The organism is Streptococcus taonis (assembly GCF_029948085.1).
Taxonomy (GTDB): domain Bacteria; phylum Bacillota; class Bacilli; order Lactobacillales; family Streptococcaceae; genus Streptococcus; species Streptococcus taonis.
On sequence record NZ_JARZZP010000001.1, the window covers coordinates 60,490 to 118,160 of the forward strand.

A 57,671-nucleotide genomic window follows, 5' to 3' on the forward strand; every position below is an offset into this window, starting at 1 on the left:
TCCATGAGCTGATTCTACTGGTTCTTGATTTTGTTCTTTATAGACAATCGCATAAAGTCCTAGATCTTTGGTGACAAATTCAACTATGTCACCTAATAACGTCACCTTTTGAACCTGCAAGCCTTGATCTAAGCTCATGTGATAAACCTCTTGAACCTGACCCTTGACTGGCAATCTCACTAAGACAGCACCTTTCGGATCAACCATTTGGTTATCTTTATCCAGCAATTTCACTTGATAAGCATCGTAGTGCTTACCAGCTAATTCTTGGCGTAGAACCTTCTGCACTTGAAGCTTGAGGTCTTTAGATAACTCTGTAGTTAGCCCTGCTACCAGAACTCCAGTTTCCTTATCAGTCAAGATACGAACCTCTTCGGCTGGTTTAACAAGACTTGGTGCAGGCTCATTTCCCACTGTAGCCAATGTTCCTGTGTATTCTGGCAGCTCGTTCTTGGCTGCTTCCACAGCATTAACGCCACCTGTAAATTCTGGGGCTTCGTTCTTAGCGGCTTCTACTGCATTGACACCACCTTCAAATTCTGGCACTTCTACTACCGGAGCTGGTTCGTCGCCTACTGTGCCGATTGCAGCTGTGTATTCTGGCAAATCATTCTTAGCCACTTCTACTGCATTGACGCCGCCCTCAAATTCTGGAACTTCTACTACTGGAGCTGGTTCGTCGCCTACTGTGCCGATTGCAGCTGTGTATTCTGGCAACTCATGCTTAGCGACTTCTACTGCATTGACACCACCCTCAAATTCTGGCACTTCTACCACTGGTGCTGGATCGTCACCTGCTGTACCGATTGCAGCTGTGTATTCTGGCAACTCTTGCTTAGCTGCTTCTACTGCATTGACACCGCCCTTGAATTCTGGAACTTCTACTACTAGAGCTGGCTCATCACCTGCTGTGCCAACTGCCTCTGTGTATTCTGGCAACTCATGCTTAGCGGCTTCTACTGCATTGACACCACCTTCAAATTCTGGGACTTCTACTACCGGAGCTGGTTCGTCTCCTACTGTGCCGATTGCATCTGTGTATTCTGGCAACTCATTCTTAGCTGCTTCTACTGCATTGACACTACCTTCAAATTCTGGCACTTCTACCACTGGTGCTGGCTCGTCGCCTTTACTTATTGTCGGTGCTGGATCGTTTTCCACTTCTTGATAGAAGGTAGTCATTTCGTAGAACTCTGGTTCTCCACCTTCCCAAGAAACTTTTACCTCAAGAATCCGTGGATTTTTTCCTGAAAGGGCAAAGGTTTGGAAACTTGATCTTACTTCACCCAAATTTTTCCATACTGATTCACCAGCATCATTCAAGGTACGAACTTGGACATTTACTTTTGCACCTTCTGGCAAGTCAGCAATCAAGCGAACATGATTGACCTTGGTTTCTTCAGATAAATGATAAACAAGCTCTCCTTTATCTTCAGTAGCTGCATAGCTAGTCAATACATTACCGTCAGTCATATTTTTCTTCAGGTTATCCGCTTCTTCGCTACCAGTTCCTGTCACTGTAGGATTATTTTCAGGATTGATAAATTCACCATCATTAATCACGATTTCGCTAAATCCTACAAAACGAGCATTATAATCCGCTGTAAAGAGAACACGCATAAACTTAGCAGTTACAGGTTGATCCAGAATACCTTCGATATAACGGTTGCCTGGGTTTGCAGAATCATGTGTCCAGCCGTCGGTCAAGGAATTATCACGAATTTCATTTTCCAAACCATCTCCGACTGTTACAACATCCGTCCAATTCTTACCATCTTCACTGACTTGAATCTTTCCATCACGCAAATAATTACGCTGAGCATCCTGAATATAGGCACGAATCTTCTTGATGTTACGAGTTGTGCCTAGTTTCATGACAATTTCCCCGTTTTTACGTTGATAATCAGAAAATTCTACAAAATTATTAAAGTCCCCATCAAACAGTTGACCTAAATTGTGTACGCGACGAACATCATTAGCACCATAATATTGGTGGATGCCCATAGTGGTTGATAAGAGTTCAGTTGGATCCACTTCTTTTGTCTTAACGACTAATTTTCCAGTAGGAAGCGCTTTGTCCTTATCTGTCTTGTTCACGATGCGTACATAGCGCACTAAGGCGTGTTCTGGAAGTTGGTCAGTGTTCAGCCATTCTACTTCATTTGCTGAATATTCCAGCGTCAAACCTGTTTCACCTGCACCTTCAAGTGCAATTGAACTAGCTTCATGGAGGCGGTCCAATTTCAAGCCAAGATAGCCATTTGCTGGAAGATGATTCCCTTGAGGTAAGGTCATTTCATAACGACCATGACTGTCCACTACTGGCGTTTCTTTCAAGCTGTCGACATTGGTGACGGTCAAATCAGTATTTGGTGTATCGACGTCAACTCTAAAGTCCGCAATTCTCCACCATTTGCTGAGAAGCTGTGTATTACGAACACGAACGTATTGGGCTGTGAAGTTTTGGCTAATATCTGAAATTCGATCCCCAGCTAAGGTCTGAAGTGTCTTCCAGTTTGTACCGTCTGTAGAATATTCGATGATACCAGCTGCTAGTTTGTCACCTTCCCCTTGAACTAGATGAACATGTTTCACTTTCTTAGCTCCACCCAAGTCCATTTGAACCCAAGCATTTTCTGGAGTCACATTTGTTTGATTGGCATGAGCCATCATAGATTCGGTGTTATCTTTGCCATCTTGCATTTGAAGCACACTGGTTCCATACTTGTAAACCAGATTTGGACTTAGGGTAATGGTTCCTTTTACCTTCTTGCTTCCAAGTTCGAGCGGTCTATTGACAGCAATCTCACGCATGGCAAGCCAAGCATTATCTTTTTTAGCAGTGGCACGCATACGAACTGCTTGTGCCGTAATATCAAGATTAGTAAATTCAAGCGTACGTTCTCTACCTGTGTAGGCTGGACTTGTGAGAGCCACCCAGTCGCCCTCTTCGTTTTGATACTCGACAAGGGCATTTCCGAAGGTATAATTATCGGCTGTCTTTGTTCCTGTAGCAAAACCTAGCGTATGAACCTTAATGGCTTTATTGAAACGAAGTCCTACATAATCATCTCGTTCAATAACGGTTGTCGTCTTGACAATCGCATGAGTATCCAAGTCGCCATCTGTTACTTCTGCAAGACCTCCTTCAATCCCCGCACGGTTGGTAATAAAGGTGGTCACAAGTTTATCTGGATGCAGCATGGTCTGGATATGTGTTGCCAAGTATTCCTTTAAGTTATTGATAAATGGACGAATATGTTGCACCCCAAACTCTGCCCGTTCATAATGGTCTACATAGAAGAAGGAATAACTAATGGACTGATCGTAATACTTAACCCCAGCATAATAATGCTCCCAAACCTTAGCATCATTCTTTTCAGCCAAACCTTCTGTCGCTGTCAGCAAGGCTTCTAAAGCATCCATCTGGTCCACTGTATTGTCTAACCAGTAGTGGATTTGGTCAATAAGCTTCTTGTCCCCTTTTTCTTTCAGAAGGAGGGCGTCAACCTTCAAGTTTGCAAAGATACCCTTTAATTCTTTTCTCTCTGCATCTACATTTTGACCAGCCTTCAATTTGTTATAAAAGTCTGTCAATTTAGGTGCAAGCTCAACAGATTCTTCCAATTTTGTGACATGTGGAGGGCGGTTTTGGTTGCGCATATGCTTACCAAGTTCACGAAAGGCTTTTGATACATCACTTTCTTCAAAGTTTCCATTGACCACATAGTTAAAGGCCATATCATTGATTTTTTCAGCTTCTTCCGCACTTCTCCATTGCTTCCAACCATACTGAGCCACATCAAAAAGGGCTACCTTTGAAGCTTCGGATTGTTGCATCGGATTTAGCATGATGCCCTGAGCCAAGGACAAATCAACATTGGGATGTAAGAATTTTTCACCACCACCCAGAATCAAGTGTTGCTTGATATTATCATTACAAGGCCAGTTGATCCAGAAATGAATCGGACGATACTTCTTGCCACCTTCTGTCAAATTCTTCTTCAAATTTGTCAGGAAGGTTTGGTCAACTGCACCCCAAACTTTTCCTCCTGTTAGAGTTAAATGGACCGTTTCTGGAAGGCGTTCGTTGAGCGTACGAAGTTCATCTTCTGTCCCTTGTCCCATATACCAGGCTGGAACGAAAATCATATCTTTACGAAGTCCGCTGTATTTTGTTTCTTGTTCAGTTAGCCAATTTGTCAGGTCGGTCATTAACCGAACATAACTATTGTAGCCACCAACAGGCCAGGCCGCATCATCAGCTAGAACACCAAATTCACGCACACCTGCATCCAGCAACTGAGTGAATTTCGCTTTAATGACATCTAAATCCTGTTTATATAATTCATCCGTGTCAAAACGCATCTTCTTATGCATAAATGGATGGATGGTCCATACATAGCGAGTCTTTGTTTCATTCCCCACACGAGCTAGATCACGAATCTCTGCCATTTTTTCTTCTGGATAGAGTTCACGCCATTTTGCATTGTGATAGGGATCGTCTTTAGGCGCAAAGAAGTACTGAGTTAACTTCAAGTCACCACCATAGCGCATCAACTCTTCACGGTTTTCCTTGGTCCAAGGATTTCCATAATAGCCTTCGATAAAGCCACGGTTCTTCACTTCTGCATAGTCTTCTACGGTCACATCTCTAAGAACCGGAACAGGACTCTCCTTCAGCATCTGTTTCAAGGTTGTTAGTCCAAAGAAGACAGCATCGGTATCCTTTCCGACAATCGAAATCTTATTGTCCTTCACGCGCAATACATAGGCATCAATTTTATCGTATAATTCAGACGAAATATCTTGGACTTCTTTTTCTGCCAGAGGAGCTTTCCCACGCACTCCAAGGAAAATGTTGGTTGCTCCTTCTGTAGCTTTTGTACTGGTAGTATAGGATACATTGCTAGCTTGGAGAACTTCTTTGGCACGGTTACGTGTATAAATATCTAAGCCATCGCTAAAGACAAGATTTACCTTTCCTTCTAGAGCAGTGACCCCATCGCCATACGTTACCTTTTGAGGTCTTGGGAATACCGTATATTCTTTTTTAGCTACTTGAGATTTTGCGGCATCAATTTCTGCTTTACTTGCAGGTTTGTCTGCTGTAAATGAATCAGCTTTCTCCACCGTTCCATTTACTTCAGCTGGTTTCGTGGGTTCTGTAACTACATTAGTCTCAGTAGGAGCTACTTCAGTAGAAGCATTTTCTACGGTTGTTACTCCCTTCTCTACTGTAGAATTTTTAGTTTCTACTGGCTTTGAAGAAGTTTCTTCGAGAACTTGGGACTTAGCCACTTTAGTCTCTGAAACAAAGTCTGCCTCTGCACTTTTAATAGCGCCTGCCAATTCTGGTGATAACTTATCTTCTGGTGGAAGCTGTGTAAGACTTGTTTCTGCTTCTAGTGCGGGCTCTGTCTCTGCAGCTTGTACCATGCTAGCTCCAAAGATACTCGCGCCAACCATAACTGAAGCTGCTCCTATTGCAAATTTTCGAATGCTATAATGACAACGTTTCTCAAAAAATTGATGATCCATCTTTCTTCTATTCCTTTCCTCCAACCACTCATCTAAGCGGTTTCATCCCTATTTTAAAAAACGGAGAGAACCTAGAGGTCCTCTCCATATGGTTGTAGCATTTTTCCATCCTATCCACTGGGATAGTCCAAGTATTTCTACAATCAATCAGCAATGTAGAGTTCCAAACTCTATTTTTCTTTACGTTTAACTGTTAGTAATGCCACTGATAAAACAAGACTGAGACTTGCTAGGAAGGCAGCTGTATCAGATCGACTTTCACCTGTTTCTGGAAGTCTTGCTGAATTTGCTTTTCCTGGATTATTTCCAGAAACCTCTCCCTGAGCTGCTAGCCCATGAGCTGATTCTACTGGTTCTTGATTTTGTTCTTTATAGACAATCGCATAAAGTCCTAGATCTTTGGTGACAAATTCAACTGTGTCACCTACAAGCGTCACCTTTTGAACCTGCAAGCCTTGATCTAAGCTCATGTGATAAACCTCTTGAACCTGACCCTTGACTGGCAATCTCACTAGAACTGCACCCTTTGGATCAACCATTTGGTTATCTTTATCTAGCAATTTCACTTGATAAGCATCGTATTGCTTACCAGCTAATTCTTGGCGTAGAACCTTATGAACTTGAAGCTTGAGATTAGCATCCAGGTCTTGAGATAGCCCTGCTACCAGAACTCCAGTTTCCTTATCAGATAAGATTTGAACCTCTGCAGCTGGTTTTTCAACACTTGGTGCTGGTTCGTCACCTACTGTGCCGATTGCATCTGTGTATTCTGGCAACTCATACTTGGCTGCTTCAGTAGCGTTAACACCGCCCTCAAATTCTGGGACTTCTACCACTGAAGCTGGTTCGTCACCTACTGTGCCGATTGCTTCTGTGTATTCTGGCAATTCATTCTTAGCCGCTTCTACTGCATTGACACCGTCCTCAAATTCTGGCACTTCTACTACTGGAGCTGGTTCGTCGCCTACTGTGCCGATTGCTTCTGTGTATTCTGGCAACTCATGCTTAGCGGCTTCTACAGCATTAACACCGTCCTCAAATTCTGGGACTTCTACCACTGGAGCTGGTTCGTCACCTACTGTGCCAAGTGCATTTGTGTACTCTGGCAACTCGTTCTTAGCGGCTTCTACTGCATTGACACCACCCTCAAATTCTGGGAATTCTACCACTGGAGCTGGTTCGTCGCCTACTGTACCGATTGCATCTGTGTATTCTGGCAACTCGTTTTTAGCGGCTTCTACTGCATTGACGCCACCCTCAAATTCTGGAACTTCTACTACCGGAGCTGGTTCGTCGCCTACTGTGCCGATTGCTTCTGTGTATTCTGGCAACTCATGCTTAGCTGCTTCTACTGCATTAACACCGTCCTCAAATTCTGGGACTTCTACCACTGGAGCTGGTTCGTCGCCTACTGTGCCGATTGCTTCTGTGTATTCTGGCAACTCATTCTTAGCTGCTTCTACTGCATTGACGCCACCCTCAAATTCTGGAACTTCTACTACCGGAGCTGGCTCGTCGCCTACTGTACCGATTGCAGCTGTGTATTCTGGCAACTCATTCTTAGCTGCTTCTACTGCATTGACACCACCCTCAAATTCTGGAATTTCTACTACTGGAGCTGGCTCGTCGCCTACTGTGCCGATTGCAGCTGTGTATTCTGGCAACTCATGCTTAGCCGCTTCTACTGCATTGACGCCGCCCTCAAATTCTGGGACTTCTACTACTGGTGCTGGCTCGTCACCTGCTGTCCCAATTGCATCTGTGTATTCTGGCAACTCATGCTTAGCCGCCTCTACTGCATTGACACCGCCCTCAAATTCTGGAACTTCTACGACTGGAGCTGGCTCGTCACCTTTGCTAGTAGTAATGACAGGTTTGACCTTAACTTCAACAATTCGATCTTGTGCCTCAGTCGTATCTGTATGAACAGTTGTACGGTTAGATCCTAAGACCTCAACATAATCAACTCTTTCACCGTTCTTACCTTCTGAGATTACACGACGTTCATCTTGAGCTAAATCATTATTTTCACGGATGATTTCTTTAAATAGAATTGGAGTCTTCACAACTTCTAGACTTGGTCGTTCGAGAACAGGACTTTGGTCGCCTTCTTCAGGAACTATACGGTGACTAGCCTTGAAGTGAATACGATATTCCTTGACAAGACTACCATCCTTAGCAAGAAGACGGACAAGAGTAGGAAGGTTATCCTGACTAGACTCAACAACCGTTGTCACACCGTGACCACTTACTTGAGCAGTCACCTGTGGTTTAGTGCCATTTAAGCTCACTGTATAATCTGAAACCTCAGGATCAAAGTTTTCTAATGCTTTTCCAGCAACCGAAATGGATACTGAAGGAGTTTCCTCATCTCTTGCTTTAGCAGGAGAGTAAGCACTAAACTCGACCATTGCTAGACCATTAGTTGTAGATTTACGAGTCATACGTGCTCGAATGGCTGTTGTCTCAATCGGATCAAAGGTAAATTCAATCGGCTTACCAGCCACGATTTCTCCAGATGCTTTATAAGGAATTTCTTGCCAGTTTTCTGCCTTGTTAAATGGATGATCCGCATTTTCTTCATAACGAGAAATGGTGCTTGGTTCTGTATAGGCAGGACCAACATATCTTTCCAGTACCATTTTTGCTGGTGCGTCTGTTCCACTGTCTTTAAAGAATTGAATGGCTACTTTTCCAACAGACTGAGGTGTAATCTGGCCATTCTTCTTAAAGAGAATTCCCACAGATGTTTCTTGGTCCTTCGGAGTACGAGACCAGTTAGTCCAACGTCCATCCTCGTTAAAGTGCCCATCGTTGATATAGAAAATCTTATCCCTAGAAGCTGCTTGTGTATCATTTGTAGTAGACGCAAAGGCTTTAGAATCAGTTGCATTATTGCTTGCATTTTCTGAAATGACTTGATTACCTTTTGTAAAAACTGTTACTTGCATCTTGGTTGTTAAGTCTGTTCCTAGAACATGACCAAGGACTTCAAAACTACCTTCTTGGGCAGTCGCATGTTCTGGCACAGCATCCCATTGGACAGCAAGGTTAGCTTTAACCCAGCCAGCTTGTGATGGATAGTAGACCGTTACTTCGGCAGGCAATTGAAGTTGATCACCAACATTCAGGGTCTGAGCACTATTTTCCGTAGCTACTGGTTGTGTTGTTTCTTTTTCATCATCACGGAAGATGCGATATTCTTTCAAGATGGTTCCGTCTTCTGCTTTCAAGATAAGGCGTGTCGCACCTTTTTCACTTGTTGCAGGAACAACTGTCACCACACCGTTGTTGCTGGCTGTTGCAGTGATTTCCTTGCTTGCTTGAGGAATATAATAATCTGTCTTAGACGGATTGAAATGCGCAAGCTTCTTGCCATCTACTTGGATAGAAATTTCTGAGCTGGTAGCACTTGGAACTTTACTTCCTAAAATAGTGATTTCTGTCAAACCAACACCAGCAGTTCCATCTGCTTTCTTCATACGCATACGAACAGCATAAGTTTCAACCTTATCAAATGTAAAGTGGTTTGTTTGACCTGCAGATAATTGTCCTGGAGCTTTGAGATGTTCAACTTCTTTCCAGTTGGCAGCATTGTTGAATGGATGGTTGGTATCACGCTGAGCATTATTGACATCATTTGGAAGATCTGGAACTTCTTGACCGACATAGTATTCAATAACATATTCTTTTGGAAGTCCGATTGCCCCGTCTGTATAGAAATCAACTGACAGATTGTCGACAAAGCGCTTGGTCAAATCACCAGAGTTACCAAACAAGATAGATGCCCAGTCATTATCAGTACCTGTTTGCCATGTAGTCCATCGATTCTTAACATCTGTACTGGCTCTTGAAACTGTCAAATCATTCAAAGTACTTGCCGAATCATCACCACCCGTATTGGACACGATAGCCGCTGGCAATTGGGAACCCGTCCATTGTTTAGAGATGTTATTTCCAGCAACAACTTGACTAGAAACACGAACATGAGCCTTGGTAGTCAGATGGCTACCCACTAATTGACCCTTGATTTCATAGATACCTTCAGTCTGACTAAAGTTTTCAGGAACCTTATCCCAAACGACATCTTTATAGACAGTTGTTCCATTTGAATGATAAGCACGGACGCTAGCTGGCAATTGAACCGTTTCACCCTTAGGTAGAGTTAAACTGATTTCTTCTGCAACCTGCAAACCTTCAACAGTCACGTTGGCAAGAGCTTCAATGTCTGTGCCTTCTACATGACCTTTAAGGGTAAAGCTATGATAGTAGCTCAGATCTTTTGCATCTACCTTGTCCCAAGTTACAGTTACCTTACGAGGCAAGCCCTTATCAAAATCTACTCCAACTTGACTAGGTAAATTCGGTTGCTGATTGATATCTGTAGAGATAGAAACAGGATGAAGTTTGACAATTTTCTTGTCTACTGTATTTTCTTTGATGACCAGTTCAGTTTCTACAGACTGAGTCTTATCAGTTTGATTGTCAATACGAGGAGTGAGGGTTACACTACCTTTCTTGTAAAGAAGCAAGTTCTGACCATTTACCTCAAGATGAGCACCATCAGCTGACTTAGCTTCCAAATGGATATCTGATGCTGAAAATTCAGTCTGTGAACCATCCTCATAATGACCAATTACATGATAAGTAAGAACTTGATCTTCTGTTGCATTTTCTTTACCTTCTACACTTACTTCCAAGCGTGTCAAGGCAGGCGCTTCTTTCACAAATTGAATCAAGTAAGTTTGAACTAAATCGCCCTTCTGGTCACTCAAAAATACAGAAGCCTGATAATCATTAGCTACTGAAGCTTGTTGAACAGTTACTTGGTAGCCAGTAGTTTGTGCTCCAACACTTGGGATTTTAGCAGTATAAGGAAGGGATACTCGGTAGTAGGTCTTTCCAGGCTCAAAGTTTTCAAGAGCCTTGTCACCAACAGTGAGACCTGTAACAGTACTTTCTGTTTCCTTATCACTCGCGATAAAGGTTGCCGTAACCTCGTAGTCATTGCCTTCCAATTTACCAGTTGCTTCAGTACGTCCACCTTCTTTTGTCAAGGCAGATGGATCTTTCAAGGTCCAAGAAACGACATTCGCATCAACCAAGTTACCATCTGACAAAACAGCCGTTACAGTTTTATCCAAATCTTCTGCTGCTGTTCCCACTGGGACTGTTGCTACCTTAGGCAACCACTTATCGAGTGCAACCACCTTAACAAGTGCTTCAGCCTTGGCTTCGAGACCTTCCACACTACCAAGGACTTTTTTCTCACCAGCACTTGAAAGGAGATCTTCTGGGATGTCCCAAGTCACAGCTTTTTCTTCGACACTACCATCGCTATAAATAGCTGTCACAGTCTCTGGCAATTTAGGATTTTCGCTGACATCAGTTCTTGCCTTCACAGGGGCAAAAGCGACAAAATGGCGATTTTCTTTCTTGCCTGAAACGGTTGTGACTGTTGCTTGATCTGAAGCCAAGCCTGCAGAATCCGCATAAAGGGTAAATTTACCTTCTTTTTCAGTCGATTTAACGATGACAACACCTTTACCATTGAAGGCTTTTCTCTGCCATGTGCCATCTTTCTGAGCTTTGTAGCGTTCACGGCTAGCTTGTTCCCCATTGTCCACACCAACGATTTGGCCTTGGCCATGAAGATTGAAATGAACAAGATTATTGGCAGTTGGTACAACATTGCCGTCTTCATCAACGATTTCATAATGGATATAAGACAAATCCTTACCATCTGCAGTAATGACATGTTCTTCCTTGGTGAGACGAACTCTAGCTGGTTCCCCAGCTGTTGTCACACTATCACGCGCAATTTCTTTGCCATTTTCATCACGAGCAATAGCTGTTAAGGTACCCGGTTTATAGTCAACCAACCACTCAAGATACAATTCACTTGGTTTAGCTCCCTCGTGATAAGGGCGCCCATCTTCAGTTGTTTTCTTAACAAATTCTTTCTTACCAAGGGATTCGTTATTCAAGAACAATTCTACGCTGGCGGCATTTGAGAAGGTCCGTACAGGCACCTTGCCATTGACCAGCATATTACGTTCTTTAAGCGTTTCTTCAGTCCAATTCCAGTGAGGCATGATACGAACAGTTGGTTTTTCTTTGGCACTATACCATTCACTGCGATAGAGATAGAAATCATTCTTAGGCAAGCCTGCCGTATCAATGATACCAAAGTAAGAGCTTTTCACTGGTGTATTATCTTGGTTATGCCAAGGTGTAGGTTCACCGATATAGTCGAAACCAGTCCAGATGAACTGACCTGCATAGCCAGCACGATCACGGTCAAAGGTCCAAGATTCAGTAGCTGTTCTGCCCCAGGCTACACGGTCATTACCATAGTCTGATTGTTCATAGTGACGATTTGGGCGATTGTCGTGCCAGAGTAAATGAGCAGGATCAAAATAAGAATCTCGAGTTCGAGTCGCTGAAGAAGTTTCAGAACCGTAAATCAACCAGTCTGGATGGGCTTTACGAACTGCATCATAATTACGCTCACCGTAGTTCATACCAACAGCATCCATGATTGCTGCCAATTTCAAGAATTCTCCAGTAGATCTATTACTGAATTTGTTTTCACCCATGGTCACATAGCGCTCTGTATCGATTGCTTTGATGATAGCTTTCAAACGCTTAGCTGTTTCTAGTGAACGTTCTCCACCATCTGCTTCATCTACTTCATTACCGAGTGACCACATGATGATTGAAGGATTGTTTTTATCTCGTTCGACCATGGTTCTGAGGTCAAAATCAGACCACTTTTCACCCTTCTTAGCTTCTGGGTGAGTCGCATCTTGGTCAAAGAAACGTCCATAGTCATAAGTTTTCTTACCACGATACCAAGTATCAAAGGCCTCTTCTTGGACCAAAAGTCCTAGACTTGCCGCAGCATCAAGTAACTGTGGACTTGCTGGATTGTGAGTCGTACGGATAGAGTTAACTCCCATATCTTTCAGGAGTTTTAATTTACGGTAGGTTGCTTTATAGTTTTCTTCTGCCCCCAAGGCTCCATTATCATGGTGAATACTAACCCCATGGAACTTCATTCTCTCGCCATTAAGAGAGAAGCCTTCCTTAGCTGTCCAGTTGAAGTAACGATAACCAAAAGTATCTTCTGTCACATCAACCAGCTGTCCGTCATTATAGACCTTGGTTTTAAGAACATAGAGCTGAGGATTATAACTTTTCGTTGTCCAAAGAGTTGGTTTATTAACCAAGATCGTTTGCTTAAAGTTTGCTGTCTCATTTCCTGCTAGGTTCTTGGTTACAGAACGAACTAAATCTGAGACAGCCTTCCCTTCCTTAGTAAAAATCTGTTGCTCTACAAATACCTTAGCTAGAGTCTTGGCAGTATTTTTGATCTTGCTTTGAATTTGTGTTTCAACATTGCCATCTTTTTGTTCAGCTAATTTCGGACTTGTAATGTGATTGCCATTCTCAGCCACCTGCACCTTGTCACGATAGCTAAGCGTCACATCACGATAGATCCCACTTCCTGAGTACCAACGACTACTTGGTTGCTTATTGGTAACTTGAACAGCAATAGTATTCTCACTGCCATCTTTATTCAAAAATTCAGTGATATCATATGAAAAATGATTGTAACCACTTGGATAATGACCTACAAATTGACCATTTACATAGACCTTAGAGTCCATGTAAACACCGTCAAAGTTGATACGAACGTCTTTGTCCTTGGCAGCTTCATCAACCGTGAAGGTCTTACGATACCAGGCAGTACCACCATTTAATTGACCACCTTCATTACGAGCAGGAGACTTGTGATCGAAATCAAAATAGATACTCCAGTCATGAGGAAGGTTCAACTTAGACCAGTCATGAACATCCACATCTTTCTTAGAAAAATCACCCTGAGCGTTTAATTTAAAATACCAGTCTTTGTTGAAATTTTGTTTTCTTTCTTGCAACAGTTGGTCTTCTTTTTCCTTCTCTTTTGTGGCTTGAGGCAATTCACTTGCCGAAGCTTTTTCTTCCTTGCTTTTATCGTCCGTTACAGGTTTATTCTGATTAGGTGTATCAGTATGTTCTTCTCGAACTGCTAGCTTGTCAGAACTTGCTTCTGAATCTGTAGACTCTTTCCCGTCCACTTCAGTAGCAGATTTTTCAGTTTTTTCAACTTTGTCTTTTTTAGGGCTAACTACTTCTGCTTCCTTTTCTTCCTTAGGACTTGTAGCCTCAGTCATCTTTTCTTCAGTTACTGGTTTTGCTGGTTCAACCGCATCATTTTCTTCTCCAGTAGCTGAATCTTGTGGGCCATTTTGCTCAGCTTTTGCAATGGCTGCAGCATGATCATCTGGAAGCTTCTCTAAAGGTTGAACTTGGTGAATCGTTTCTTCGCTGGGACTAGTTGTTTCGGTTTCAGCAGCTTGCGCTACCTGAAGACCAAATATACTAGCTCCAATCATGACAGATGCCGCACCAATGGCGAATTTACGAATACTAAAATGACAACGTTTTTCAAAAAATCTCTTATCCATTAAATCCTGTTTTCCTTTCTTATATATTTAGTAAGCGATTACATTCTTTACTAAAAAATAAACCTCCTCCCAGAACGCCAACTAAATTTTTAGATATAAACATTGTTAACTTTAATATATCAAAATAGTAGAGGATTTTCAATAATTTGTAGAAGTTTTACTGTAATTTTATTAAAATAAGTGCAAGAAAAAACAAGTTCATTTTTTAGAACTTGTTTCTTCACTATATAAAATCAATGCTTGTATTATCTAACCAAACTACGCAATGCCGCCTGATAAGTCTGCTCCATCAACATAGTAATGGTCATAGGTCCAACTCCACCAGGTACAGGTGTGATATGGCTAGCGATTGGCGCAACAGCATCATAGTCAACATCGCCACAGAGCTTGCCATTTTCATCTCGGTTCATCCCCACATCAATGACAACTGCTCCAGGTTTGACAAAATCAGCAGTCACAAACTTAGCACGACCGATTGCTACGACAAGAATATCTGCCTTAGAAGCTACCTTGGCAAGATTATGTGTTCGTGAGTGGGTCAAGGTTACAGTTGCATTCTTAGCTAATAACAACTGGGCCATTGGTTTACCGACAATATTGGAACGACCAATGACAACTGCATTTTTACCTTCTAAGTCGATCCCATACTCATGAAACATTTCCATAATACCAGCAGGAGTTGAAGGAATCATAACTGGGTGACCAGACCAAAGGCATCCCATGTTGAGCGGATGAAAACCATCCACATCCTTTTCTGGATCAATAGCCAATAAAACAGCTTCTTCATCGATGTGTTTTGGTAATGGCAACTGCACCAAAATACCATGCCAAGCTGGATCGTGATTGTATTTGGCAATCAAGTCCAACAATTCCTCTTGGGTAATGGTTTCAGGAACTCGCACAACTTCACTTTGGAAACCTGCAGCTATCGCTGAACGTTCCTTGTTACGAACGTAAACCTGACTGGCTGGATTGTCCCCAACCAAAATAACCACCAAACCAGGAACCAAACCTGTCTCTTCTTTCAATTTCGCAGTCTTTTCAGCCAATTGTCCTTGTAGCTTAGCTGCTAAAGCTTTGCCATCAATAATCTGTGTCATGTGTTTTCTCTTTTCTAACAAATATCTTCTATTATATCAAAAAAACACTTGTCCCTCTAACACTTCTTACCTAAGAGACCTTATAGTCTGAAACTATAAGAAAAAGCCCACTTGGAGCTTTTCTAATAAACGATATTTTACAAAACCTTACTCAAGAAATCCTTGGTTCTTTGTTCTTGGGTTTGTTCAAAGACTTGCTCTGGAGTTCCATCTTCGACAACAATACCGTCAGCCATAAAGATGACGCGGTCTGCCACTTCACGCGCAAAACCCATCTCATGCGTCACGATGACCATAGTCATTCCTGACTTAGCAAGTTCTTGCATAACCGCTAGTACTTCCCCTACCATTTCTGGGTCTAGGGCAGAAGTCGGTTCATCAAAGAGTAGGACATCTGGTTCCATGGCAAGACCACGAGCAATAGCGATACGTTGTTGCTGCCCACCAGACAAACTTTGTGGATAAGCATCTGCCTTATCTGGTAAACCAACCTTTTCCAAGAGCTCATGCGCTCTCTTCTCAGCAACTTCCTTACTTTCCCCTTTGGTCTTGATAGGAGAAAGCGTGATGTTATCCTTCACTGTCATATTGGGGAAGAGATTGAACTGTTGGAAAACCATTCCCATCTTTTCACGCATGGCAAAGAGGTCGTTTTTCTTATCTGTAATGTCTACTCCTTCAAAGATAACCTTTCCTCTTGTCGCTTCTTCAAGGAGATTCATAGAGCGAAGGAGGGTTGACTTACCGCTACCAGATGGTCCGATAATCACCACAACTTCCCCTTTTTTGATTTCAAGATCAATTCCTTTTAAAACTTCATTCTTCCCAAAGTTTTTATGAAGGTTTTCAATTTTAATAAGCGTTTCAGTCATTATTTTTTCTCTCCTTGTCCCATACGATTTTCAAAAGCTTTCAAGGCTAGTGTCAAGATAGAGGTCATAATCAAGTAGTAAAAGGCTGCAAATAAGAGTGGAGTTAAAGGCAAGTAGGTGGTTGTTGACACCGTAGTAGCTCCATTCCACAATTCCATGACACCGATTGCTGACAAGAGTGAACTATCCTTGATAATGGTAATAAACTCATTCCCCAAGGCTGGCAAGATATTCTTGATAGCCTGTGGCAAGATGACATAGCGCATGGCATTTTTAGGACGAATCCCTAGAGAGTAAGCCGCCTCTAATTGACCTTTAGGTACTGCATTGATACCAGCACGAACTGTTTCTGATACATAGGCACCACTATTCATAGAGATAATGATAATCCCTGGAATCAAACGTGAAAAATCAACTCCCAAAACTCCAATCTGAATTGTCGGAGCATTGATATGCATAAGAGCAAAAGCAATCATGATCTGAACCATCATAGGTGTTCCACGGAAAATCCAAATATAAACATTGGCAAGCCAAGCTATGGGCTTTATTTTAGAACGTTGAGCAAAAGCCAAGACTACCCCTAAAATTGTCCCCAAAAAGACAACCAAAACAGAGATCAAGACTGTTACGAAAGCACCATAGTTAAAATATGGCAGATATTTAGGTAAAAAAGAAAAATTCATAAATCCACTACTTTCTAATTTCTAACTTAAAACTTGTATGAGTATAACATATTTTGAATAAAAATGCAATCTTTTTCCTTTCATTTTCAATAAAATTTCAAAGAAAACAGAAATAGCGAGAAATCTTAGTTTTTTCTAGTCAAGTGGATACTCTTTATGGTAAAATAGTAACGATAAGAAATGGAGGAGAATCAAAATGGAATCACATTTGGTTAGAATCATCAACCGCCTAGAAGCAATGACAAAAGATGGTGGTAACTTAAAACGTAACTTTGAGCGCGAGGGAGTTGTTGTAGCTGAAGTTGCTTTTAACCATGATGAAGAAAATGGCCCAATTTTTACACTTCGTGATGTTGAAGCGCGTGAAACATATACTTTTGACAGCATCGACTTGATTGCGATGGAAATTTACGAACTTCTATACTAATAATAGATATACAGAGGTTGGGACAAAAGATCCCGACCTCACTTTTTATTAGCAATCAAACTTTGACGCGATAGCTGATTGGACTTTTCGTTCGTCTTTTAGACTCCCAAAACTCCTAATCATCTTCGCGGGGCTTGGACTACGAAATCGAGACTTTGTCTATCGATTTTTCTCCCACCGCCTTTCACCAACTAGAATCCTTTTTGCATGACAAATAGGATTTTTTTCTTGCTATCAAAATCTTCTCCAGATTAGCGCTCTTCTATTTATAGTGCTAGTATCCAATCTTTTTACTTGAATTGCCCAATAATCATGATATAATTAAATTATATACTTGTTTGACTATTTTTGACCTTTTAGATTTAGTCAAGACTAAGAAAGAAATGAGGTGGCGGTATGCTCTGTCAAAACTGTAAAATCAATGACTCAACGATTCATCTTTATACCAATCTCAATGGACAACAAAAGCAAATCGATCTTTGCCAAAATTGCTACAAAATTATCAAAACAGATCCTAACAATAGCTTATTTAAAGGAATTACAGATTTAAACAACCGTGATTTTGATCCCTTTGGAGACTTCTTTAACGATCTCAACAACTTTAGACCTTCTTCTAATAACAACAATATCCCCCCAACTCAGTCAGGGGGTGGATACGGTGGAAATGGTGGCTATGGTGCCCAAAATCGTGGTCCTGCCCAAACCCCACCACCAATCCAGGAAAAAGGACTCTTGGATGAATATGGTATCAATGTCACTGAGATTGCCCGTCGTGGAAATATTGACCCTGTAATTGGCCGTGACGAAGAGATTATCCGTGTCATTGAAATCCTCAACCGCAGAACAAAAAACAACCCTGTCCTCATCGGTGAGCCCGGTGTTGGTAAGACAGCTGTTGTCGAAGGTTTAGCTCAGAAAATTGTTGATGGTGATGTTCCCCATAAGCTTCAAGGTAAAGAAGTCATCCGCTTAGATGTCGTTAGCCTTGTTCAAGGAACAGGTATCCGAGGTCAGTTTGAAGAGCGCATGCAAAAACTCATGGAAGAAATTCGTGAGCGCGAGGATGTTATTCTCTTCATTGACGAAATTCATGAAATTGTCGGTGCTGGTTCAGCAGGAGAAGGGAATATGGATGCAGGAAATATCCTAAAACCAGCTCTTGCTCGTGGCGAACTCCAACTAGTTGGTGCTACTACCCTCAATGAATACCGCATCATCGAAAAAGATGCTGCCCTTGAACGTCGTATGCAACCTGTTAAAGTTGATGAACCAACTGTGGAAGAAACCATCATTATCCTGAAAGGTATCCAAAAGAAATACGAAGATTACCATCACGTTCATTATACTGACGGCGCTATCGAAGCAGCTGCTACTCTTTCTAACCGCTACATCCAAGACCGTTTCTTGCCAGACAAGGCCATTGACCTCCTAGATGAAGCTGGTTCAAAAATGAACTTAACCTTGAATTTTGTAGATCCTAAGGTCATTGACCAACGCTTAATCGAAGCAGAAAATCTCAAGGCACAAGCAACCCGCGATGAAGATTTTGAAAAAGCAGCCTACTTCCGTGACCAGATTGCTAAGTACAAGGAAATGCAAAAGACCAAGGTAACGGATCAGGATACCCCAATCATCAGCGAAAAAACAATCGAACACATCATCGAGCAAAAGACTAATATCCCAGTTGGTGATTTGAAAGAAAAAGAACAGTCTCAACTGATCAACCTAGCAGATGACCTCAAGGCTCATGTTATTGGTCAAGATGATGCAGTTGATAAGATCGCTAAAGCTATCCGTCGTAACCGTGTTGGACTCGGTACTCCAAACCGTCCAATCGGTAGCTTCCTCTTTGTTGGGCCTACCGGTGTCGGTAAAACAGAACTTTCTAAACAACTAGCTATCGAACTCTTTGGCTCTGCTGACAGCATGATTCGCTTTGATATGAGTGAATACATGGAAAAACACAGTGTGGCTAAACTCGTCGGTGCCCCTCCAGGATACGTAGGCTATGATGAAGCAGGTCAATTGACTGAAAAAGTTCGTCGTAACCCCTACTCACTGATCCTCTTGGATGAAGTTGAAAAAGCCCATCCAGATGTTATGCATATGTTCCTTCAAGTCTTGGATGATGGTCGTTTAACGGATGGTCAAGGTCGTACTGTTAGCTTTAAAGACGCCATCATTATCATGACCTCAAATGCAGGTACAGGTAAGGCAGAAGCTAGTGTTGGATTTGGTGCTGCTAGAGAAGGCCGTACTAACTCTGTTCTTGGAGAATTAGGCAACTTCTTTAGCCCAGAATTCATGAACCGTTTTGATGGCATTATCGAATTCAAGGCTCTCAGCAAGGAAAATCTCCTTCAAATCGTTGACCTCATGTTAGATGATGTCAATAAACGACTCTCAAGCAATAACATCCATTTGGATGTAACAGATAAGGTTAAAGAAAAACTTGTAGACCTTGGTTATGATCCAAAAATGGGAGCTCGCCCACTCCGTCGTACCATTCAAGATCATATCGAAGATGCAATCACGGACTATTACCTTGAAAATCCAAGCGAGAAAAACCTCAAAGCCGTCATGACTAGCAATGGTACGATTCAAATCAAATCTGCCAAAAAAACTGAAAAGATTGCTTCTGAAAAAGAAGAATAAATCTCATAAAAAGAACAGGAAACAAGATTTCCTGTTCTTTTTTAATTTTCCTCTTGAACTTGATAGCGAAGAATTGTTTTCAATTTGCTTGAATCCGTGAAGAATCTTTTAGAAAAATCAATCGATGTAGATCTTTTGAGTTTATCAAATCCAGAAAGCAACTCCATCCTGAAATAATCAATTGCTAGTATTTCCACCGCATCTTAATCAGACAACATGTAAGTATACAGATTATCACTTTCTAAGATATATAGTTGTTCAAATTCCCATATTTTTTTAGAAGCTAATTTATATAGCAACAAAAGATTAAAATGTAACTCTACTTATTATTTTTGAGATTATTAAAATCAATGGTATTTTTATATAAAAATACTATTATTATAAAATATAAACAATACAAATAGTTAACAAGATGTTGATGATCCTTAATGTATAATATCAAATCAAAAAAAATATCAAATTTATTTTCCTGTTCAGAATTTATAAACTCTGGAACAAAACTATTAATTTCATCAGCAAATTTCAAATACAAATTGTTTAAAATCGTGAATAAATTACTATTTGATAGCAAAAGTAATAATGTTAAAAGTTTGTAATTTTTTATGAATTTATAAAAATTAAAGAAGTAGAAATGAAGGTTTGTTAACCAATCCTTTTCAGGTAAAGATTTAAAAAGATAAATTTTGACATCATTAATTCTGTTATTATATTTTTTTAAAGCAAACAATAATATTATTGATTCTAACATAATAAGCATTCTATAATTTATTCCCATTAATTCAAGAAAAATTCCAAAACACATATCAATAAAAAATTTAAAAGTGGATAGTAGTCCTAAAACCATAATCGGTTTTAACATTTTCTTCATATTTCCTCCATATTTTCATTGAACCCCATTAGAACTTCAAACAGTATTATATATATATCGATTATAATATATCATATAAAACCTTAATTGTCCAACCTAAAAATCTACTTATAATCAAGAATCAGTAATGATTCAAAAATGGATTTCAACCTTGCTAATAATAAATTTAAAAAATTTTTTTGTTATCAAAATACTATTAAATAGGACGATAGTTTTACTTTCTTAGTTTCAGAAAGGATAAAATTTATAACAAAATCTTGCTTTAAAAAGTGCCCCTAACCTTTTTAAGTATCGAAAAAGGGAAAATTATTACTATACTCAATTGTTCAATATTTTGGTAATTTGTTCATACAGATACTTCAAATAATTAAGCTATTTTATAGTAAGTTTCATGATATGTTGAACTCCCTTTTCTTAGAGAGTTGGGAGAAAGTACAAAATAGTCTTGATTCCGACATATAATTATCTCCCCTTTGTTATAACTGTTAAAGTAATTAAGTAGGAAGAAGATTGAATAACCAAATGTTAATCAATACAAAGCAGCTTTTTCTGCACAAGTTCGTTAGTTTATTCTCGTAACTCGTCCACTCCGTCGTACCATCCAAGACTACATCGAAGATGCGATTACAGACTACTACCTTGAAAATCCAAGTGAGAAAAACCTCAAGGCTGTCATGACTAGCAATGGTAAAATCATGATTAAATCAAAAAATAAATTGGAAACAGTTGACTCAAATGACTAATTCCACATACTAAAAGAATGTTCTTACTTGACAGTAAGAGCATTCTTTAATATGATAGAAAGAAAGCGCACACATAAAGGAGAAATTTATGACAAATCCAACCTTTGGAGAAAAAAAAGAGGGTGTAACCTACAAAACTAGATATGGTGTTTATGCAGTCATCCCTGACTCAGCACATGAAAAGATTATCCTCGTTCAAGCTCCAAATGGTGCATGGTTCTTGCCTGGTGGCGAGATTGAAGCAGGCGAAGATCATTTTGAAGCTCTCAAACGAGAACTAATTGAAGAATTAGGTTTTACAGCTGAGATTGGCACTTATTATGGTCAAGCAGATGAGTATTTCTATTCCAGCCATCGTGATACTTACTACTACAATCCAGCCTATCTTTACGAAGCTACTTCTTATCAAGAAATCCAAAAACCTTTGGAGGACTTCAATCATCTAGCTTGGTTCCCAATCGATGAAGCCATTGCTAACTTAAAGCGTGGTAGTCATAAATGGGCAATTGAAGCTTGGAAAAAACAGCATCAAGTTTAAATTAACTTTTCCAATTTTTCCAAAAAGTGCTATAATAGAAATAGAAACACAGGAGGAAAGCCTATGAAGCTCATCAACACTACTAATTCTCACTCAAACCTTGTTAAAAGCCAACTGGAGAGTACCGACGCTACACTCGTAGAAGTCTACTCGGCAGGCAATACTGATGTTATCTTTACTCAGGCACCGCTTCATTATGAAATCCTCATTTCCAATAAACATCGTGCTATCCGCGAACAAGAAATAGAAAAAATCCAAGAATTTTTCTTGAATCGCAAGATCGAAAAGCAAAATATCGATGAAGCTAATATCAAGACCCTCTACTCTGAAAAATTGATTGAAATCTCAATCCCAACAAAATAAAACTTAGCAATATTTGGAAAACACTCTAAAAAGTTAAAATTTTTAGAGTGTTCTTTGTCTGTCTAATCCTATATTCTAGAATCAGATTCAGCGTTACAGAAAGAGTTTTCTAACAATCCTTCACTTACTAAGTCTGGCAATATTTTTGTAAAAACTCGGTACTTGATCATCAAAATAATTAATTCTACTATTATAATTTACTAACATTAAAAAAGGAGCCCATAAATGGAGAAAATAGTATACAGAAAAGCAAGGCTAGACGAATACCAAAAAATTGGAAAAGTAATAGCCGATAGCTTCTTTGATTATCCATTTTTAACTCTAATCATAGATGATCTCAAGAAACCTGAAAACTATCCTGCTTTTTTAGAACTATTAGAAAGTCTCCTTACTCGCCTCTATATCAAAGAAGAAACCTGTTTAGTAGCTGAACAAGACGGAGAAATCCTAGCGGTCGCCTTATTACAACAAAATGATTTTTCTATCCTATCTTACTTGCTAAATGGTGTCATAAAACTGTTTCGCTACATTAGCCCACGAAATTTTTTGAAGTATCTTGATTTAGTAGACCGTTCCGAAGAACATTTGAAAAAATCTAATAGCTTTGACTGGTATTTGATGCTCCTTGCAGTCAATCCATCCGTTAAAGGACAAGGAGTGGGCAGTGCTTTTCTTAGAGACGTAGTTGAACCCTATGTCAAATCCAAGGGCTGCAAGCGCTTAGGACTCATTACCAGTACAGAAAAAAATGTTCCATTCTATAAAAAGAATGAATATGTATTACTAGATTTCATGGAATTAGAGTACGGGACTAAGTCCATTGGGAACTGGGCTTTTTTAAAGACTATCAATAAATAACTAAAAAAGGAGTTTATATCAACTCCTTTTTACTTTATTTAACTGCTTCTTTCAAGGCATCAACCTTATCCAAGCGTTCCCATGGAAGATCGATATCTGTACGTCCCATGTGTCCATAAGCCGCTGTTTGACGGTAAATTGGACGTTTGAGGTCAAGCATTTGAATGATTCCTGCTGGACGAAGGTCAAAGATTTGACGTGCTGCTTTTTCAAGCTTGCTTTCAGCTACTGTTCCAGTACCGAAGGTATCGATACGAACAGATACAGGTTGAGCTACACCAATGGCATAAGCCAATTGAACTTCTGCTTTCTTAGCGAGACCTGCAGCAACGATATTTTTGGCAATGTAGCGAGCTGCATAAGAAGCTGAACGGTCAACCTTAGTCGCATCCTTACCAGAGAAGGCACCACCACCGTGACGTGAGTAACCACCATAAGTATCCACGATGATCTTACGACCAGTCAAACCTGAGTCTCCTTGAGGTCCTCCGATAACGAAACGACCTGTTGGATTGATGAAGAATTTAGTTTCATCGTCAAGATAAGATGCTGGAATCACTTCTTTGATAACCTTGTTAATCACATCTTCATGAATTTGTTCATTGCTAACTTCTGGATCGTGTTGAGTTGAAATAACGACTGTATCCACGCGTACTGGCTGGTCATTTTCATCATATTCAACAGTAACTTGTGATTTAGCATCTGGACGAAGATAGCTAATTTCACCAGACTTACGAAGTTCTGCCAAACGACGAACCAACTTGTGGCTGAGTGAGATTGGAAGTGGCATGAGTTCTTCAGTTTCATTAACCGCAAAACCAAACATGAGACCTTGGTCTCCAGCTCCAATCAAATCAAGTGGATCTTGATCTGCGTTTCCACGAACTTCCAAGGCTTCATTAACACCTTGGGCGATATCTGGAGATTGCTCTACCAATGATGGATGAACTCCTACTGTTTCAGCTGAGAATCCATACTCAGTGTTGGTATAGCCAATCTCTGCAATCGTATCACGTACCACACGGTTAATATCTACATAGGCATTGGTTGAAATTTCACCAAAAACATGAACTGAACCAGTATAAACAGCTGTTTCAGCAGCAACGTGGGCTTCTGGATCTTGCTCTAAAATAGCATCCAAGATAGCATCTGAAATTTGGTCTGCAATCTTATCTGGATGCCCCTCAGATACAGATTCAGACGTGAATAATTTACGTTCTGACATAAAAATGTCCCCCCTTAAAAAATATTCGTTATAGAGTTACAAAGTACTGGTAGAGAATCGATAAACAACGTTCACTACCACCTTATCGGGACCATATAACCTAACTATTATAACACGAATCTTTGAAAAATACTCGTATGATTACTATTTTTCTCAGAAGGAAAATGTTTTCTAATCTTAACCAAATAAAAACCCTTAAAGTGAATAGGATTTCCAACTTCAAGAGTTTTCTTTAAAACTAATTATTTTCTAGATAAAACTCAAAACGTTCTCCGACGTATTGGCTCTTTACATACTCAAAAGCTGTCCCGTCATCAAAGTAAGAAACCTGAGTCAAACCTAAAATTGCATGCCCTTTTTCGACCTCTAAGTAATGAGCAATTTTTTCTTTGGCTAAGCGAGCATATATAGTCTGGTGAGACTTACCAATCCGATAACCATGTTTCTGCAAGGTTTGAAAGAAGTGCTTGGTTACTTCTTCTTTCTTAAAATTTTTGATAAATTTCTCAGGAATCGACGCCACTTCATAGACAACAGGGACTTTGTCAGCATAGCGAACACGTTCCATCCGGATAATATTTTCAGTGGCCTTAATCCCTAATTTTTCAACTTCTTGCTCATTAGGGATCGTTCGACGATAGGAAATCAGATGACTCGATGGTGTTTTACCCTGAGCTTTTACAATTTCCGTAAAACTAGTTGTCCCACGCATTTTTTCCTGAACACGAGTACTAGAAACAAAGGTCCCACTACCCACACGACGCTCCAAAACCCCCTCCTCGACCAAAAGGGAGATGGCTTGACGCAGGGTCATACGGCTAACCTCAAATTCCTCAGCTAAGTCTCGCTCACTTGGAAGTCTTTCTCCAATTTTCCAATTTCCCTCGTCAATACCTTTTTTGATTTGGTCATGAATTTTCATATAAGCTGGTAACATGCATGCTCACTTCTTTTCTTTATTTTTTCCATTGTACCCTATCTCATGGGGAAAAGTCAAACTGCACTTGTTTGGTTGGTAATTCTGGGGCATTTATGATAGAATATTCAAGAAGATATTTCTTTTAAGAAAGGGAAAAGATGACCAACATTTCAACTGATTTGCAAGATGTCGAAAAGATCATCGTACTGGACTATGGTAGCCAGTATAACCAACTTATCTCACGTCGTATCCGTGAGATTGGTGTCTTTTCAGAACTAAAAAGTCACAAGATTTCGGCTGACGAAGTCCGCGCGATCAATCCTATCGTGATTGTACTTTCAGGTGGTCCAAACTCTGTTTATGAAGAAGGCTCATTTGATATTGATCCAGAGATTTTTGAACTTGGAATTCCAATTTTAGGAATCTGCTACGGTATGCAGCTATTAACTCACAAGCTTGGAGGAAAGGTTGTTCCTGCAGGTGATGCTGGTAACCGCGAGTATGGACAATCCACTCTTACTCACACTGAGTCTGCTCTTTTTGCGGGTACTCCAGATGAGCAACTTGTCTTGATGAGCCACGGGGATGCTGTTACTGAAATTCCAGCTGATTTTATCCGTACTGGTACATCAGCAGACTGCCCATACGCATCTATTGAAAATCCAGATAAGAAAATCTACGGTATCCAATTCCACCCAGAGGTTCGTCACTCAGTTCACGGTTATGATATCCTTCGTAACTTTGCCTTGAATATCTGTGGTGCCAAAGGTGACTGGACTATGGATAACTTTATCGAGATGCAAATCAAACAAATCCGTGAAAAGGTTGGAGACAAACGTGTTCTCCTTGGTCTTTCAGGTGGTGTTGACTCTTCTGTTGTTGGGGTTCTTCTCCAAAAAGCCATCGGAGATCAATTGATCTGTATCTTTGTAGACCACGGTCTTCTCCGTAAAGGGGAGGCTGACCAAGTTATGGATATGCTTGGTGGTAAGTTTGGTTTGAACATTGTCAAAGCAGACGCTGCCAAACGTTTCTTGGATAAATTGGCAGGTGTTTCTGATCCTGAACAAAAACGTAAGATTATCGGTAATGAATTTGTCTATGTCTTTGATGATGAAGCAAGCAAACTGAAAGATGTGAAATTCCTTGCGCAAGGTACTCTTTATACAGACGTTATCGAGTCAGGTACTGATACTGCTCAAACTATTAAATCTCACCACAACGTTGGTGGACTTCCAGAAGACATGCAGTTTGAACTCATCGAACCACTCAACACTCTTTACAAGGATGAGGTTCGTGCCCTTGGTACTGAACTTGGTATGCCAGACCACATCGTGTGGCGCCAACCATTCCCAGGACCAGGTCTTGCTATCCGTGTCATGGGTGAAATCACTGAAGAAAAACTTGAAACAGTCCGCGAATCAGACGCTATCCTTCGTGAAGAAATCGCTAAAGCTGGTCTTGACCGCGACATTTGGCAATACTTCACTGTTAACACTGGAGTTCGTTCAGTAGGTGTTATGGGTGACGGTCGTACTTATGACTATACCATCGCTATCCGTGCTATCACTTCTATCGACGGAATGACAGCTGACTTCGCTAAGATTCCATGGGAAGTTCTTCAAAAAATCTCAGTACGTATCGTAAATGAAGTTGACCACGTTAACCGCATCGTCTACGATATTACAAGTAAACCACCTGCAACTGTTGAGTGGGAATAAAATATAAAAGTAACTTTGGCTAAGAATCCTTGATTTAACAGCATTTTAACAACTGTATAAAGTATTAGAATGAGATAAATATATTTGGATTGTCTCCAGAGTGTCTCCAAAGGATCCCTGTTCAAATGAATAGGGGTTTTTTATTTATGTTTCTTATCCTCCTAATTCAACAGAGTTGCTTACACTGTTGAATATTTTTTATCTTTTTGATATACTGACTATATATTTTATTTTTGGCAAGGAGAAACATTATGTCAAATCAAAAATCAAATTACAATAAACTAGAACGAGAGATAAATAGTATTAGTTCTTCACTCAGTTATGGACAGTTTAAATCAAAGCTAAATGAGATACTAAACGACAATACCTTATCGCGAGAAGAATATGTAAAATTAGTTCGACAACTGACAAAACTATTCATTAAAATTTTAAAAGACGAAAATTCAATTAAGAAACTAACAATTGAATTTCTGTATAACTTTGAACATAGCACACAAGATCAAAAGCTGATAAGCGATTATTTGGAAGACTGTGATTTTCAAGTCAGCATGCAAGAGCTCGCAAATATTAATAATCTTTATTTGTAACTGTTTGATCTATGTATTATAATTTAATAAGGAAATTTTTAATATCTAAATGAATGATTATTTTTACAAGAGGAATTTACACACTTGACCATTCAAAGTTCATATGATAGAATAAAAGTGTAAATAATTATATTGACATTGCGTAGATAAATGTAAAACACTCAATGTAAAACACTAAATGTAAAACACTAAATGTAAAACACTAAAAGTAAAACCTCAACGTAAAACACTAAATGTAAAGAAGCAATGCAAATCTATTTTGTGTTGTTTTTTTGTATGTCAATATGATACTACTTCTGACGTAGTGCTGTCAGATAGAAGGTTTTAAAGATTTGAGGTAACCGCATGGTTAATACATCCGAACTTAAGCAAATGCTTCGTGAATTACGTGCTAATCGATTGACTAACTATAGTGAGATAGCTTATCAATGGATTAGCCACGATTGGCATTTTGAAAATGTACCAATAAAATTGAGAAAACATTGGTACAGTCAGGATAATTTGTCATTTATAACATTGTCAATTAACTACGATTCAGATATTGACAGTATGTCGCATAATGACTTAGAAATCTGGATTGATAATGAACGTCGTCTTATCTCTCGTTTAGAGAATATATTCTCTAGCATTGAAAACAAATAGAAAGAGGAGGCACTTATGGCAATACCATATTGGACTAGAAGCCTTGATGAGGTTTTAAAACAAGAGACACAACCTAAAGTTATGATTAGCAAAAAAAATGGTAATGAATATACAGCTGATGTTATTCCTGTTCTAAAAGTACTTTCGACTGGTTCTGTTGAAGAAATTAACGGAAAATTCAAATATTCCATTGTTGATATCAACAATGACCTAGAATACTCTATCAAAGCACCTAACAAGCTTGATATTCAATTCGGCACAATTCTTCAATTCAAAAACGTTAGGGGCGGTGTAACCTCTAACGGCTACGGTTGGTATGCTGCTGACTCAGTAGCAGTGGTTCCACGAAATGCTTAAGCATAAGTATAGAAAAATCAAACGAACAAAAAATTGTAAACTACAAGACTATCAACTCTTTGTGATAGTCTTTGCGGTTACAATATGGGTAACTGTATTGATATTCTTCATAAGTAAAACAGTAACAGAAGCATCATCATTACTAGTTTACAGTGTTTCTGCAAATATCATTACTTTTCTTATACTACTTTATACATTATCACGACGTGAAGAAGTTTCAACTTTTTCCATACCTGTTATGTCAAACGATGCAGGTAGATTAGCTAAAAAACTAAAGCGATTGTTCAATGACAAACAGATTACTGATGTACTAAAACTATCAAATACAACTCGATATGGCGATGAAATGCCAGAAATCGAAGTCTGGTTAGATAATGGCTTATTGGAGGGATATATAGCTATTGAAAACATTGCAAATTGGGAACGTGCTGATCGTGAAAAGTTTGAACAACGTGTATCTGGTATATTAGCTGGTAAGTATCAACGGTTTGCCGTTATTAACTCTGAACTCACTGCTGGAGATAGTTTCATTCTCTTCTACTTTGAAGATACACTAACTTCAAAGCGTCTACTAGTTAAGGATAATCTAGATTCATTACAACCTTTTCTAAGTGATGATAGCCATACAATACAATTATCCAAAGACCTAATGTGGCATTCCGATATCACTCCTATGTTGAGTATTATTGCACGTACACGTGCAGGTAAGTCGGTACTCGCTGGTAGGTACATGGCAAGGTTGATGCTATTACAAGGTTGGTTTGTTGAGTACAATTCATCAAAATATGACCGCTACGTTAAAGAATTTAATGGAGAATCAGACCCTATCCAGATTGTAGAGCGTGCCGAATACTGGTGTTCAGTTATGGATAATCGACTTGCTAAAATTAACGAGGCAGGAAAAGAAAAATATACCGAAATGGACAATATGCCTGATATTGGGCTATTCTTCGATGAATTGGGCAATCTAAACGCTTCACTAGAATCATTAGATAAGGTCAATAGAAGCATTAAAATCACTTTGCGCTGGACTACTGCCATTAACCGACTTTCAGCTACTGGTGGCTCTGCTGGGATTCATATTATCGCCATTAGTCAGTTTGCTACTAAGGAGGGCTTTCTTCCATCGTTGGCTCGTGTAAACTGCTCTGACGCCGTTATCATGCTAGGTGGTGCTGCCGATTCTGCCGATGAACGAAAATATCTTATGAGCGGATTCGCTGATATGCCTAAGAAAAGTTATGGAAAAGGTCAAGGACTAGCTCGTATTTTAGGCTCTGGTAAAAAATGGGAAGTTCCACATTTTTTTGAAACCCCATTTTTTGATGATAATTAAAATCATATAATTTAACTGACTAGAAACATCTGTCAGTTAAATTAAATGATTCTTGACGAAGCCGACGAGTCACGAGGTCGGTCATCTCGAAGAGATGAAACAAAACTAACTCTAACTATTCCAACGCCTGCACGGCACTGGGCTTGTCAAGTGCCGTGCATAGCAAAAAGCTAGATAAATTAGGAATTTGTGAGGTCTCGAGCAATGTATAAATCCTATTTTATTTAGGGAATAGTTGAAAGAATAATTAAAAAGGACTATCTTAATAATGACAAAAAAAGAAGCTAATCTCACTGCCATTATGCTAGTTCAACAATTAGAAGATGAATATTGGCAAACTTGGGATAACAAAACACCTGTAAAGTTAGCTAGAGAAGATAATATACGTCCCTTACTTGAAGCAGTGACTGACAAGTTAAATAAAGCTGATATTCCTGTTAAAGAAGCATATGGTATTAAACATGATAAAGATGAAATAAGTATTTGGAATCAAGAATTGATGAGGAATGTGAACGAAAAGAAAACTGAACATATTCACTTTCTCTTCAAATTTGAGACTGGTGCTTCATTATCAAAGATTGCTCTCGCTATTGGAGTCGAATCACAATATCTTGAAAAACTTAAATCAGGGCGCTATGGGTACGATAACTGTTTAGCTTACTTAGTTCATGCAAAAGATGAAACCAAATACCAATACCAACCTGACGAAGTTGTGACAGTTAAAGGTGAAGATTATACCAGTATTTACCATCGAAGCATGAAAACGTGGGTTAAAGGTCGAGCAACAAAAAAAGCTAAGGAAACGAATCTTAGTATTGATTGGCTAATTGAACAAATATTAGCTGGCGAAGTGACTAAAAGTAATATCATGCTTACGGATGAGTATTACGCTATTTATGGGCAACATAAACGAAAAATAAACGAAGCTTTAGATACAGCTGGGGAACGAAAATGTTATCGAACAATTGCTGAGCTTGAATCAGGAAAATTCAAAAAAACAATCCTTTTTATCAATGCTGAAAGTGGAGCAGGAAAAACACTGTACAGCAAAAAACTGATAACATTATTGCAGGATATAGCTCTTAAATACGGTCAAACTTGGGATTACTGTGTAACAGCTTCCACTAATGCTTTTGATGAGTATAATGGTCAAGAAATTTTGTTCCTTGATGATATAAAAGGAGACAGCTTAACCGTATCGGATTGGCTAAAATTATTAGACCCTTACATGATTAGCCCAATTTCAGCAAGATATCACAATAAGATGGGGGCAGCTAAAGTCATCATTATCACTAATACGAATGAACCAATTAGATTTTTTGAACATGCGAAAGGAAGTATTGGAGAAGACCTTGGGCAATTTGTACGGCGGATTGATTATCTGGTTCAAATAGAAGATGTGTTTCGTCTGTCAATCCCTTTAAAACATACTCCTCCAACTCCAAAAGTCAATGTTTCTTGGTATGAACCCAGATACTATTCTTTCAAGTTCTCAGAAATTGGACAATATGACAGAAACGAAGCAACCAACAAACTTGTAAAACAAGTGATTCAAAACATGCAATGGAATAAACCAAAAAAGGTTATCAATGCCAGCGACCAAACTAACAATGATAACCACCACTCAAAACAAAAATAGTCAACAACCACCTTTGTTGTTGCTATTATCTCATAAGTTTTTAATAATTTCAAGAGGTACAACAATATGAATAATCATACTATTACTTACAACGATTTAGTTAATCTCGGTTATCCAAAAGCAACCGCACAACAAATTATTCGACAAACAAAACTAAATATGGTAAAACAGGGGTATACTTTATATAGCAATAGGCGACTCGGAACGGTACCTATTTCTGCTGTTGAAAAGGTTCTTGGCTTTAAGTTACTGCTGAATGAATAGAAAGTAGGTAATTTATGGCCAAAACAAGCTTCCAAGATGTGTATATTGATAACAAAGGGCAATTCTACTATGAAGTAAGTCTAGGAAACGATAAAATCACTGGTAAACGTATTAAGAAAAAAGGTCGAAGAAACTCGAATGGGAAAAAGTTTACTACTGCAAAAGAAGCCTATACAGAAGCTATTAGGATAAAGAGTGATTATCTTCAATCAGAAGGCTACTATAATTATGATATGACATATGAGCAGTATATGAATACAGTTTATTTACCTTACTATCAGTCAGAAGTAAGTGAGCATACTTATGCTACTCGCAAGCCAGTCATTAAGCTCATTATCAATCGATTTAGAAAAAAAAAGCTTAAAGATATAACTGTTCGCGAAATTCAAAATTTCAGAACATGGTTATTATCTAAAAAAGGTGCTAACTATTCGCAAGCATATGCTGGTCTTACATTCGGTACTTTTAGAAAGTCATTGGATTTCGCTGTGGATATGCAGTATCTACAGAAAAATGTTTCATTGAAAGTAAAAGCTATTCCAAAAGGAAAAACTGTCGCTGAATATTGGACGAAAAATGACTTTGAAGAAGTTATCAGTAATATTTGTATCTCTGATTTCTACGAGCATCTATGCTTCGTTATGCTATGGCTCTATTTTTGCACTGGTGTACGTGTAAACGAAGGAACGGCTATCTGGTGGAATGACATTGATTTTGACAAAAAGGAGCTTAGAGTATCTCATATGCTGATTATGTTAAATAAAAATAATTGGCAAAGGCAAAATCATACTAAAACAGATTCCGGACTCCGTATCATTTCATTAGATGATGATACAATTCAAATTTTGAAAGCGTGGAAAGAACGTCAGTCAAAACTAGGAAAGGTAAATTTTGTTTTAAGCTATGATGGCAACCCAATGCTCAAGTCAACCATTTCACGTATCATCAAACGTTATGCCAAATTGGCAAACGTACCTTTGATTCAAGCAAAAGGACTTCGACATTCTCATGCTTCTTATCTCATCAATGAACTTAATGCTTCTGTTCTGATTGTCTCTAAACGACTTGGACACTCTAGCCCAGAAATTACTTTAAAACATTATGCTCATATGTGGTCAGGTGTTGATAAGGAACTTGCAAATGAAATGACTGGATTAATCAATATACGATATGCGGAAAATACTAAAATCAATTTCAACGGAAATCAAGCATTACTGAGAGAGTCTCCAAAACTGTCTCCAAAATCATAGCAACAAGCTAAAAATACTGTTATATCAACGATTACAAGCGCTTATTTAGTCGTTGAGTGGGAGTAGAATTAACAAACTTAAAAAAGCCCTAGAAACCAATGTTTCTTAGGCTTTTTATTTTACTTTGACAACATTTTAACAACTAAAAATCTTAATCTTCTTCTGCCCTTAAGAACTTTTAACAATTTAGGTACTTTCTTAATTGTTCTTTATACCATTCTTCTCACTACTCTGCTATTATCGAACAAGCCTGAACTACAAGTAGGAAGCATTATCGGACACAATCTCACAAAACTAATCTTAATTGCTCAAAAAAACAGTAAAACCAACTTGGTCCTACTGTTTCATTCTTAGAATGTCTGGCGCTTAGCTTTTCGCTCTGCACGTCCACGAGCACGACCTTCTGCTCGCTTGGCTTTACGACGTTTTTCATCGACAGCCCACTGGATTTTTTTCTTATATCCTGGTTTGACTTTTTTCTTTTTCTTTTTAACCAAGCCAATCATTTCGATGTCCAATTTTTCTTGTTTCTTCTCACGATTGGCACGACGATCGCGGTCATAGGTATCTTGGAATTCTCCGTCTTTAACCATCTTAGGCACAAACTTGATTCCTAGTTTCTCTAACTCACGAATATCTGAGTCGTCACTAGGCTGGTAAAGGGTAATGGCTGTACCAGGCAGACCATTACGTCCAGTTCGTCCAACACGGTGGACAAAGAAGGACAAGTCTTGTGGAATGGCATCGTTAATGACGTGACTGACCCCCTCAATGTCAATCCCACGCGCAGCCAAGTCAGTCGCAACGATGTACTCAAAATCAAGGTTCTTGACCTGATTCATGATCCGTTTGCGCTCACGAGGAGCAATATCTCCATGAATCTTAGCTACTTTCAAGCCTTGAGCTGTTAAGTAAGCATGCAATTCATCTGCACGAGTCTTGGTATTGACAAAAATCATGGCAAGATATGGCTGCATGACTTGAGTCAATTCATAAATCTGGGCATTCTTGTCACGACCTTTAGTCGAAATCAACCAGTTATCAATGGTATCTGAGATAACTGTTTTGGTCTTGATTTTTTCCATAACTGGATTAGACAAGTATTTTTTCAAGAATGGTTGCAATTTTTGTGGGATAGTCGCTGAAAAGACCATGAACTGCAAGTCTTTCGGAAGACTTCCTGCAATCTTATCAACCGTCTCCAAGAATCCCATATCTAGAGTCATATCAGCTTCATCGACTACAAAGGTCTTAGCCTTGTGGATAGCCAAATCACCCGATTTTACCAAATCATAGATACGACCTGGTGTTCCAATGACGATATGGGGCTGGTTGCTTGCCAGTTTTTCAATTTGGCGGGCCTTGTCTGTACCACCAACATAGTTAACAACACGAATTTCTACTTCTGAATGGCCTGCAATCTGACGAGCTGCTTGGTAAATCTGTGTTGCTAACTCACGACTCGGAGCTGTGATAACTGCCTGCACGCTATCGCTCTCTTCATCCAACTGTTGGAAAATTGGAAGCAAGAAAGTATGAGTCTTTCCTGAACCTGTTTTTGATTCACCGACCAAGTCACGACCTGCCAAAACAATGGGAATTAACTTATCCTGCACCTCAGTAGGAGTCGTAAACTTCAACTCCTCCAAAGCTTCTTCTATATATTTTTTAAATTTAAATTTCGTAAATGACATAATATCCTCGATTCTATCTACTCATTATACCACATTTTGATGCATTACAGTTAAACTTTCGATTTAGATAAACCCACGGAAATTTCAGTAAATTCAAAATCTGCCCGAATAAAGACAAGAAAAATACTCTCTGTCCATCCTAAACAAAGAGTATTAGATTTTCACGTAAGCTTCCACTCTTCTCTCAGCCAATCACAAAAATGATGATAGCGTTGCTCAAGAGCTTCATGATGCCCATAAGCATCAAAGGTGGAATATGTTGAGGGAACTTTCTCTGATATCAAATCATGTACTTCCCTTGCAAAAATAGGAGCCTTAGACAGGCGGTTGGAATGATTGGAACCTTCTGTCAGACCATTTTGCAGATAAATCAGACTTTGACTCTGTATCAGGTCATGTTCCCTGCAAAATTCTGTAAAATCAGGATACCAGAAGGAACCACAGATAGAAAAGATACAGGTCACAGGTAGATGACTACTATAGAGACTATAGACAGCAGCAAGCCCCCCCAGTGAATAGCCACCATAGGCAATCCGACTTTCATCAATCAAGTAGTCCTTTTGCAGAGTTGCTAGAATCTCTTGAAAGAGCTTCTGATGGTATGCATCTACCTTCCCACCAAAATCTGGGGCCCCTTCTTTCAAAGACTTAGACTGCCAGGGTGTAAAGTCATCCAGACGGTTTTCTGGAATCAAGCCCACCAAAATCACAGATTGGGATAGGTCTGACAAATAGTCCAATTGTCCATCATTTAAAAGTACAACTGGGTAGGCTTGTTTAGAGTCATAGGTTGAAGGAAGGCTGACCCTTACCTGAATCCCTTCCCAGTTAAACTCCTTATTTCTTGATAAAGTCATTGATTTTTTCAAGGGAATCAATCACTGCAGGACCGTAATCCATCAACTCATCGTAAGAGATGGTCATGATTTTTTGGTTCTTGATTGCTGGGACATTTTCCAAAACAGCATTTGCCTTCATCAAATCCACTGCTTTTTCATCCAACTTTTGATTGCGGTCACTAGTTACATAGATAATCAACTCTGGATCCATTGATACTAGATTTTCCAAGGTCAAGCCAGAAGTTCCTGTTGCGACATTAGTATAACCAAGTTGGTTGAGCAAACTTTCTTGTAGGGCTGACTTGTAAGCACCAAAGGTTTCGTCGTTATAAGCAACCATAATCAGAGCTTTTTTCTTTTCACCCTGTGTTTCTGGGTTGGCTTTTTTAACCACATCGATTTTAGCTTGTAATTGTTCTGCGTATTGATTCGCCTTGTCTTGGACATTGAAAATGGTACCAAGATTCTTCACATCTTCTACGATATTTCCTAAATCTTGTTGGATAGTTGAAAGTGAAGCTTTTTGCGTATAAACAGGGATTTTATTTTCATTCCAAGCACTAATGGTTCCCATTGACTTTTCAGAAAACATCATGTTGCGGCCCATCAAGGCATCTGGTTCATAAGAAAGAACTGTTTCTTGTGAGACTGATTTTTTATCACCAATATGAGGGATGGCTTCAATTGCTTCCTTGTATTTACCAGTTACGGCATTATCAGGATTGAGCATACCGGCAATTTTATCCTTCAAACCAAGTTCAAGTAGAATTTCAGTTGTTGAAAGATTGTTAGTGATGACCTTTTCAGGAGCCTTTTCAAAGACTTGTTCGACTTCATTTCCTTTAGCATCATAAGTTTTGATAGTTACAGGGTAGCTGGTTTCTGTAGTAGATTTTTGACTTGTCTCTGCGCTTGATTGTGTGGTAGCTTTTTCTGTTGTACTATTTCCACAAGCTGCTAAAGTTAAGGTAGCTACTGTTAGGAGCAAAATACTGATTGATTTTTTCATGTTTGTTTTCCTTTTCATTTTTTATAAATAGTGAATCATGGCTTGCTGGTCTTCCGTCCAAGTAACCCTACTTTGGACACCATAGACATCCTGCAAAGACTCTGGTGTGATGGTCTCTTTTGGAGTCCCTTGGTAAACAATTTCTCCTTCTTTCATCAGATAGAGATAGTCTGAATAACGACAAGCCAGCTGAATATCGTGTAATACTGCTAGCACATTGATATGGAGATGTTTGACAATGGTTAACAAGTCTAGCTGGTACTTGATATCCAAATGATTGGTCGGTTCGTCTAAGAGCAGAAGAGTCGGTTCTTGTGCCAAGGCGCGTGCCAACAAAACCCGCTGCTTCTCTCCTCCTGACAGAGAAGAGTAGAGTCGATTTCTTTTCTCGAACATATCTACCTTGACCAGAGCATCCTCAACCAAGGCAAAGTCTTTTTCTTTTTCCTTTTGTAAGAAAGAGAGATGGGGTGTTCTGCCCAGCATGACGATTTCCTCAACCTTACAATCAAATTGTAACTGATTAAACTGCGTGACAACTGCCATCTGCTTTGCCGTTTCCTTGACGCTCATTTGTTCCAAGGGTTTTCCATCTAGAGAAATCAAACCTTGATCAGGCTTTTCCTGTCGATAGAGGAGTTTCAGCAAGCTAGTCTTCCCACTTCCATTGGGTCCCAAAATGGTATGAAATTGCTTGCCCTCCAGTTTGAGCGAGACTCCTTTGAGAATCTTTTTTTCTCCGATTCCAAAGTGAATATCCTGGCACATTAAGTCCATATCAGACCTTCACCTCCCTTCGTCTACTTCCAACCATATAGATAAAGAAAGGTGCACCTACTAGGGCTGTGAAAATACCAATCGGCAGCTCAGCATTTTGAATCAAAACACGAGCAAGAACATCTGCCCAAATAACAAAGAGAGCACCGAGCAAGGTTGCTATCGGAAAAAGCCTTCTGTAGTTTGTACCCACCAAACTTCTCGCCAAATGTGGGGTAATAAGACCAACGAAGCCGATAATCCCACAGCTTGATACCAAGATAGCTGTCAGCACAGCCACAATCGTCACATAGAGATACCAATAAAAACGTAGGGGAATCCCCAAGGTCAAGGCTGCCTCATCACCCATCATCATAGCATTAAAAACACGATATTGGGTAGAGAAAAATAAAAAAGCAATTCCCACGATTATAGTTGGCAAGGTTAAGTGAGCCCAGGAAGTCCCCGCTAAAGAACCCATGGTCCAAAACTTGATGGTCATGACACTATCAGCATTAGCGCCAATTGAGATAATAAAGTTTGAAAAAGCCAAAAATAGTGCATTCACAACTGTCCCTGATAAAATCAGGCTTGAAGTTGTCATCCTGCCTTGCATGGAAGCAATCAGAAGGACTGCAACTGTTGCCACAAGCGCTCCAAGGAAAGAGCCAAGACCAATCATGACCTTAAACCCGAGAATGATGCTCAAAGTCGCACCAAAGGTTGCCCCAGCTGAAATTCCTAAAACATAAGGTTCTGCGATTGGATTATTGACTGTTGACTGCATGACGCTACCACACATGGAAAGGCCTGCACCAACTATCAAACCAAGAAAAACCCGTGGTAATCTCATATTCCAAACAATAGCAAGTGTAGACTTCGAAAGGTCTCCTATATCCAGAGGGGCCCCCAACTTACTTAAAATAATTCTATAAGTATCACTCAAGCTAATCTGAACAGACCCCATAGAAACAGCTAGAAACAGAGAGACACCCAAAGCTCCGAGCAACAGAGCTAGGAGAAAAACATATCGCAGGTTTTGATGGTTTCCATAAAATTTGGAAAGCATGAACCCCTCCTTTAACAAAGATTAAAAATTTTGACAATTTTAATAAACAGTATACCACATTTCTAAATCATGAGCAAGACTAGAAAAATGCACACAAAAAAGCCCTCTGAAGTCAGAGGGCTGATTTGATCATGGGCTAAAATCCTAGTAAACTAAAAAATCTCCACGATCAGAAAAGTCTCTATCGTGCCATTTTCATACATGATGTATAGTCCAAGTAGAATGAATACTAAGGGCACAATGATTCGCTCATATTTTTCAATTGTCTCGGATATTAACGGCATAGAGGATAGCACACGACTAAGCTCGCAAAAGATAATTATGCCGATTGCAAACACAAGCAACGCCACGAGTGTCTGTGACCAATCTAACGAAGCAAAATAAGGTATATAGATACCTAAATTATCTCCACCAGACGCAATTGTCAACAATGTAACTGTCCAAAACAGTTGATTTGCCTTGCTTTGTTCTAATCTTTCAATAATTTCTTCCTCTTCTTCCTCACCTTCTCCAACAATTGCAAAGCGAATCCCTAAATAGATAGGGATTAAACCAAGCAATCCAACCATCCATTCTTCAGGCACGAAATTAACGACATAAGCAGCAACTAAACTCGCCCCTATAAGTAAGCCTGTGCCTAGATATTGCCCCGCATAAATATGCCATTTTTGTTTATTCTGTGATAGCTGTGCAAATAAAATAAATAAAATAATTAAATAATCGATACTGGTGGAAATATAAACACCAATAGCAGATATGATTGTCTGTCCCATAAAAACCTCCTGTATTAGTCAGTAATAAATCAGCAGATTTTAGGAGAGCACAGACACATTAATTTAGCTATCGCTAATGGGTAATGTCGAACGTAGGAAAGCATTTTACTCCTCCTCAAAACGTAGTTACAAAGTAATTTCTAACTGGAATTCGGTGACTACTTCCATGTAAAGTATAACATACTATACTTTACTTCGTAAAGTGTGGGCTCTCCGAGGGTCTTGCAGACTACTACCATTTGAGGTTTTTGTAGTCTCCAAAATTGTGGCCGATAAAACCCCGTAATCGGAGCTATTCAACAGGGTGCTAGTTTTTGTAGTCTCCAAAATTGTGGCCGATAAAACCTAACTTAGCGATTGCTCGTATTGACCATAGTTTTTGTAGTCTCCAAAATTGTGGCCGATAAAACCCTAACGGAGTGAAGGCTAACGTTGTTCCAAGTTTTTGTAGTCTCCAAAATTGTGGCCGATAAAACTGAGAAGCTGGGTTGGGAATTCACAAAGGAGTTTTTGTAGTCTCCAAAATTGTGGCCGATAAAACACATGGGAGGTAAGGTTTGGTAATAGATATGTTTTTGTAGTCTCCAAAATTGTGGCCGATAAAACTTTGGTGTCTTTAAGATAGAACCGTGTTTTGGTTTTTGTAGTCTCCAAAATTGTGGCCGATAAAACCTCAATAAAAAAGCTCCCTGAAGTCAGAGAGCTTGATTCTTGCTGGATAAAACATTTATAGACTAGGCGGCAAGCCGAAGATTGTACTGATGGTACATCGAGGCGAAGCCAACGAAGTATAGAAACGTTTTAGACGCAAGATTAACGACGAAGTCCAAGAGAGTTGATCAACTCACGGTAACGGTTAACGTCGTTTTTACGCAAGTATGCAAGCAAGTTACGACGGCGACCGATTTTCTTCATCAATCCACGGTAAGTAGCGTGGTCTTTTTTGTGTTGTTTGATGTGTTCGTTAAGGTGGTTGATTTCCCAAGTAAGGACAGCAACTTGAACCTCTACTGAACCTGTATCACCTTCGTGACGTGCATATTGTGCAATGATTTCATTTTTTTTCTCTTTTGAGATTGCCATGATGTTTCTCCTTTTTATCTGGCTTCATCCGAGTGACAGGTTGGCATGCCTGTAACCAAGAAGAAGTTATTTGTCTTTACGACAATTCCTATTCTACCAATAACTAAGTTCTTTGTCAACTGATTTACTATTCTTACCGCAAAAGTGCTATAATAGTTATAGGAAGGATATCTAAGTTGACATCTTAAAAAGAGAGGTGATTACCATGCGTAAATTCTCGCAATATCTCCCCTACTATCTGGTCATATTTTTCTTTTATTGGCCACTTTATGAGCTGTTATTATGGACTATTACTAAAAACTATATCTTGAAGGAGCTCACCATCGGCAACGTTATTATCTTCTCTCCACTGGTGACTTTCATAGTATCACTATTCTACTCTTATCGTTTCAAATTCTCAGTTTGGTGGTTAATTGGAGTTGGCTTGCTCTTTTGCTTTACCATCATTACTTTCGGAGAATTTATCCTTCTCTACTTCCTAGCCTATGAAATCTTTGCCCTCGCGGGTATGGCTGTCGGTGCCGCTATTAAGAATCTAGTGCAAAAACTGAAAAGGAAAAAACTTTCACAAAATCCTTGAAAAATCTCACAATCATGCTATAATAATGCATAGAGACAAGTCACTTAGCCCCTTTCTACCAGAGAGTGCGTGGTTGCTGAGAACGCATAGGAAGCCTAAACTGATACTACTCTACTAACTTTTATGCAAACATAAAACGGTGGCCACGTTAGAGCCAATCAGAGGTGTCCCTCTTTTTTGAGGAACATAAATGAAGGTGGAACCACGTTGCGACGTCCTTTTTGGATGTCGCAATTTTTTTATGAGGAGACTAACCATGGAGTTGCAAGAATTAGTGGAACGCAGTTGGGCAATCCGACAAGCTTATCATGATCTGGAAGTTAAGCATCATGATTCCAAGTGGACGGTAGAAGAAGACCTCTTGGCTTTATCGAATGATATTGGAAATTTCCAACGATTAGTGATGACCAAGCAAGGACGCTACTATGATGAAACACCCTACACACTGGAACATAAACTTTCAGAAAATATCTGGTGGCTAGTAGAACTTTCTCAACGTTTGGATATAGACATCCTGACGGAAATGGAAAACTTCCTCTCTGATAAAGAAAAGCAGTTGAACATTAAAACTAGGAAGTAGGCTGCTAATAAAAAGTCAATGCATAGAAACTATGGAAAAAGGAGAATACCATGATCAAAATTACTTTCCCAGATGGCGCTGTTCGTGAATTCGAATCTGGCGTTACTACTTTTGAAATTGCCCAATCTATCAGCAATTCCCTAGCTAAAAAAGCTCTTGCTGGTAAATTCAATGGCAAACTCATCGACACTACTCGTGCTATCACTGAAGATGGAAGCATCGAAATCGTGACACCTGATCACGAAGATGCCCTTCCAATCTTGCGTCACTCGGCTGCACACTTGTTTGCCCAAGCTGCTCGTCGTCTCTTCCCAGATATCCACTTGGGTGTCGGTCCAGCTATTGAAGATGGTTTCTACTACGATACAGACAACCAAGCTGGTCAAATATCTAACGAAGATCTTCCTCGTATCGAAGAAGAAATGCAAAAAATCGTTAAAGAAAACTTCCCATCTATTCGTGAGGAAGTGACTAAAGATGAAGCGCGTGAAATTTTCAAAAACGATCCATACAAGTTAGAATTGATCGAAGAACACTCAGAAGATGAGGGTGGCTTGACCATCTACCGTCAAGGTGAGTACGTTGACCTCTGCCGTGGCCCTCACGTGCCTTCAACTGGTCGTATTCAAATCTTCCACCTTCTTAACGTAGCTGGTGCTTACTGGCGTGGAAATAGCGACAATGCTATGATGCAACGTATTTACGGTACAGCTTGGTTCGACAAGAAAGACTTGAAAAACTACCTTCAAATGCGTGAAGAAGCTAAGGAACGTGACCACCGTAAACTTGGTAAAGAGCTTGACCTCTTCATGATTTCTCAAGAAGTTGGACAAGGGCTTCCGTTCTGGTTGCCAAATGGGGCTACTATCCGTCGTGAATTAGAGCGCTACATCGTCGACAAGGAAATCGCTGCTGGTTACCAACACGTCTACACTCCACCAATTGCCTCAGTAGAACTTTACAAGACTTCTGGTCACTGGGATCACTACCGTGAAGATATGTTCCCTACTATGGATATGGGAGACGGGGAAGAATTCGTTCTTCGTCCAATGAACTGTCCTCACCATATCGAAGTCTTTAAACACCACGTTCACTCTTACCGTGAATTGCCAATCCGTATTGCTGAAATCGGTATGATGCACCGCTATGAAAAATCTGGTGCTCTCACAGGGCTTCAACGTGTACGTGAAATGTCACTTAATGACGGTCACACTTTCGTAACACCTGAACAAATTAAAGATGAGTTCCAACGTACGCTTCAATTGATTATAGATGTTTACGAAGATTTCAACTTGACTGACTATCGTTTCCGTTTATCATATCGTGATCCTCAAGATACTCACAAATATTTTGATAATGATGAAATGTGGGAAAATGCTCAACGTATGTTGAAATCAGCTATGGATGACATGGGACTTGACTACTTTGAAGCTGAAGGGGAAGCAGCCTTCTACGGACCAAAATTGGATATCCAAGTTAAGACAGCTCTTGGTAAAGAAGAAACTCTTTCTACAATCCAGCTTGACTTCTTGCTCCCAGAACGCTTCGACCTTAAATATATCGGAGCTGATGGTGAAGAACACCGTCCAGTTATGATTCACCGTGGGGTTATCTCAACTATGGAACGCTTCACAGCGATCTTGATTGAGAACTACAAGGGTGCCTTCCCAACATGGCTTGCACCACACCAAGTAACCCTTATCCCAGTATCTAACGAAAAACACGTGGACTACGCTTGGGAAGTAGCTAAGAAACTCCGTGACCGTGGTGTCCGTGCTGATGTGGATGAACGCAATGAGAAAATGCAGTTCAAGATTCGTGCTTCTCAAACTCAAAAAATTCCTTACCAATTGATCGTTGGTGACAAGGAAATGGAAGAGCAAGCCGTAAACGTTCGCCGTTATGGTCAAAAAGAAACAGAAACCATGCCGGTAGATGCATTTGTAGAATTGATTCTTGCAGATATCGCCAACAAATCACGAGTTGAGAAATAAACCGATCACAATCTGAGAGACATTTTTCAGTAAGAAAAAGCAACAACTATTTCAGTTGTTGCTTTTTTGTATTTTGATTAAGCTGAGCTAGTAGTGATTGATCAAACCACCACAAATAGTATCCTCATCAACAATCCTTTCTACCCACTAATTTTTGAGTGTAGGATATCCTCCCATGATTTGCTTCCATGAGTTAGATAAGTTGACTATCCTCAGTCCTTGTCTGCTTCATTTTCTTTTGCGCGATCGTTTTGTAAATCTTTTTCAGAGAGTTTTTGTTCGATATACTTGTCAATGTTTTCGTAAAATTCCTTAATCGTCTCACTATCTAATTTTGCCGAATTATGGAATTGCTTGACTTTCAATTGAACAGATTGAATACCGTAAGAGGCTTGTTTTTGGCGAATGGTTTCTAATTCTTCTTCTGAAATCGGATCTCCAACAACCGTCAAGACCAATTCATTATTACTTGACTTGTAGACTTGATTAATGACCGTATGATTGGCGAACTCATTTTCTACAAACTGTTTGATCCCTTCTTTTCGTGCTTGATCCATCGTCAGAGTGACTGCTGAATAGCTGGCTGGAAGAACCAATAATACAATCAAGGATATCAGCCCAATTCTCATTTTAATGTTTAGCTCTTTAAATGAACTTAAAGGAGATTTTCTCATTAAAATTCTTGTTCCAACAATATTGGTTAGCATGATAAAGACACAGTTGATCAAGAAAAGATAGAGAGCCCCCAATAAAAATCGTACATTCCCATTAGCTAAACCATAGCCAGCAGTACAGATAGGCGGCATCAAAGCTGTAGCAATGGCTACTCCTGGCACGATATTGTTTGCTTCTTTTTTCCTTGAACCGATCACACCAGCAATCCCACCAGCAATAGCAATGAGAACATCCCAAATGGTTGGAGAGGTTCGTGCGATCAACTCGCTACTTGCATAAGACAAGGGAGAAATCCAGAAATACAGAGTCGAGACAAGCAAACTGACCAACACTTGAGTCAATAAAACCTCTAGAGATTGCTTGATTAAACGCGTATCAAAAATAGCTAAACCGAATCCCAGTCCAACAATCGGTGTCATGAGAGGTGAAATTAACATGGCTCCAATAATAACAGCTGTTGAATTCATATTTAGACCGATAGAGGCAATAAAAATTGCACACATCAAAATCGCTGTATCTCTCAATCGAACATGAAGGTCATCGTATAATTTCTCACGGTATTCCCGTGTTGAATAATTGGCAGTCATTTGTCCTCTCCTCTTTCCTTATTTAAATCGGTATAATAATTAATAATAACAGCTGATAAACAGCCAAAAAATATGAGCCCATAAATCGTCAAGAAGACACTGGTAATCCTTCCAATCAAGGTCACAGCTAGGAGATCCCCGTAGCCGACAGTCGTCGAAGTCACAAAAGCATACCAAAGACCGTCTCCGTAATTTGTGATAGCAGGTTCAACTAGGAAAAGCACGCCTCCTGACCCAAAAACAAAGGTCACAAAACTCAGAGCAAACCGAGTAAAACCCGTAACCTGTATAATATGCCATAACATTTTTAAACGTCTCATTTGTTCTCCTTATTCATACTAGCTCCTGACCGAGCCGTTTTTTCCAATAATCAAAGTGAAGATAGGACATGATCTCCATCAGAGAAAGATAGACAAACTGATAGATCTGATTTAAGCTGATTATCAACTGATATTGTTTGAAAAATGACTGGAAGAAAGACCAGATATGACTGTCTTGAATCAGTCCCTTCTTAACATCAGACAGGATATTAGCTAAAGCTCCCAAGGACTGAAACGGTAAATCCTTGACATTTATATAGATCCGGTCCACCACATCATTCAGACTGGTATCTTGGATGGCATGAAATTCTCCAAAGAGAACTCCTGCCGCTCCAAGAGTAGAAACAAATTCCACCAAATAATTTCTGAGGAAATTTTCTCAACCTTTTCCCATAATGTGTTTAGTGTCATCCATAACGATCCCAACCAGAAAAAGGAAAGAAAATAAGCAAAGAAATTTTGCCGTAAATCCCAAAAAGCTTCAAGACTTGGTGTTGTTGGTTTTTCTAACTCTAAAATCAAGATGGTCATAATAATTGCTAGAACAGCATCTGTTGATTCTTTTGAACATTATCTTTTAAATATCCATCAGTCCATCCTAGATATTATATCAAAAATTTTACATTCTTTCTCTGAAGAAATCAATTCATTTAAAAGATAGAGAAAGGAAGAAATTTTTGTATCCTTATCCGAAGAAGAAAAACGATATCTCCTCTGAAAGTAGATACCTTTTTAATGTTTAAAGATGATGAGTTTGTAGCAGCAATCCTAGCTGATATCGCCAACAAATCACGTGTTGAGAAATAAGAGATAAAACCTGTACAAAATCCCAGCTACTAAAAAAGAGGCTGGGACAAAAGTCCTAGCCTCTCAATTGTCTTTGGATTGCCGAGCAAGACGCAGTGGTTGAGTGGGCTCTACTACGCTGATTTCATCAACTTTTACAGCCCTACTCAACTGTGCGGAGGTGGGACAACGAAATCGAATTCTAACGAATTAACGATTTCTGTCCCACTCTCTTTTTTGATGTTTCTGTTTTTACATTTGAACAATTCTACGATAGCTTCTTGAAGTAATCACAAAGATTAGGACATAAACTAAAGCAAAGATACCACAAATAGAAAGTGTTACACTTAACATCATAGCTGTATCTACTACCCCAATGACCTTAAGAATCAAACTTAACATATGATAGGCAAAAGCCAAGTGTAGGAAAGCAAAGATTACAGGGAGGAAGAAAACAGTCAAGACCTGCTTGTTAATGGTTTGTTTGATTTGTTTTTGATCCAAGCCCACTTTTTGTAGGATGACAAAGCGTTCACGATCCTCATAACCTTCTGAGATTTGTTTATAGTAGATAACGAGTACAGTTCCAATCATAAAGATGATAGAGAGGAAAATACCAATAAAGAGAACTCCTCCAAAGAGAGCATTCATTTGGGCAATTGCGTCACTTGCAGTGCCTCCACCATAAACCATGCCGTCTTCATTTTTGAGATTATGACTAAAATTATTTACAAACTCCTCAAAATCATCAGATAGCTTTAACTGTTCCTCTAGACTAGCTGTTACATCCATACCACCGTAGAGCTGTGTGTATACAGCTGAATCCTGGTACTGTTCCAAAAAACTTTGAATATCAGCTACTACAAGATAGTTATAATCCGATACCAATAGTACATAGGGATTAGAAACATGATTGGCAATAAAATCCTGCTGGATTGCTTCCTTGATTGTATAGTTCTGATTGTTCAGACTAAATGCTTTCTGATTTTTAAGTTGGTCATTTCGAGCCCAAAGTCCTACTTCGTTACCAGTAAGGTTCAGCTTTTGTCCAGTCATTTTTTCATAATCTTTTTGGTCAAAAACCAGGAAGACTGTCTTAGGCATGACATTGTTTTGCCCTTTTTCAAAGATGGTTAATTTGGTCCCCTCTTGACTCGAAAGACCGAAACTTGCATAATTGAGGACGTCCTTATTGCTGATGGTTAGGTTCTTTTCGCTAGCGTATTGAGTCAAAAGCTTGTCTAAATCCTCAACTTCTACATGTTGTCCCTTAACATCAAAATCGTGAGGATACATGAGTTTTTTCATATTCTCAGATCCGTTGTAGATACTAGTAGCTGCAGACATAGTAACCAAAACCATGGTTGAAAGGATGGCAATGGTTGCTAATCCGACAGCATTTTTCTTCATACGAAAGATAAGGTTAGAAACAGAAATGAGATTATTAGGTTGGTAGTAATATCTCTTGTTTTTCTTGAGCAACTGTAAGAAAACTGTAATACCAGCATTGAATAAGAGATAGGTCCCTACAATAACTAACATAACCGCAATAAAGAAAGTAGCGACAGCTTTGAAAGCATCTGTTACGCTTAGTGCTAGGTAGTAGCCACCACCTAGAGTAATTAGCCCTACAAGCGTCTGAAGAACTAGGAAACGCCCCTTCTTCTCACCCTTCGCTTTTTCTCTAGAAAGCTGAAGAGCATCCATACGGATAATGCGTACAGCGTTCAGGAAAACGATGACTAAAAAGATAAAACCGAATACCAGAAGGATTGAAAGCACTACAGACCATTGGAAAGTTGCAACTAACTCTACCTTCATCTTTGCAAGTTTAAGTAGCAAAGCGAAAATCAGATTATCAAAGAGGGCACCAATTCCAATCCCGGCAGTGACTGTTACTAGCCCAAATATCAAGAGTTCCTTAAAGGTCATACCAATCAAATGGCGCTTTTCTAAGCCCAACATGCCATATACACCCAGTTCTTTGGAGCGATTTTTCATGACAAAACTGTTGGCATAAAGAACGATAATGGCAGATGCAAGTGTCACAACGACAAGCCCTAGTTGTAGGGTAAATTGTATAGCAGATGCACCACGTAAATCCACAATTTTAGGATTAAAGGCTAGAGAGTAAAAGAGATAGCTAATTGTGACTGCCAAAATGACAGACAAAGCAAACGGATAATAGAGTTTGCGGTTTTTGATTAAGTTGGATACGGCCAACTTATTGGTTAATCGAAACATACTAGTTCACCTCACTTGCCATAACAGTTAAGGTGTCAGAGATCTCTTGGAACATCTGACGTTCAGTCTTTTCACCACGGTAGATTTGATTATAGAGAATGCCGTCCTTGATGAAGAGGACACGTTTAGCACGGCTGGCCGCAGCTGTCGAGTGGGTCACCATGAGAATGGTTTGTCCTTGTTCATTGATTTGATCAAAGATATCAAGGAGGGCTGCAGATGACTTAGAATCTAGAGCTCCTGTTGGCTCATCAGCAAGGAGAATTTCAGGTTCTGTAATGATGGCGCGTGCAACTGCTACCCGTTGTTTTTGCCCTCCAGAGATTTCATAAGGGTACTTCTCCTGCAATTGATTGATGCCAAGATTTTCGGCCGTCACGACCAATTTTTTCATCATTTCTGTAATAGGCTTTCTAGACAATACCAAAGGGAGTAAGATATTGTCTTTAACAGAAAGCGTATCTAACAAATTGAAGTCTTGGAAGACAAAGCCTAACTTTTCACGACGGAAGCTTGATGCTTCAGAGTTTTTAATGGTAGCTGTGTCAGTTCCGTTTAGGAAGACCTGCCCACGCGTTGGCTTGTCAAGCATAGCTAGAATATTGAGTAGAGTAGATTTACCAGATCCAGACTCACCCATGATAGCAACGTAGTCGCCTTTTTCAACGGTAAAGTGAATATCTTTCAGGGCTTCTACTTGGTTGCCTTGAAAGCGAGTTTTATAAATCTTTTGAACGTGTTTTACATCTAATAGTGTCATTTTAACTTCTCCTTTTTAATATCCCATTAACTGAAACTGAGCTTGCATCATTTCGATGCCGATTTGAACTCGCTCGATATCCTTTGGACTCGGCTTACTTGTTTGTTTCTTTTGTAAAATTGTTTTCATGGTTCCTCTCCTTTTTCTTTATGCTCTAAGTTTACTCCAAAAAAAGATGGCTTGCCATAACATAACCTTACAAAAGAGGCCTTTAATCTTACATTTTTGTAAGATTACATTTTTTATCTAATTGAAGCCTTTTTTCTCACTATATCAAGGTCTAAAGAAGAGCTTGAAAGGTTTCTTCCAAGCTCTTCACAATTCTTTTCATTCAATCAGTAAATTCACTTCAGAGAACTTAATCCTCACCGTTGTTCCTTGCCCGAGTTCGGATTCTATTTGAATCTGATGTCCTAATTCTTGGCTGATTTTCTGGGTTAGATAGAGCCCAAGTCCAGATGACTGCTGGGTCATTCGACCATTATATCCTGAAAATCCACGTTCAAAGACTCGCAACCGATCACTGTTTTTGATACCAATCCCAGTATCTTTGATACAAAGGTCCTGACCGTCCATATAGATTTCAATTCCACCTTCATTAGTATACTTGAGGCTATTTGACAGGATTTGTTCAATGACTACCAACAACCATTTCTTGTCTGTAACAATGCTTCTATCCAAGTCATGCAGATCGACACTTAGACCTTTCTGGATAAAGAAAATAGCATATTTGCGAATGACTTCCTTGACCAGATCTTCTATATTTTCTTTCTTCAAAACCAAATCATCATGGAAGCTTTCTAAGCGTAGATATTGGAGTACGAGGTTGGTATAGGAATCAATCTTAAAAATTTCCTGCTCCAACTGTTGTTTCAGTTGGCGATCTGCCACCTCACTCACTAGGAGTTTACTGGCTGCAATTGGTGTTTTTATCTGATGAACCCAGAGTGTATAGTAATCCACCAAATCATTATAGCGGTTTTCAGCATCTGATTTCTTTTGATAGAGTTCAGATTCGCTTTTCTCTAATTTTTCAGTTAGAAGGACTTCCATTGGTGACTTAGCTTTTCTTTCGCCATAGAGCAATTCCTTACGATAACGTTGCAATTCTATCAAGAAATCAAATATCAAAAACAAAAATGTCAAAAATGTAGATAGAAAGAAGAAATAGTTAAAGTAGGGCCCTTGCTTATCAAACAAGATTTCAAAGAGAAAAAGCAAACCTGTCAACGATAAAATAAAAGCAAAAAAACGGCTACGCGAACGGATATAAGCTAGAAAAAAACTTTTAATATCAAGCATGTTTCAATCCATACCCTATCCCTTTCTTAGTTTCGATAAAACCAATCAAACCTTCTTCCTCCAGTTTCTTACGCAAGCGAGCGACATTAACAGATAAGGTATTGTCATCGATAAAAAAGTCACTGTTCCAGAGTTCCCGCATCAAGTCGTCACGCGCTACGATATTTCCTGCATGCTCAAATAAAACTCGTAAAATCTGAAATTCATTCTTGGTTAGGCTGATAGCTTTTCCATTGACATGCACATCCATAGACTTGGTATTGAGGATAACTCCTGCATATTCTAGGAGACTTTCATCCCTTCCAAATTCATAAGAGCGGCGCAATAATCCTTGTACCTTAGCTAAAAGGACCTGCTGGTCAAAAGGCTTGGTCACAAAATCGTCAGCTCCCATATTAATAGCCATCACGATGTCCATTGCCTGGTCTCTTGAAGACAGAAACATAATAGGAACTTTGGAAATCTTGCGAATTTCCTGACACCAATGATAACCATTAAAGAGAGGCAATCCAATATCCATCAGGACCAGATGAGGCTCAGACTGAACAAATAGCGTCAGAACTTCCATAAAGTCTTCTACCATGACTACTTCAAAACCCCATTCGGAAAGCATTTTCCCAACTTGCTGACGGATTACTGGATCATCTTCTACTAGTAAAATCTTGTGCATCTGCTCCTCCTTTTTTTATATTATAGCAAAATTCTTCTGACTACTAGCGAAATTGATGCAAATCTGATATGATAAAAGTTAAGAAAGGAATTCTCATGGCCAATATTTTTGACTATCTAACTGATGTTCAATACGATTCTTTTTATGATCTTCCCTTAAATGAACTGGATGTACTTGCTTTGACAGAGCTGACTTATCTTCCTTTTGATGACTTATTGGACCAATCCGTCAATCGTTTAAGCGATGTCGCAACACGTGTCCCACGAGAAAGTACCATGTTGACCAATAAAGAACGTCTGCAACTTTTAGACCAGCTTGCCCAACACAAACGTTTTAGAAATTGCAAGCTATCAAACTTTATTAACGAGATTGACACTGAGCAACAGAAACAGTTCGCTGCTATGACCTATCGTCTGAACCTAGATACTTATCTGATTGTCTTTCGTGGCACAGACGACAGTATTATTGGCTGGAAGGAAGATTTCCATCTGACCTATATGAAGGAAATCCCTGCCCAAAAGCAGGCTCTTGAATACTTGGAAGATTTCTTTAAACAACATCCAAAACAAAAAGTACTCATTGCTGGGCATTCTAAAGGTGGGAATCTAGCCGTCTTTGCTGCTAGTCAAATCCAGCCTGATTTGCAGGAAAAGATATCAGCAGTTTATACCTACGATGCTCCTGGTTTACAGGCTCATCTGGCAGAAACGACTGGTTATCAAGATGTTATCCCTAAATTTCACCGTTATGTCCCACAAGGTTCTGTCATCGGAATGATGCTAGAAGTTCCTGATACTCCTATTGTTGTGCGCAGTCTGGCCTTAGGTGGTATCGCTCAACACAATACTTTCAGCTGGCTAACTGAAGGACACCACTTTGTCCAACTAGAGGCCATCAGTAGCGAAAGTCTCCAAATCAAAGACACTCTTAAAGAATGGGTGGATAGTGTTCCCGATGAGGAATTAGAGCTCTACTTTGATCTCTTCTTTGGAACCATCCTAGAGTCTGGAATTAGCTCCATTAATGAACTATCTTCAAAAAACGCGATCGAACATGTTCGACAACTAGTTTCCCAGGCACAAACTCTAGAGCCCGAGCAAGTTGAAATCTTAAAAAATCTGACACAACTCCTACTGGATGCCCGCTTCCAAGCCTGGAAAAATCATTTTTAATGTACTAAAAAGTCCCTTCTTTTATGGAGGGACTTTCTTGTTGATCGATTCCTTATTTTGTCCTTCTGTGTTATACTAGAAATTGTAAATTCTTTGAAAGAGGAAATCCTATGAAAATCCATAAAACTGTGAATCCTGTCGCCTATGAAAATACTTATTATCTTGAAGGGGAGCAACACCTGATTGTAGTCGATCCTGGTAGTCATTGGGAGGCCATTCGCAAGACTATCGAAACCATCAACAAACCGGTCTGTGCCATTCTTCTGACCCACACTCACTACGACCATATTATGAGTCTTGACTTGGTCAGAGATACTTATGGAAATCCTCCAGTCTATGTGGCAGAAAGCGAAGCTGCTTGGCTCTTTACTCCTGTCGACAATCTTTCTGGCCTTCCTCGACACGACGATATGGCAGATGTCGTATGTAGACCAGCCGAACAGACCTTTGTCTTTCATGAGGAATACCAGATTGAGGAGTTCCGCTTTACTGTATTACCAACTCCAGGCCATTCTATCGGTGGAGTTTCATTTGTTTTCCCAGATGGACACTTGGTCTTAACGGGAGATGCCCTTTTCCGTGAAACTATTGGACGAACAGACTTGCCAACTGGTAGTATGGAACAACTCCTTCATAGTGTCCAAACCCAGCTCTTCACCCTTCCAAACTACGATGTCTATCCAGGACATGGTCCGGCTACGACTATCGCCCACGAAAAAAACTTTAATCCATTTTTCTAGCAAGTGAAAAACCAAGGACAATCATCCTTGGTTTTTGTGTAACTTTAATTTCTACATCATTACTTGCTCAGAAGAATCAAAATTGACTAGAAAAATAATTCAAAACTAATTAGCTGGATTCAATTCTTTCCAGTCAATGTTAGACAAATCAAGCTTTTCAGAAGAAATATCTAAAACTTGCTCTGCTTTTTCATTACCACCGATTTGAATAGTTGCTTCTTTAATCTTCTGCGCTCCATTTTTATCAAACGAATATAGAGCCAGGTTCATTTCTGGACGAGTTGACTGCCAGTCTGCATAAGAGACTAGACCATTTTCGTAAATAACAAAGCCTGAGCGAAAACCGCCTGCAGAAGCTACATAAGCTGTGTGAAGTAAGTTTGGTTTTTGATTTTCCAAATAATAAATGGCTGAAACAAATTTTTCATCGCCAATAAGTAACTCATCTTGCCCATCCTTATTCAAATCAAGAAGGGCATATTTAAAGTCTGGTGCATTTTGATAATCCATACGAGAGAAAATCATGCTATATTCTTCTGAAGCAATCTTGTGTTGTTTATTTTCCGCGTATAAATCTTCTCTATTACCTTGTTTTAAAAGGTCTGTAAAGTGATTATAGCGTTCAATCACTTCTTTATACAAATCTGGTCCCGTTTCCTTCTTATTTTCAGCAATTGATTGTGACGCCTTGGTTGACGAGTCGCTTGTATTTTCAGTCTTTGCTTCTGTTGATGCACTAGTCTTATCGTCTTTGGAAACAGATGATAGTGCAGATGAAGGTTCTATATTGCTATTATTTTTATTGAGACCACAAGATGCCAAAACTGAAATCGAAAGAATAGCTGAAAGCATCATTAAAAATTTCTTCATGTTAACCTCGATAGCATTGCATTTTCAGATGGATAAACTTCAAACATAAGTCATTAACGCCAAGTTATACTTGGTTAAGAACTCACTTTACCAAATAATCACACGGTCTTCTGGTGAACGCCACATGCCGTCGCCTTCTTTGACATCATAGGTCGTAAAGAAGTCATCAAAGTTTGGCACTTGGACGTTAACACGGAGTTTAGCTGGCGCGTGTACGTCAACGCTAGCCATGAGTTTCATCAACTCTGGGCGACCTTTCATACGCCAGATACGAGCAAAGTTATGGAAGAATTCTTCAGCTGAAAAGTCTGGTTCTCTCTTAGCAGCTTCTAGCGCTGCAGCAATTCCTCCAAGGTCCGCAACGTTTTCGGATACAGTTAATTTCCCATTGATTTTTGCACCGTAAGATTCTTGGCCATCAAACTGGTCGATAACCTTCTGTGTTTTTTCTTTAAAGGCTGCATAATCGCTCTCAGTCCACCAATCCTTGAGACTTCCATTTTCATCAAAGGAAGCTCCATTGGTATCAAAGGCGTGAGAGATTTCATGGGCAATAACCGCACCGATACCTCCATAGTTGGCAGAAGATGATTGATGCAAGTCATAGAATGGAGCCTGTAGGATAGCGGCTGGGAAGACAATCAAGTTCTTTTGTGGATTGTAGTAGGCGTTGACCATATGAGCAGGCATGCCCCACTCCTTGTAATCAACTGGCTGATTCCATTTACTCCAGCTGTGTTTGATTTCCACGCGCGCAAAAGATAGGGCATTCTCAAAGAGGCTAGCAGATTCGTCCACTACCTTATCCTTGTAGCGAGCTGGTAGTTCTTCTGGATAACCGATATAAGGCTTGATGACATTGAGTTTAACGATAGCTTTTTCTCGTGTTTCAGGAGTCAGCCAGTCGTTCTTAGCCAAGCGTTCCTTATAAACGTCAATCATAGTTGCTACTTTTTTCTCTACATCCGCCTTGGCTTCTGGAGAGAATTTTTCATGGGCATACCAAAGTCCGAGAGCTTGTTTGAATGGTCCTTGCGCTAAGTGGTAAGCAGCCTTGCGTTTATCTTGGGCTTCTGGAACACCTGAAAGAGCACGGCCATAAGCACCTGACAAGATACGAATCTCATCTGTCAAATAGCTAGTTGAAAGGTTGACCACACTCAAGATCAAGCTTGCCTTGAGCAAAGGCCAAGCTTCTTCACTATAGAATTGCTCTGCTGCTTGCCAGAAACGTTCCTCATCTACGATAACCTTATCAGGTACTTGCCCAATCACTGCTTGGAAGAAGTCGTCGAGAGGTAAAGCTGGTGCAAACTTTTTGAAATCTTCATAAGAGTATGGATGATAGAGTTTGGCATACTCTGAACTTTCTTCGTTTGATAGTACAACTGCTGCGATACGGCGGTCCAATTCCAATCGTTTCTCTAGCAAATCTTCGATTTCTTCATCTGAGAAGTTATAGGCTTTGAGGAGATTAGCAGTACTTTCTTTCCAAAGGTTCAATAATTCCTCACGCTGTGGATGGTCTTCCGCATAGTAGGTTGTGTCAGGCAAGATAGTTCCTGGAGCACTAGCCCAGAGAACATTGGTTCTAGCATCCATAAAGTCTGGTGATACTCCAAATGGAAGGAAGTTTGGTTTACCAGCTAATTCAAATGCATCTAGTTTACTTGCGAAATCCGCAAAACTTTCCAAATCTTGATATTCCTTAAGCATTGGAAGGACTGGCTCAATTCCATCTGCTTCACGCTTGTCGAAATCTCTGACCATAGCGTGGTATTTGACAAAGTTTGTTAGGATAGGATCTTCTGGAACATCTTCTCCAGCCAACCACTTGTCCGTCGTCGTTAGCATCAACTCTTCGATTTCTTCGTCAAGGTCGATAAAACCACCTGTTCGTGATTTATCGGCTGGAATGACTGCAGTCTTTTCCCACTCACCATTTATAGCATCATAAAAATCATCTTGATAACGTGTCATCTTGTTCTCGCTTTCATTTTTCACTTATTCTTAGCTTAGCAAAAATCCCTGGGGATTGCAATTAAAAATGCCATCTTCTCCTGATTGTTTTCATTATTAATATTTTAAATATTTACAAAAATTAACTTGACTTAATTTTTATTTTAATGTATATTAAAAGATAGGAGGAATACAACTGTATGATACGTATTGAAAACCTCAGTGTCTCCTACAAAGAAACGTTGGCACTAAAGGATATTTCACTAGTGCTCGAAGGACCAACGATTACCGGAATTATTGGTCCAAACGGTGCTGGAAAATCAACCTTATTAAAAGGTATGCTGGGAATTATCCCACATCAAGGTCAGGCATTTCTCGATGACAAGGAAGTTAAAAAATCCTTACATCGAATCGCCTATGTCGAACAAAAAATCAATATCGACTACAACTTTCCCATCAAGGTCAAGGAATGCGTCTCGTTAGGACTATTTCCCTCTATTCCTCTCTTTCGAAGTTTAAATGCTAAACATTGGAAGAAAGTGCAAGAGGCCCTTGAAATCGTCGACCTAGCTGACTACGCTGAACGGCAAATCAGTCAACTGTCTGGAGGTCAATTCCAGCGGGTCTTGATTGCCAGATGTTTGGTGCAGGAAGCCGACTATATCCTCTTGGATGAACCCTTTGTTGGGATTGACTCAGTCAGTGAGGAAATCATCATGAATACGCTGAGAGATCTGAAAAAAGCTGGGAAGACGGTTCTCATCGTCCACCACGACCTCAGCAAGGTTCCCCACTACTTCGATCAAGTCTTGCTTGTCAATCGAGAAGTGATTGCCTTTGGTCCGACCAAAGAAACCTTTACCGAAGCCAATCTAAAAGAAGCTTACGGTAATCGACTCTTTTTCAATGGAGGTGACCTATGATTGCAGAATTTATCGATGGATTGCAAAAATTCCATTTCCTACAAAATGCCTTGATAACAGCTATTGTCGTCGGGGTCGTAGCTGGAGCTGTGGGATGTTTCATCATTCTACGCGGGATGTCACTCATGGGAGATGCCATTTCACATGCTGTCTTGCCAGGTGTAGCCCTCTCCTTCATCTTGGGCCTTGACTTCTTTATCGGAGCCATTGTCTTTGGATTGCTAGCTGCCATCATCATTACCTACATCAAGGGGAACTCGATTATCAAAAGCGATACCGCCATCGGCATTACCTTTTCTTCTTTCTTAGCCCTCGGTATCATCTTGATTAGTGTCGCTAAAAGTTCAACTGACCTTTTCCATATCCTTTTTGGTAATATCCTAGCCGTCCAAGATACGGATATGTTTATTACTATGGGTGTAGGGGTAGCCATTCTCTTGTTAATCTGGATTTTCTTCAAGCAACTCTTGATCACTTCCTTTGATGAACTCTTGGCTAAGGCCATGGGAATGCCTGTCAATTTCTATCACTACTTACTCATGGTACTCCTAACTCTGGTGTCTGTGACAGCTATGCAAAGTGTCGGAACTATCCTGATTGTAGCCATGCTGATTACCCCAGCAGCAACTGCTTATCTCTATGCTAATAGCCTGAAAAGTATGATTTTCCTTTCCTCAACCTTTGGAGCTACAGCTTCAGTTTTGGGACTCTTTATCGGCTATAGCTTTAACGTTGCGGCAGGTTCTAGTATCGTGCTTACAGCCGCTAGTTTCTTTCTTATTAGCTTCTTTATCGCTCCAAAACAACGATATTTGAAACTGAAAAATAAACATTTGTTAAAATAAGGGGCAAAACCCCAATAAATTGGAGGATCTAATGAAAAAATTAGGTACATTGCTGATTCTCTTTCTTTCCGTCATTGCTCTTGTAGCATGTTCTACTGGAAAGAAAGATGCAGCTTCTGGTCAAAAACTAAAAGTTGTTGCTACAAACTCAATCATCGCTGATATTACTAAAAATATTGCTGGTGATAAGATTGATCTTCACAGTATCGTTCCTGTTGGTCAAGACCCACACGAATACGAACCACTTCCTGAAGATGTCAAGAAAACTTCTCAAGCTGATTTGATTTTCTACAACGGTATCAACCTTGAAACTGGTGGCAATGCTTGGTTTACAAAATTG

Annotated in this window: 46 protein-coding genes and 1 CRISPR repeat array (1 of these 47 running past the window's edge); of the genes, 21 read left to right on the plus strand and 25 right to left on the minus strand. The window is 39.6% G+C overall.

Translation table 11 applies throughout. From position 1 onward, the window contains the following. The 5 genes from QEZ38_RS00295 to QEZ38_RS00315 all read right to left on the minus strand — a co-directional run. Window positions 1–5,541: SIALI-17 repeat-containing surface protein (locus QEZ38_RS00295; RefSeq protein ID WP_281334616.1), on the minus strand; the 5,541-nt coding region annotated here is incomplete at its 3' end. Window positions 5,542–5,711: 170 nt separating this feature from the next. Then, entirely contained in the window at window positions 5,712–14,054 is an 8,343-nt protein-coding gene (locus QEZ38_RS00300) for an SIALI-17 repeat-containing surface protein (protein ID WP_281334617.1), read from the minus strand. Between the two features lie 245 nt (window positions 14,055–14,299). Next, window positions 14,300–15,154: a bifunctional methylenetetrahydrofolate dehydrogenase/methenyltetrahydrofolate cyclohydrolase gene (locus tag QEZ38_RS00305; RefSeq protein ID WP_281334618.1), complete on the minus strand. Its 855-nt coding sequence runs from the start codon at window positions 15,152–15,154 to the stop codon at window positions 14,300–14,302. A 137-nt stretch (window positions 15,155–15,291) separates the two neighbouring features. Beyond that, on the minus strand, window positions 15,292–16,026 hold the full coding sequence (locus QEZ38_RS00310; protein WP_281334619.1) for an amino acid ABC transporter ATP-binding protein: 735 nt from the start codon (window positions 16,024–16,026) through the stop codon (window positions 15,292–15,294). Beyond that, window positions 16,026–16,709, minus strand: a complete 684-nt coding sequence (locus QEZ38_RS00315) for an amino acid ABC transporter permease (protein ID WP_281334620.1) — start codon at window positions 16,707–16,709, stop codon at window positions 16,026–16,028. Before QEZ38_RS00315 ends, QEZ38_RS00310 begins: the two co-directional genes overlap by 1 nt. Window positions 16,710–16,905: 196 nt before the next feature. Between QEZ38_RS00315 and QEZ38_RS00320 the strand changes: the two genes are divergently transcribed. Together QEZ38_RS00320 and QEZ38_RS00325 are read left to right on the plus strand one after the other, a co-directional pair. After that, on the plus strand, window positions 16,906–17,136 hold the full coding sequence (locus tag QEZ38_RS00320; protein WP_000443576.1) for a DUF1797 family protein: 231 nt from the start codon (window positions 16,906–16,908) through the stop codon (window positions 17,134–17,136). A gap of 396 nt (window positions 17,137–17,532) precedes the next feature. After that, window positions 17,533–19,791 carry an ATP-dependent Clp protease ATP-binding subunit gene (locus tag QEZ38_RS00325; protein ID WP_281334621.1) on the plus strand — a complete coding sequence of 753 codons (2,259 nt, stop codon included), beginning with the start codon at window positions 17,533–17,535 and terminating at the stop codon, window positions 19,789–19,791. A 319-nt stretch (window positions 19,792–20,110) separates the two neighbouring features. On the opposite strand, the gene QEZ38_RS00330 is transcribed toward QEZ38_RS00325, so the two are convergent. Beyond that, complete coding sequence (locus QEZ38_RS00330; protein WP_281334622.1) at window positions 20,111–20,659, minus strand: hypothetical protein; 549 nt, start codon at window positions 20,657–20,659, stop codon at window positions 20,111–20,113. An 831-nt stretch (window positions 20,660–21,490) separates the two neighbouring features. Between QEZ38_RS00330 and QEZ38_RS00335 the strand changes: the two genes are divergently transcribed. The 3 genes from QEZ38_RS00335 (at window position 21,491) to QEZ38_RS00345 (ending at window position 23,161) form a co-directional block, all read left to right on the plus strand. Beyond that, entirely contained in the window at window positions 21,491–21,940 is a 450-nt protein-coding gene (locus tag QEZ38_RS00335) for an NUDIX hydrolase (protein WP_045762885.1), read from the plus strand. 63 nt (window positions 21,941–22,003) lie between these two features. Beyond that, the gene (locus tag QEZ38_RS00340; protein ID WP_000767183.1) at window positions 22,004–22,303 is read left to right on the plus strand and encodes a DUF1827 family protein; all 300 of its coding nucleotides are present in this window, start codon (window positions 22,004–22,006) and stop codon (window positions 22,301–22,303) included. A gap of 225 nt (window positions 22,304–22,528) precedes the next feature. Next, a complete protein-coding gene (locus tag QEZ38_RS00345) occupies window positions 22,529–23,161 on the plus strand; it encodes a GNAT family N-acetyltransferase (RefSeq protein WP_281334623.1) in 633 nt (210 codons plus the stop codon). A gap of 34 nt (window positions 23,162–23,195) precedes the next feature. Here the strand turns inward: QEZ38_RS00345 and metK are convergent, their stop codons facing one another. Together metK and QEZ38_RS00355 are read right to left on the minus strand one after the other, a co-directional pair. Next, on the minus strand, window positions 23,196–24,386 hold the full coding sequence (metK, locus tag QEZ38_RS00350; RefSeq protein WP_000003967.1) for a methionine adenosyltransferase: 1,191 nt from the start codon (window positions 24,384–24,386) through the stop codon (window positions 23,196–23,198). A 238-nt stretch (window positions 24,387–24,624) separates the two neighbouring features. Beyond that, entirely contained in the window at window positions 24,625–25,323 is a 699-nt protein-coding gene (locus tag QEZ38_RS00355; RefSeq protein WP_281334624.1) for a GntR family transcriptional regulator, read from the minus strand. Window positions 25,324–25,463: 140 nt separating this feature from the next. Between QEZ38_RS00355 and guaA the strand changes: the two genes are divergently transcribed. From guaA to QEZ38_RS00395, 8 genes are all read left to right on the plus strand, one after another. Then, entirely contained in the window at window positions 25,464–27,026 is a 1,563-nt protein-coding gene (guaA, locus tag QEZ38_RS00360) for a glutamine-hydrolyzing GMP synthase (RefSeq protein WP_281334625.1), read from the plus strand. Between the two features lie 251 nt (window positions 27,027–27,277). After that, complete coding sequence (locus QEZ38_RS00365) at window positions 27,278–27,613, plus strand: hypothetical protein (protein ID WP_281334626.1); 336 nt, start codon at window positions 27,278–27,280, stop codon at window positions 27,611–27,613. Between the two features lie 345 nt (window positions 27,614–27,958). After that, entirely contained in the window at window positions 27,959–28,255 is a 297-nt protein-coding gene (locus QEZ38_RS00370) for a hypothetical protein (RefSeq protein WP_281334627.1), read from the plus strand. Between the two features lie 15 nt (window positions 28,256–28,270). After that, a complete protein-coding gene (locus QEZ38_RS00375; protein ID WP_281334628.1) occupies window positions 28,271–28,612 on the plus strand; it encodes a hypothetical protein in 342 nt (113 codons plus the stop codon). After that, entirely contained in the window at window positions 28,605–29,948 is a 1,344-nt protein-coding gene (locus QEZ38_RS00380; protein WP_281334629.1) for a cell division protein FtsK, read from the plus strand. Before QEZ38_RS00375 ends, QEZ38_RS00380 begins: the two co-directional genes overlap by 8 nt. Window positions 29,949–30,216: 268 nt before the next feature. Next, window positions 30,217–31,587: a Rep family protein gene (locus tag QEZ38_RS00385; protein WP_281334630.1), complete on the plus strand. Its 1,371-nt coding sequence runs from the start codon at window positions 30,217–30,219 to the stop codon at window positions 31,585–31,587. A 66-nt stretch (window positions 31,588–31,653) separates the two neighbouring features. Beyond that, entirely contained in the window at window positions 31,654–31,851 is a 198-nt protein-coding gene (locus QEZ38_RS00390; RefSeq protein ID WP_281334631.1) for a DUF3173 domain-containing protein, read from the plus strand. A 14-nt stretch (window positions 31,852–31,865) separates the two neighbouring features. Continuing rightward, on the plus strand, window positions 31,866–33,101 hold the full coding sequence (locus tag QEZ38_RS00395) for a tyrosine-type recombinase/integrase (RefSeq protein ID WP_281334632.1): 1,236 nt from the start codon (window positions 31,866–31,868) through the stop codon (window positions 33,099–33,101). Window positions 33,102–33,451: 350 nt separating this feature from the next. Here QEZ38_RS00395 and QEZ38_RS00400 read toward each other — a convergent pair whose 3' ends face one another. From QEZ38_RS00400 to rpsO, 7 genes are all read right to left on the minus strand, one after another. After that, the gene (locus QEZ38_RS00400; protein WP_281334633.1) at window positions 33,452–34,795 is read right to left on the minus strand and encodes a DEAD/DEAH box helicase; all 1,344 of its coding nucleotides are present in this window, start codon (window positions 34,793–34,795) and stop codon (window positions 33,452–33,454) included. A gap of 161 nt (window positions 34,796–34,956) precedes the next feature. Beyond that, window positions 34,957–35,652 (minus strand): alpha/beta hydrolase-fold protein, encoded by a 696-nt coding sequence (locus QEZ38_RS00405; protein ID WP_281334634.1) that lies wholly within the window; start codon window positions 35,650–35,652, stop codon window positions 34,957–34,959. Beyond that, window positions 35,633–36,643, minus strand: a complete 1,011-nt coding sequence (locus tag QEZ38_RS00410; RefSeq protein ID WP_281334635.1) for an ABC transporter substrate-binding protein — start codon at window positions 36,641–36,643, stop codon at window positions 35,633–35,635. Before QEZ38_RS00410 ends, QEZ38_RS00405 begins: the two co-directional genes overlap by 20 nt. 21 nt (window positions 36,644–36,664) lie before the next feature. Continuing rightward, on the minus strand, window positions 36,665–37,420 hold the full coding sequence (locus QEZ38_RS00415) for an ABC transporter ATP-binding protein (protein WP_281334636.1): 756 nt from the start codon (window positions 37,418–37,420) through the stop codon (window positions 36,665–36,667). 1 nt (window position 37,421) lies between these two features. Then, a complete protein-coding gene (locus QEZ38_RS00420) occupies window positions 37,422–38,468 on the minus strand; it encodes a FecCD family ABC transporter permease (protein ID WP_281334637.1) in 1,047 nt (348 codons plus the stop codon). 152 nt (window positions 38,469–38,620) lie between these two features. Further along, a complete protein-coding gene (locus QEZ38_RS00425) occupies window positions 38,621–39,241 on the minus strand; it encodes a CadD family cadmium resistance transporter (RefSeq protein ID WP_281334638.1) in 621 nt (206 codons plus the stop codon). Between the two features lie 244 nt (window positions 39,242–39,485). Then, a CRISPR array of direct repeats spans window positions 39,486–39,913; the repeat unit is 35 nt; unit sequence GTTTTTGTAGTCTCCAAAATTGTGGCCGATAAAAC. Window positions 39,914–40,054: 141 nt separating this feature from the next. Continuing rightward, on the minus strand, window positions 40,055–40,324 hold the full coding sequence (gene rpsO / locus QEZ38_RS00430; RefSeq protein ID WP_001018251.1) for a 30S ribosomal protein S15: 270 nt from the start codon (window positions 40,322–40,324) through the stop codon (window positions 40,055–40,057). 205 nt (window positions 40,325–40,529) lie between these two features. Between rpsO and QEZ38_RS00435 the strand changes: the two genes are divergently transcribed. The 3 genes from QEZ38_RS00435 (at window position 40,530) to thrS (ending at window position 43,478) form a co-directional block, all read left to right on the plus strand. Next, complete coding sequence (locus QEZ38_RS00435; protein ID WP_281334639.1) at window positions 40,530–40,904, plus strand: hypothetical protein; 375 nt, start codon at window positions 40,530–40,532, stop codon at window positions 40,902–40,904. A 256-nt stretch (window positions 40,905–41,160) separates the two neighbouring features. After that, window positions 41,161–41,484, plus strand: a complete 324-nt coding sequence (locus QEZ38_RS00440) for a MazG-like protein (RefSeq protein WP_004251229.1) — start codon at window positions 41,161–41,163, stop codon at window positions 41,482–41,484. A 50-nt stretch (window positions 41,485–41,534) separates the two neighbouring features. Then, window positions 41,535–43,478: a threonine--tRNA ligase gene (gene thrS, locus QEZ38_RS00445; RefSeq protein ID WP_281334640.1), complete on the plus strand. Its 1,944-nt coding sequence runs from the start codon at window positions 41,535–41,537 to the stop codon at window positions 43,476–43,478. Window positions 43,479–43,690: 212 nt separating this feature from the next. On the opposite strand, the gene QEZ38_RS00450 is transcribed toward thrS, so the two are convergent. The 8 genes from QEZ38_RS00450 to QEZ38_RS00485 all read right to left on the minus strand — a co-directional run bounded on the left by QEZ38_RS00450 (window position 43,691) and on the right by QEZ38_RS00485 (window position 50,822). Continuing rightward, complete coding sequence (locus tag QEZ38_RS00450; protein WP_281334641.1) at window positions 43,691–44,740, minus strand: DUF389 domain-containing protein; 1,050 nt, start codon at window positions 44,738–44,740, stop codon at window positions 43,691–43,693. Further along, window positions 44,737–45,060: a potassium channel family protein gene (locus QEZ38_RS00455; protein WP_001253404.1), complete on the minus strand. Its 324-nt coding sequence runs from the start codon at window positions 45,058–45,060 to the stop codon at window positions 44,737–44,739. The genes QEZ38_RS00450 and QEZ38_RS00455 overlap by 4 nt, the downstream gene beginning before the upstream one ends. Window positions 45,061–45,073: 13 nt before the next feature. Continuing rightward, window positions 45,074–45,415 (minus strand): hypothetical protein, encoded by a 342-nt coding sequence (locus QEZ38_RS00460; RefSeq protein ID WP_000397556.1) that lies wholly within the window; start codon window positions 45,413–45,415, stop codon window positions 45,074–45,076. After that, entirely contained in the window at window positions 45,340–45,591 is a 252-nt protein-coding gene (locus tag QEZ38_RS00465) for a TMEM175 family protein (RefSeq protein ID WP_281334642.1), read from the minus strand. Before QEZ38_RS00465 ends, QEZ38_RS00460 begins: the two co-directional genes overlap by 76 nt. 507 nt (window positions 45,592–46,098) lie before the next feature. Continuing rightward, window positions 46,099–48,090: an ABC transporter permease gene (locus tag QEZ38_RS00470; RefSeq protein WP_281334643.1), complete on the minus strand. Its 1,992-nt coding sequence runs from the start codon at window positions 48,088–48,090 to the stop codon at window positions 46,099–46,101. 1 nt (window position 48,091) lies between these two features. Then, on the minus strand, window positions 48,092–48,850 hold the full coding sequence (locus QEZ38_RS00475) for an ABC transporter ATP-binding protein (protein ID WP_281334644.1): 759 nt from the start codon (window positions 48,848–48,850) through the stop codon (window positions 48,092–48,094). Window positions 48,851–49,177: 327 nt separating this feature from the next. Next, on the minus strand, window positions 49,178–50,152 hold the full coding sequence (locus QEZ38_RS00480; protein ID WP_281334645.1) for a sensor histidine kinase: 975 nt from the start codon (window positions 50,150–50,152) through the stop codon (window positions 49,178–49,180). Next, on the minus strand, window positions 50,145–50,822 hold the full coding sequence (locus QEZ38_RS00485) for a response regulator transcription factor (protein WP_000548968.1): 678 nt from the start codon (window positions 50,820–50,822) through the stop codon (window positions 50,145–50,147). The genes QEZ38_RS00480 and QEZ38_RS00485 overlap by 8 nt, the downstream gene beginning before the upstream one ends. 95 nt (window positions 50,823–50,917) lie before the next feature. Between QEZ38_RS00485 and QEZ38_RS00490 the strand changes: the two genes are divergently transcribed. After that, window positions 50,918–51,994 (plus strand): DUF2974 domain-containing protein, encoded by a 1,077-nt coding sequence (locus QEZ38_RS00490; protein ID WP_281334702.1) that lies wholly within the window; start codon window positions 50,918–50,920, stop codon window positions 51,992–51,994. 110 nt (window positions 51,995–52,104) lie between these two features. Next, window positions 52,105–52,734: an MBL fold metallo-hydrolase gene (locus QEZ38_RS00495; protein ID WP_281334646.1), complete on the plus strand. Its 630-nt coding sequence runs from the start codon at window positions 52,105–52,107 to the stop codon at window positions 52,732–52,734. 105 nt (window positions 52,735–52,839) lie between these two features. Here the strand turns inward: QEZ38_RS00495 and QEZ38_RS00500 are convergent, their stop codons facing one another. After that, a complete protein-coding gene (locus QEZ38_RS00500) occupies window positions 52,840–53,604 on the minus strand; it encodes a hypothetical protein (protein ID WP_281334647.1) in 765 nt (254 codons plus the stop codon). Between the two features lie 87 nt (window positions 53,605–53,691). Continuing rightward, the gene (locus QEZ38_RS00505) at window positions 53,692–55,584 is read right to left on the minus strand and encodes a M13 family metallopeptidase (RefSeq protein WP_281334648.1); all 1,893 of its coding nucleotides are present in this window, start codon (window positions 55,582–55,584) and stop codon (window positions 53,692–53,694) included. A 179-nt stretch (window positions 55,585–55,763) separates the two neighbouring features. Between QEZ38_RS00505 and QEZ38_RS00510 the strand changes: the two genes are divergently transcribed. The 3 genes in view from QEZ38_RS00510 to QEZ38_RS00520 are tightly spaced (at most 31 nt apart) and all read left to right on the plus strand, a layout consistent with a single transcriptional unit that may run on beyond the window. Further along, window positions 55,764–56,486, plus strand: a complete 723-nt coding sequence (locus QEZ38_RS00510; protein WP_281334649.1) for a metal ABC transporter ATP-binding protein — start codon at window positions 55,764–55,766, stop codon at window positions 56,484–56,486. Then, a complete protein-coding gene (locus QEZ38_RS00515; protein WP_075231207.1) occupies window positions 56,483–57,331 on the plus strand; it encodes a metal ABC transporter permease in 849 nt (282 codons plus the stop codon). Before QEZ38_RS00510 ends, QEZ38_RS00515 begins: the two co-directional genes overlap by 4 nt. Before the next feature lie 31 nt (window positions 57,332–57,362). After that, a protein-coding gene (locus tag QEZ38_RS00520) for a metal ABC transporter substrate-binding protein (RefSeq protein ID WP_075231206.1) crosses the window boundary here: on the plus strand, window positions 57,363–57,671 show its 5' end (the start). The gene runs 621 nt beyond the window's last position; 309 of the gene's 930 nt are visible here — the first part of the coding sequence; the start codon lies at window positions 57,363–57,365; its stop codon lies beyond the right edge, outside the window.

Bases quoted from the DNA above. Each gene is read 5' to 3' on its own strand.
- QEZ38_RS00300 (WP_281334617.1), bottom strand. From the start codon at position 14,054: ATGGATAAGAGATTTTTTGAAAAACGTTGTCATTTTAGTATTCGTAAA.
- QEZ38_RS00305 (WP_281334618.1), bottom strand. From the start codon at position 15,154: ATGACACAGATTATTGATGGCAAAGCTTTAGCAGCTAAGCTACAAGGA.
- QEZ38_RS00310 (WP_281334619.1), bottom strand. From the start codon at position 16,026: ATGACTGAAACGCTTATTAAAATTGAAAACCTTCATAAAAACTTTGGG.
- QEZ38_RS00315 (WP_281334620.1), bottom strand. From the start codon at position 16,709: ATGAATTTTTCTTTTTTACCTAAATATCTGCCATATTTTAACTATGGT.
- QEZ38_RS00320 (WP_000443576.1), top strand. From the start codon at position 16,906: ATGGAATCACATTTGGTTAGAATCATCAACCGCCTAGAAGCAATGACA.
- QEZ38_RS00325 (WP_281334621.1), top strand. From the start codon at position 17,533: ATGCTCTGTCAAAACTGTAAAATCAATGACTCAACGATTCATCTTTAT.
- QEZ38_RS00330 (WP_281334622.1), bottom strand. From the start codon at position 20,659: ATGAAGAAAATGTTAAAACCGATTATGGTTTTAGGACTACTATCCACT.
- QEZ38_RS00335 (WP_045762885.1), top strand. From the start codon at position 21,491: ATGACAAATCCAACCTTTGGAGAAAAAAAAGAGGGTGTAACCTACAAA.
- QEZ38_RS00340 (WP_000767183.1), top strand. From the start codon at position 22,004: ATGAAGCTCATCAACACTACTAATTCTCACTCAAACCTTGTTAAAAGC.
- QEZ38_RS00345 (WP_281334623.1), top strand. From the start codon at position 22,529: ATGGAGAAAATAGTATACAGAAAAGCAAGGCTAGACGAATACCAAAAA.
- metK (WP_000003967.1), bottom strand. From the start codon at position 24,386: ATGTCAGAACGTAAATTATTCACGTCTGAATCTGTATCTGAGGGGCAT.
- QEZ38_RS00355 (WP_281334624.1), bottom strand. From the start codon at position 25,323: ATGTTACCAGCTTATATGAAAATTCATGACCAAATCAAAAAAGGTATT.
- guaA (WP_281334625.1), top strand. From the start codon at position 25,464: ATGACCAACATTTCAACTGATTTGCAAGATGTCGAAAAGATCATCGTA.
- QEZ38_RS00365 (WP_281334626.1), top strand. From the start codon at position 27,278: ATGTCAAATCAAAAATCAAATTACAATAAACTAGAACGAGAGATAAAT.
- QEZ38_RS00370 (WP_281334627.1), top strand. From the start codon at position 27,959: ATGGTTAATACATCCGAACTTAAGCAAATGCTTCGTGAATTACGTGCT.
- QEZ38_RS00375 (WP_281334628.1), top strand. From the start codon at position 28,271: ATGGCAATACCATATTGGACTAGAAGCCTTGATGAGGTTTTAAAACAA.
- QEZ38_RS00380 (WP_281334629.1), top strand. From the start codon at position 28,605: ATGCTTAAGCATAAGTATAGAAAAATCAAACGAACAAAAAATTGTAAA.
- QEZ38_RS00385 (WP_281334630.1), top strand. From the start codon at position 30,217: ATGACAAAAAAAGAAGCTAATCTCACTGCCATTATGCTAGTTCAACAA.
- QEZ38_RS00390 (WP_281334631.1), top strand. From the start codon at position 31,654: ATGAATAATCATACTATTACTTACAACGATTTAGTTAATCTCGGTTAT.
- QEZ38_RS00395 (WP_281334632.1), top strand. From the start codon at position 31,866: ATGGCCAAAACAAGCTTCCAAGATGTGTATATTGATAACAAAGGGCAA.
- QEZ38_RS00400 (WP_281334633.1), bottom strand. From the start codon at position 34,795: ATGTCATTTACGAAATTTAAATTTAAAAAATATATAGAAGAAGCTTTG.
- QEZ38_RS00405 (WP_281334634.1), bottom strand. From the start codon at position 35,652: ATGACTTTATCAAGAAATAAGGAGTTTAACTGGGAAGGGATTCAGGTA.
- QEZ38_RS00410 (WP_281334635.1), bottom strand. From the start codon at position 36,643: ATGAAAAAATCAATCAGTATTTTGCTCCTAACAGTAGCTACCTTAACT.
- QEZ38_RS00415 (WP_281334636.1), bottom strand. From the start codon at position 37,420: ATGGACTTAATGTGCCAGGATATTCACTTTGGAATCGGAGAAAAAAAG.
- QEZ38_RS00420 (WP_281334637.1), bottom strand. From the start codon at position 38,468: ATGCTTTCCAAATTTTATGGAAACCATCAAAACCTGCGATATGTTTTT.
- QEZ38_RS00425 (WP_281334638.1), bottom strand. From the start codon at position 39,241: ATGGGACAGACAATCATATCTGCTATTGGTGTTTATATTTCCACCAGT.
- rpsO (WP_001018251.1), bottom strand. From the start codon at position 40,324: ATGGCAATCTCAAAAGAGAAAAAAAATGAAATCATTGCACAATATGCA.
- QEZ38_RS00435 (WP_281334639.1), top strand. From the start codon at position 40,530: ATGCGTAAATTCTCGCAATATCTCCCCTACTATCTGGTCATATTTTTC.
- QEZ38_RS00440 (WP_004251229.1), top strand. From the start codon at position 41,161: ATGGAGTTGCAAGAATTAGTGGAACGCAGTTGGGCAATCCGACAAGCT.
- thrS (WP_281334640.1), top strand. From the start codon at position 41,535: ATGATCAAAATTACTTTCCCAGATGGCGCTGTTCGTGAATTCGAATCT.
- QEZ38_RS00450 (WP_281334641.1), bottom strand. From the start codon at position 44,740: ATGACTGCCAATTATTCAACACGGGAATACCGTGAGAAATTATACGAT.
- QEZ38_RS00455 (WP_001253404.1), bottom strand. From the start codon at position 45,060: ATGAGACGTTTAAAAATGTTATGGCATATTATACAGGTTACGGGTTTT.
- QEZ38_RS00465 (WP_281334642.1), bottom strand. From the start codon at position 45,591: ATGACCATCTTGATTTTAGAGTTAGAAAAACCAACAACACCAAGTCTT.
- QEZ38_RS00470 (WP_281334643.1), bottom strand. From the start codon at position 48,090: ATGTTTCGATTAACCAATAAGTTGGCCGTATCCAACTTAATCAAAAAC.
- QEZ38_RS00475 (WP_281334644.1), bottom strand. From the start codon at position 48,850: ATGACACTATTAGATGTAAAACACGTTCAAAAGATTTATAAAACTCGC.
- QEZ38_RS00480 (WP_281334645.1), bottom strand. From the start codon at position 50,152: ATGCTTGATATTAAAAGTTTTTTTCTAGCTTATATCCGTTCGCGTAGC.
- QEZ38_RS00485 (WP_000548968.1), bottom strand. From the start codon at position 50,822: ATGCACAAGATTTTACTAGTAGAAGATGATCCAGTAATCCGTCAGCAA.
- QEZ38_RS00490 (WP_281334702.1), top strand. From the start codon at position 50,918: ATGGCCAATATTTTTGACTATCTAACTGATGTTCAATACGATTCTTTT.
- QEZ38_RS00495 (WP_281334646.1), top strand. From the start codon at position 52,105: ATGAAAATCCATAAAACTGTGAATCCTGTCGCCTATGAAAATACTTAT.
- QEZ38_RS00500 (WP_281334647.1), bottom strand. From the start codon at position 53,604: ATGAAGAAATTTTTAATGATGCTTTCAGCTATTCTTTCGATTTCAGTT.
- QEZ38_RS00505 (WP_281334648.1), bottom strand. From the start codon at position 55,584: ATGACACGTTATCAAGATGATTTTTATGATGCTATAAATGGTGAGTGG.
- QEZ38_RS00510 (WP_281334649.1), top strand. From the start codon at position 55,764: ATGATACGTATTGAAAACCTCAGTGTCTCCTACAAAGAAACGTTGGCA.
- QEZ38_RS00515 (WP_075231207.1), top strand. From the start codon at position 56,483: ATGATTGCAGAATTTATCGATGGATTGCAAAAATTCCATTTCCTACAA.